Source organism: Sediminitomix flava (assembly GCF_003149185.1).
Classification (GTDB): Bacteria; Bacteroidota; Bacteroidia; order Cytophagales; family Flammeovirgaceae; genus Sediminitomix; species Sediminitomix flava.
Genome location: NZ_QGDO01000001.1, coordinates 1,730,143 through 1,787,813 on the forward strand (window position 1 = coordinate 1,730,143; position 57,671 = coordinate 1,787,813).

At 36.0% G+C, this 57,671-nt stretch carries 42 protein-coding genes and 2 tRNA genes (2 of these 44 only partly in view); 13 read left to right on the plus strand and 31 right to left on the minus strand.

The genetic code is table 11. From position 1 onward, the window contains the following. The 6 genes from ruvB to pheT form a co-directional block, all read right to left on the minus strand. On the minus strand, positions 1-500 hold the beginning of the coding sequence (gene ruvB / locus BC781_RS06835) for a Holliday junction branch migration DNA helicase RuvB (protein WP_109616451.1). 532 nt of this gene lie to the left of the window's left edge; 500 of the gene's 1,032 nt are visible here — the first part of the coding sequence; the start codon lies at positions 498-500; the stop codon falls past the left edge of the window. A gap of 74 nt (positions 501-574) precedes the next feature. Continuing rightward, complete coding sequence (locus tag BC781_RS06840) at positions 575-907, minus strand: hypothetical protein (RefSeq protein ID WP_109616452.1); 333 nt, start codon at positions 905-907, stop codon at positions 575-577. 79 nt (positions 908-986) lie between these two features. Beyond that, positions 987-2,588: a ribonuclease Y gene (rny, locus tag BC781_RS06845; protein ID WP_109616453.1), complete on the minus strand. Its 1,602-nt coding sequence runs from the start codon at positions 2,586-2,588 to the stop codon at positions 987-989. 132 nt (positions 2,589-2,720) lie between these two features. After that, positions 2,721-3,005 (minus strand): cell division protein ZapA, encoded by a 285-nt coding sequence (locus tag BC781_RS06850; protein WP_109616454.1) that lies wholly within the window; start codon positions 3,003-3,005, stop codon positions 2,721-2,723. A 12-nt stretch (positions 3,006-3,017) separates the two neighbouring features. Beyond that, the gene (locus BC781_RS06855) at positions 3,018-5,423 is read right to left on the minus strand and encodes a coiled-coil domain-containing protein (RefSeq protein ID WP_109616455.1); all 2,406 of its coding nucleotides are present in this window, start codon (positions 5,421-5,423) and stop codon (positions 3,018-3,020) included. A 295-nt stretch (positions 5,424-5,718) separates the two neighbouring features. Continuing rightward, positions 5,719-8,133, minus strand: coding sequence for a phenylalanine--tRNA ligase subunit beta (pheT, locus tag BC781_RS06860; protein WP_109616456.1), 2,415 nt, complete (start codon positions 8,131-8,133; stop codon positions 5,719-5,721). A gap of 329 nt (positions 8,134-8,462) precedes the next feature. On the opposite strand from pheT, the gene BC781_RS06865 reads away from it, so the two are divergent. Continuing rightward, a complete protein-coding gene (locus tag BC781_RS06865) occupies positions 8,463-9,245 on the plus strand; it encodes a DUF481 domain-containing protein (protein ID WP_109616457.1) in 783 nt (260 codons plus the stop codon). A 107-nt stretch (positions 9,246-9,352) separates the two neighbouring features. On the opposite strand, the gene BC781_RS06870 is transcribed toward BC781_RS06865, so the two are convergent. Then, on the minus strand, positions 9,353-10,507 hold the full coding sequence (locus tag BC781_RS06870) for a M48 family metallopeptidase (protein WP_109616458.1): 1,155 nt from the start codon (positions 10,505-10,507) through the stop codon (positions 9,353-9,355). A gap of 255 nt (positions 10,508-10,762) precedes the next feature. Here BC781_RS06870 and BC781_RS06875 point away from each other — a divergent pair, with 255 nt between their 5' ends. Genes BC781_RS06875 through BC781_RS06885 form a run of 3 tightly spaced genes read left to right on the plus strand, consistent with a single transcriptional unit; the run spans position 10,763 to position 13,240 of the window. After that, entirely contained in the window at positions 10,763-11,383 is a 621-nt protein-coding gene (locus BC781_RS06875) for a hypothetical protein (RefSeq protein WP_109616459.1), read from the plus strand. A 1-nt stretch (position 11,384) separates the two neighbouring features. After that, complete coding sequence (locus BC781_RS06880; protein WP_109616460.1) at positions 11,385-12,200, plus strand: hypothetical protein; 816 nt, start codon at positions 11,385-11,387, stop codon at positions 12,198-12,200. An 11-nt stretch (positions 12,201-12,211) separates the two neighbouring features. Further along, complete coding sequence (locus BC781_RS06885; protein ID WP_109616461.1) at positions 12,212-13,240, plus strand: hypothetical protein; 1,029 nt, start codon at positions 12,212-12,214, stop codon at positions 13,238-13,240. 103 nt (positions 13,241-13,343) lie between these two features. Here the strand turns inward: BC781_RS06885 and leuB are convergent, their stop codons facing one another. The 4 genes from leuB to BC781_RS06905 form a co-directional block, all read right to left on the minus strand. Further along, the gene (gene leuB / locus BC781_RS06890; protein ID WP_109616462.1) at positions 13,344-14,423 is read right to left on the minus strand and encodes a 3-isopropylmalate dehydrogenase; all 1,080 of its coding nucleotides are present in this window, start codon (positions 14,421-14,423) and stop codon (positions 13,344-13,346) included. A 65-nt stretch (positions 14,424-14,488) separates the two neighbouring features. After that, a complete protein-coding gene (gene leuD / locus BC781_RS06895; RefSeq protein WP_109616463.1) occupies positions 14,489-15,085 on the minus strand; it encodes a 3-isopropylmalate dehydratase small subunit in 597 nt (198 codons plus the stop codon). A 176-nt stretch (positions 15,086-15,261) separates the two neighbouring features. Continuing rightward, the gene (leuC, locus tag BC781_RS06900) at positions 15,262-16,665 is read right to left on the minus strand and encodes a 3-isopropylmalate dehydratase large subunit (protein WP_109616464.1); all 1,404 of its coding nucleotides are present in this window, start codon (positions 16,663-16,665) and stop codon (positions 15,262-15,264) included. A gap of 54 nt (positions 16,666-16,719) precedes the next feature. Beyond that, positions 16,720-17,874 carry a 2-isopropylmalate synthase gene (locus BC781_RS06905; protein ID WP_109616465.1) on the minus strand — a complete coding sequence of 385 codons (1,155 nt, stop codon included), beginning with the start codon at positions 17,872-17,874 and terminating at the stop codon, positions 16,720-16,722. A 185-nt stretch (positions 17,875-18,059) separates the two neighbouring features. On the opposite strand from BC781_RS06905, the gene BC781_RS06910 reads away from it, so the two are divergent. Further along, positions 18,060-19,610, plus strand: coding sequence for a hypothetical protein (locus tag BC781_RS06910; RefSeq protein WP_109616466.1), 1,551 nt, complete (start codon positions 18,060-18,062; stop codon positions 19,608-19,610). 27 nt (positions 19,611-19,637) lie between these two features. On the opposite strand, the gene BC781_RS06915 is transcribed toward BC781_RS06910, so the two are convergent. Further along, on the minus strand, positions 19,638-20,150 hold the full coding sequence (locus tag BC781_RS06915; protein ID WP_109616604.1) for a MarR family winged helix-turn-helix transcriptional regulator: 513 nt from the start codon (positions 20,148-20,150) through the stop codon (positions 19,638-19,640). Positions 20,151-20,372: 222 nt separating this feature from the next. Here BC781_RS06915 and BC781_RS06920 point away from each other — a divergent pair, with 222 nt between their 5' ends. From BC781_RS06920 to BC781_RS06930, 3 genes are all read left to right on the plus strand, one after another. Further along, entirely contained in the window at positions 20,373-22,247 is a 1,875-nt protein-coding gene (locus BC781_RS06920) for an ABC transporter ATP-binding protein (protein ID WP_245935585.1), read from the plus strand. A gap of 473 nt (positions 22,248-22,720) precedes the next feature. Continuing rightward, a complete protein-coding gene (fbaA, locus tag BC781_RS06925; protein WP_211323671.1) occupies positions 22,721-23,803 on the plus strand; it encodes a class II fructose-bisphosphate aldolase in 1,083 nt (360 codons plus the stop codon). 246 nt (positions 23,804-24,049) lie between these two features. After that, positions 24,050-24,991: a lytic transglycosylase domain-containing protein gene (locus BC781_RS06930; protein ID WP_146201640.1), complete on the plus strand. Its 942-nt coding sequence runs from the start codon at positions 24,050-24,052 to the stop codon at positions 24,989-24,991. Positions 24,992-25,170: 179 nt separating this feature from the next. Here BC781_RS06930 and BC781_RS06935 read toward each other — a convergent pair whose 3' ends face one another. From BC781_RS06935 to BC781_RS06960, 6 genes are all read right to left on the minus strand, one after another. Next, positions 25,171-26,337, minus strand: coding sequence for an iron-containing alcohol dehydrogenase (locus BC781_RS06935; protein ID WP_109616469.1), 1,167 nt, complete (start codon positions 26,335-26,337; stop codon positions 25,171-25,173). Positions 26,338-26,469: 132 nt separating this feature from the next. Next, positions 26,470-26,712, minus strand: a complete 243-nt coding sequence (locus BC781_RS06940; RefSeq protein ID WP_109616470.1) for a hypothetical protein — start codon at positions 26,710-26,712, stop codon at positions 26,470-26,472. 50 nt (positions 26,713-26,762) lie between these two features. Further along, positions 26,763-27,488: a pirin family protein gene (locus BC781_RS06945; protein WP_109616471.1), complete on the minus strand. Its 726-nt coding sequence runs from the start codon at positions 27,486-27,488 to the stop codon at positions 26,763-26,765. Continuing rightward, positions 27,488-28,123 carry an isochorismatase family protein gene (locus BC781_RS06950; RefSeq protein ID WP_109616472.1) on the minus strand — a complete coding sequence of 212 codons (636 nt, stop codon included), beginning with the start codon at positions 28,121-28,123 and terminating at the stop codon, positions 27,488-27,490. Before BC781_RS06950 ends, BC781_RS06945 begins: the two co-directional genes overlap by 1 nt. Positions 28,124-28,280: 157 nt before the next feature. Continuing rightward, on the minus strand, positions 28,281-29,213 hold the full coding sequence (locus tag BC781_RS06955; RefSeq protein ID WP_109616473.1) for an AraC family transcriptional regulator: 933 nt from the start codon (positions 29,211-29,213) through the stop codon (positions 28,281-28,283). A 90-nt stretch (positions 29,214-29,303) separates the two neighbouring features. Further along, positions 29,304-30,413: an acyltransferase family protein gene (locus tag BC781_RS06960; protein WP_109616474.1), complete on the minus strand. Its 1,110-nt coding sequence runs from the start codon at positions 30,411-30,413 to the stop codon at positions 29,304-29,306. An 814-nt stretch (positions 30,414-31,227) separates the two neighbouring features. On the opposite strand from BC781_RS06960, the gene BC781_RS06965 reads away from it, so the two are divergent. The 4 genes from BC781_RS06965 to BC781_RS06980 all read left to right on the plus strand — a co-directional run bounded on the left by BC781_RS06965 (position 31,228) and on the right by BC781_RS06980 (position 35,450). Continuing rightward, the gene (locus tag BC781_RS06965) at positions 31,228-33,798 is read left to right on the plus strand and encodes a type ISP restriction/modification enzyme (RefSeq protein ID WP_109616475.1); all 2,571 of its coding nucleotides are present in this window, start codon (positions 31,228-31,230) and stop codon (positions 33,796-33,798) included. 92 nt (positions 33,799-33,890) lie between these two features. Then, positions 33,891-34,742 carry a M23 family metallopeptidase gene (locus tag BC781_RS06970; RefSeq protein ID WP_109616476.1) on the plus strand — a complete coding sequence of 284 codons (852 nt, stop codon included), beginning with the start codon at positions 33,891-33,893 and terminating at the stop codon, positions 34,740-34,742. 52 nt (positions 34,743-34,794) lie between these two features. After that, positions 34,795-35,232 (plus strand): bactofilin family protein, encoded by a 438-nt coding sequence (locus BC781_RS06975; RefSeq protein ID WP_211323672.1) that lies wholly within the window; start codon positions 34,795-34,797, stop codon positions 35,230-35,232. Next, the gene (locus BC781_RS06980) at positions 35,232-35,450 is read left to right on the plus strand and encodes an AtpZ/AtpI family protein (protein WP_109616477.1); all 219 of its coding nucleotides are present in this window, start codon (positions 35,232-35,234) and stop codon (positions 35,448-35,450) included. The genes BC781_RS06975 and BC781_RS06980 overlap by 1 nt, the downstream gene beginning before the upstream one ends. 64 nt (positions 35,451-35,514) lie before the next feature. Here the strand turns inward: BC781_RS06980 and BC781_RS06985 are convergent, their stop codons facing one another. From BC781_RS06985 to hflX, 13 genes are all read right to left on the minus strand, one after another. Further along, entirely contained in the window at positions 35,515-36,399 is an 885-nt protein-coding gene (locus BC781_RS06985; protein ID WP_109616478.1) for an HD domain-containing protein, read from the minus strand. A gap of 69 nt (positions 36,400-36,468) precedes the next feature. Further along, positions 36,469-38,295: an alpha-amylase family glycosyl hydrolase gene (locus BC781_RS06990; protein WP_211323673.1), complete on the minus strand. Its 1,827-nt coding sequence runs from the start codon at positions 38,293-38,295 to the stop codon at positions 36,469-36,471. 217 nt (positions 38,296-38,512) lie between these two features. After that, positions 38,513-39,811 carry a SusD/RagB family nutrient-binding outer membrane lipoprotein gene (locus BC781_RS06995; RefSeq protein WP_109616479.1) on the minus strand — a complete coding sequence of 433 codons (1,299 nt, stop codon included), beginning with the start codon at positions 39,809-39,811 and terminating at the stop codon, positions 38,513-38,515. A gap of 82 nt (positions 39,812-39,893) precedes the next feature. Next, the gene (locus BC781_RS07000; RefSeq protein ID WP_109616480.1) at positions 39,894-41,222 is read right to left on the minus strand and encodes a SusD/RagB family nutrient-binding outer membrane lipoprotein; all 1,329 of its coding nucleotides are present in this window, start codon (positions 41,220-41,222) and stop codon (positions 39,894-39,896) included. 86 nt (positions 41,223-41,308) lie between these two features. After that, on the minus strand, positions 41,309-44,428 hold the full coding sequence (locus BC781_RS07005) for a SusC/RagA family TonB-linked outer membrane protein (RefSeq protein ID WP_109616481.1): 3,120 nt from the start codon (positions 44,426-44,428) through the stop codon (positions 41,309-41,311). A 529-nt stretch (positions 44,429-44,957) separates the two neighbouring features. Further along, the gene (locus BC781_RS07010; RefSeq protein ID WP_109616482.1) at positions 44,958-48,404 is read right to left on the minus strand and encodes a S8 family serine peptidase; all 3,447 of its coding nucleotides are present in this window, start codon (positions 48,402-48,404) and stop codon (positions 44,958-44,960) included. Positions 48,405-48,482: 78 nt separating this feature from the next. Continuing rightward, entirely contained in the window at positions 48,483-49,346 is an 864-nt protein-coding gene (locus tag BC781_RS07015) for a hypothetical protein (protein WP_109616483.1), read from the minus strand. A gap of 18 nt (positions 49,347-49,364) precedes the next feature. After that, positions 49,365-50,783, minus strand: coding sequence for a RagB/SusD family nutrient uptake outer membrane protein (locus BC781_RS07020; protein ID WP_109616484.1), 1,419 nt, complete (start codon positions 50,781-50,783; stop codon positions 49,365-49,367). A gap of 22 nt (positions 50,784-50,805) precedes the next feature. Continuing rightward, positions 50,806-53,847 (minus strand): SusC/RagA family TonB-linked outer membrane protein, encoded by a 3,042-nt coding sequence (locus BC781_RS07025; protein ID WP_109616485.1) that lies wholly within the window; start codon positions 53,845-53,847, stop codon positions 50,806-50,808. A 551-nt stretch (positions 53,848-54,398) separates the two neighbouring features. Then, complete coding sequence (locus tag BC781_RS07030) at positions 54,399-54,881, minus strand: DinB family protein (RefSeq protein WP_211323674.1); 483 nt, start codon at positions 54,879-54,881, stop codon at positions 54,399-54,401. Between the two features lie 204 nt (positions 54,882-55,085). Then, a tRNA-His gene (locus tag BC781_RS07035) sits at positions 55,086-55,159 on the minus strand. A gap of 24 nt (positions 55,160-55,183) precedes the next feature. Continuing rightward, positions 55,184-55,257 (minus strand) — tRNA-His (locus tag BC781_RS07040). A gap of 211 nt (positions 55,258-55,468) precedes the next feature. Beyond that, complete coding sequence (hflX, locus tag BC781_RS07045; protein WP_109616487.1) at positions 55,469-56,695, minus strand: GTPase HflX; 1,227 nt, start codon at positions 56,693-56,695, stop codon at positions 55,469-55,471. Between the two features lie 370 nt (positions 56,696-57,065). Here hflX and BC781_RS07050 point away from each other — a divergent pair, with 370 nt between their 5' ends. After that, positions 57,066-57,671 carry the beginning of an Ig-like domain-containing protein gene (locus BC781_RS07050; protein ID WP_109616488.1) on the plus strand. 3,456 nt of this gene lie beyond the right edge of the window, so the window shows 606 of its 4,062 coding nt (coding positions 1-606); its start codon is at positions 57,066-57,068; its stop codon lies beyond the right edge, outside the window.

Below are 57,671 nucleotides of genomic sequence, written 5' to 3' on the forward strand. Positions count from 1 at the left end.
AAACCTGACCTTGTTGTAGCTCCAATTAGGGTAAAAGGTTCCAAACTGATCTGAATGGTACGCGCATTCGGTCCAGAATCCAACATAATATCTATTCGATAATCTTCCATTGCTGAGTATAAGTATTCCTCAACTACTGGATTCAATCGATGAATCTCATCTATAAATAGAACATCTCCTTCACTTAAATTGGTCAATAAACCAGCAAGATCGCTTGGCTTTTCCAAAACAGGCCCTGAAGTAATCTTAATTTCAGCACCCATTTCATTTGCAATGATATTGGAAAGTGTTGTTTTTCCTAGACCGGGAGGGCCATGTAGAAGTACGTGATCAAGAGGTTCGCCTCTTTTTACAGCCGCTTGAACGAAAATTTTTAAATTTTCTACAATTTTATGCTGTCCTGTAAAGTCTTCAAAAGAAAGAGGTCTTAATGCTTTTTCGTAATCTCTTTCTTCTGGAGAAAAATTATCGTTATCGCCTTTTAAATAGTCTTCTCTCATAGAATTGTATATTCTTATTCTAATATACGCTTGCAAATGTAGAATATTTCCTAGAAAAAGCCTAACTAATTCGTTTACAAGGAATCAGCTTTTCGTTGCCAATTATCAAAAGAATTATTCAATATTCTTCTGAAAGTAGCATCGAAGTTTTGTTCATCTCTTGAGATATATTCTCTCCAAGCACATTGCATCAGAATAAATGACCAGATATCATAATAAGGTAATTCAAATCCCTTATCGAGTGAAAGTCTATAAATCTTAGTATAAATGATCAGCAAACGTTCTTCTTGTTTAAGTGTAGGAGGTGGAAGGTAATCTTGTTGCCTCACTATTAAATCAAGCTGCTTACTATAATCATCTTGTTCTCGCTGCTCCCTAATAATCTCTCTGATGTATGCACTTTCCATAGCTATATAGAAAACAAAAATGCCTTGAAACTCAAATGTTCAAGGCATTTTATTTATCATTTAAATGATCTTTTTCAGATTACTTCGCGTAGTTTACTGAACGCATTTCACGAATTACGGTTACTTTGATCTGACCAGGGTACTGCATATCTTTCTCAATTTTTTGAGAAATATCGAATGACAATTGTCCTGCTTCTACGTCAGATACATTTTCAGCATCTACCAATACTCGAAGCTCACGACCAGCTTGCATAGCATAGCATTTGTTTACTCCTTTGAAGTTCATTGCTAGTGTTTCTAGATCTTTCAGACGTTGGATGTAAGATTCCATCATTTCGCGTCTAGCACCAGGTCTAGAACCACTGATTGCATCACAAGATTGAACGATTGGAGAAATCAAAGTCGTCATCTCAATCTCATCGTGGTGAGCTCCAATTGCATTACATACTTCAGGATGCTCTCCGTATTTTTTGGCTAGATTCATACCCAAAATTGCGTGTGGCAATTCTGACTCTTCTGGCCAAACTTTTCCGATATCATGAAGAAGACCTGCTCTCTTAGCTCTCTTAGCATTTAAGCCAAGTTCAGCTGCCATTGTGGCTGTCAGATTTGCTACTTCTCTAGAGTGCTGTAACAAGTTCTGACCATAAGAAGAACGGAAACGCATACGACCAACCATTTTGATTAGTTCAGGATGCAGACCGTGGATACCTAGATCAATAGCTGTACGCTCACCTAGCTCCATGATTTCTTCTTCAATATTCTTACGTGTTTTAGAAACTACTTCCTCAATACGTGCTGGGTGAATACGACCATCGGCAACCAAACGAGAAAGAGATACACGTGCAATTTCACGTCTTACAGGATCAAACCCTGAAATAATGATAGCCTCTGGAGTGTCATCTACAACGATTTCAACACCTGTACTTGCTTCTAAGGCACGGATATTTCGTCCTTCACGACCAATGATTTTACCTTTCAGTTCATCACTATCCAAGTTGAACACAGATACACAGTTTTCAATTGCATGTTCTGCGGCTGTACGTTGGATGGTTGTGATAACCGTTTTCTTAGCCTCTTTTGTAGCTGTATGCTTCGCTTCTTCCATGATATCTTTGATATACACAGAAGCACTTGCACGAGCTTCATCTTGTAATGCTTCTACTAACTGCTCTTTAGCTTCATCAGCTTTAAGGTTTGCAATTTTTTCAAGGCTAGCAATCTGCTCTTGTCTTAGTTTTTCAACATTTTCACGAGCCTTTAGCGTTGCTTCTCTTTGCCCTTTTACTTCTTCGCGTTCACGATCAAGCTCATCATTCTTACGCTTGATTTGATCACGCTCTTTCGTTAGTAAAGCTTCTCTTTGCTTAAACTTAAGCTCATTTTGCTTAATGCGGTTCTCGAATTGCTTAAGTTTATTTTCGTTTACGGCTAATTGGTTTTTCTTACGATTATATTCCGAATCAAAATCAGATTTAAGTTTCAAGAATTTTTCCTTCGCCTCTAACTGTCTCTCTTTTTTGATTGCACTAGCTTTGATTTCAGCTTCTTTTACAATCATTTCTGCTTTCTTGAGCGCATCGTGTTCCCATCTCTGGAAAAGTTTTCTAAGCCCAAAACGGCCAAATAGTACCCCCAATACAAGCGATACTACCGATGCAATAATAAGTGTTATATCCATCTTTGATCTTGCTTAAATAATGTGATTCGGTGGATCATTCACAAAATGCAAAAGCGATCTCACCATCCTCAATATATAATAAAGCGTGGGGAAAGGGATCAGGGTAAATTATCGAGTTTAAAAAGAATTGAATTATTCGGCTTTTCTTAATTTTTCAACGATTAAACTGTTGATCTCATGCATTTTTTGCTGCGCGAGCTCATTTTCATCTTTCAACTTTAGAAAAGCGACAGCAATATCAAATGCTGCCATGGTTAACAAATCTTGCACATTGCGGATACCTGTCTGATCTTGCTTTTCTTCAAGCTTGCTGTTCAGAAATTCCGCAGCAGCTCGGAGAAAGCCTTCTTCCTCAGGATCCACTCTCAGGGAGTAGTTTTTGCCAGATATAGTTAAATTTATATTTATCTTCTCCATGAATGTGCCCTCCTAAATCAAACGGTCTATATATTTGATACAGTGGTCGATCTGTTGAATATAGTTATCAATTGCTTCTGTCAACTTTTTAGGATCTCCTTCTTCACCTCCCAACGACTCTACAATTCTAGTAAAATTCGACCGATATTGAAAATCATTTACGCTTTCATTCTCCTCTGAAAGCTGTGTTTTTGTGCTTTCTTGCAAGTTTGTTGCCAACTTCTCCGACTCATGATCTAAAGTCAGATTTTCAACAAGACTGTTTACTTCCTGATTTTCTTGTTTTAATACTTCGCTATTAACCGAAATTCCTTCATTACTTGAGAGTTTAAGTTTGGCTTGTTCGGCCAACTCCCATAGCATATTATTTTCTTCTATTCTATCCTCTAATTTTTCTTTTAGCTCTTCCAATTCCAGTTGTAGAAACTCTAGTTCTTCATCATTAGAATCAAAATCACTATTGAATACTTTACGGTCTTTTCCTTTTTCGGTTACCAGATGCTGTAAAGAATAAACTTCTTGAAGCTTTGCTATTAAATGACGTTCTAATTGTTTTTTATCTGCAATCACCTCATTTAGTAGAACTTCTGTCGAATCTGTAGAAACCACATTTACTTCCTCTTTTTCAGAAAGTTTCTTTTGTAAAGAAATTCTATAGTTTGACTGCACTAACTCTTGAAGTCGATAAACTTCAACTTGTTTTGCTTTTAGTAAATCTTCAGAAAGTACTAATGCTTTTTTTCCTTCAGCTAGTCTATGCTTCAATTCTGCATTTTTCCCTTTTAGCTTCGCTACTTTTGTTTTAGAATTCGTTTTCTTTTCTAAAAACTTAGCTCTTGCTTCAAGGTGATTCCCTTTTACTAAGCTTTGCAAAGCATAAACTTCATTCTGTTTAGCCAAGTAAAGCGAAGTTGGAACACTCTCTGAAGTTGATAAATCTTCATTCGTAATTTCAAGAACGATTGTCTGTTCTTCTGCTTCATTAAATTTTTCGGTTAAGAGATTTTTCTCATTCTTGTTTTCAGCACTTTCTTTCCAGTTTTGGTTGTTAAGTGCCTGTAAACGATAAACCTCTTCTTGCTTTGCGATATATAATGAAGCAGGAACGCTATCGATTGCATTTGAAGTTATAGCAGTATCTTCTAACGTCAATTGATTTTGCTCTAAAGCATCAATTTTTTGTTGCTGTCCTTCTACTTGATGACCTAACTCGGCTGCATCTTTCCAATTTTCATGGCTAAGAGACTGCAACTGATAAAGCTCATTCATTTTAGCTTTGAGAATCGTTTCTAGTTGAATAGCCTCTTTCTCCCACTGATTTTTCAAATCTTTTGAAGTTGAAAGTTGCCATTTCAAGAAATCCTCATTCTCTTGTACTTCTAGCTTTTTGATTAAAGCTTCTCGTCCTTGTGTCGCTAAATCATTTTGCAAACGATATACTTCAGCTTGCTTTTGCTTCAAGCTTGTCTTCAAGAAATATTCAGCAGAGCGAATTGATTGTATCTCATACTCTTTAGCCTCAAGTTCTGACTGATCTAAGGCTTTCGCTTTAAGCTCTGATAACTGTTTTGTATATGCCTTTTGGTTGTCTTTTACCAAAGATTGAAGTGAGTAAACTTCATCCATTTTAGCCTTCAGCAATATTTGAAGTTGAGCGACATCTTTCTCAGCTCTATCCTTCATATTTCTGAAAGCGGTAATTCGCCAATCAATAAGTTTATCCTTTTTAATTTTCAGATTTTCTTCTACACGCTTATCAATAGCTGCTTGCTGTCCTGTTGCTGCAATGTAATTTTGCAACTTCAGAACTTCAGCTTGTTTTAATTTGAAAAGAGGTAGAAGGAAATTATAATCTGATAAAAGAGCTTGATATTTTTCTTCCTTAGCATCTAGCAAAGAAGTATCTACACTCTTTGTTCTTAAATAACTAAGCTCTTCTGCATAAGAATTATGCGTTTCTTTAAGGAGCTCTTGGAGTTGGTAGACTTCTTTTTGTTTTCCTCGAATGATATACTGATCAGCTTCCCACGTTGACCTTAAGTATCTATTTTCTTTTCGGAGTTCCACCAATTCTTTTTGATGTCGCTCTAAGACACTCTCAAATTCTTTGTTGGTATACGCCAATTGCTCTGCTTGTTCTTTCAAAGCATCACGTTCGGCTGTATAAGCCTCAATTTGAGAAATAAATTCTTCTGCTTGTTTTTTCAAAACCGCCAAATCAGCTTCGCGGTTATCCACAGTAGCTTGTAGGTTTTTATTGACTACTGTAAGTTGGTTGACTTCTTTTTTGACATGCAAAAGCTCATCAAACAAGCTTTCTATGTTTGAACTGACGTCTACTACAACTTTATCAAGATTAGAATCTACCATATTCCACTCCCATTTAGATGATTGTATAGCTCTCTCATTCTCCTCCAATTCTTATACTGCCCTGCCCCACTTAGAGAGTACACTTTAAGTTGGAGAACTGCTTTCGCGATCTCCTTTCGGGTCATTGTTATTTAAAAAAATAAAGATAAAACTAATATATGATGTTTATCCACAAAAAAATACAAATTTTAATCCACAGTATAGGACTATTGTAGGATAAAAATATCATTTAGTTCTGCATATTAGGTAGAAATCTACAAAACAAAAAACACCTCTACTGAAAACATTGTGCATTTTCTGTAGAGGTATTGATTTTGTTTTGATTAAAATTCAATCAAGAAGATTACTTTCTAATCAAGATATTTAATTCTCTCTCGAAAGATGACATCAAACGCTTCATCACCTTATCGATAGCTTTATCATTTAGCGTCTTTTGCGTGTCTTGCAAGATGAAACTTACCGAATAAGATTTCTTTCCTTCTTCCAAGTGTTCGCCTTCGTAAACGTCAAATACATTGACGTCTTTCAACAATTTACGTTCTGTCTTCATTGCCAATTCTTTCACTTGAGCAAACTTAGTGCTCGAGCTCATTACCAATGAAAGGTCACGACGTACTGCAGGATATTTAGGAATTTCAGTGAATACGTAATCTGCAGAATACAAATCAAGCATTACTGACCAATCCAACTCAGCGTAGAATACTTCTTGTTTTACACCTACTACTTTAGCCACTTTAGGAGCAACTTTTCCGATTACACCAATGTGTTTTCCTTTTTTGCTCAATGACAATCCGTAAGCGAAACGATCATCTTCCAAAGAGTCTTGATCGATATCAAGAATATTCAATTTTTGGAAAATGAAGTTTGTGTATTTCTGAAGGTCATGGAAAGTTGATGGTTTTGAAGCCGCTCTCCAGCTTTCTTCAGTTACATCACCAGTCATTACCAATGAAAGCTTCGCATCTTCTTCGTAACCGTTTTCTTCTTTACGGTAAATTTTACCGAATTCGAACATTTTCAAGTTCGTTTGACGACGGTTTACGTTGTGATTTACAACTTCTAAAGCTGAGAATAACAATGTTTGACGCATCACATCTAAGTCTGCACTCAAGATGTTCAGAATCTCAACGTTTTTCTCTGAATTAAGGCTTTCAACAGCTTCCGCATAAGTATGTGTGGTTAGTGAGTTGGTCATGATTTCGTTCATGCCTGCTCCTGCCAACATCTCAGTTACTTTCGCTTGAAGTACTTCTTTGTCTTTCTTAGGGAAGTGAGCCAAGAAGTCTGAATGTAAATCTTCGCTCAATTCAACACTATTGAATCCGATGATACGAAGGATTTCTTCAATGATATCTGCCTCACGTTGAACATCAACACGGTAAGGAGGAACTGAAATTGTGAATTCCTCTTCGCTATCTGAAAGGAAAGTCATTTCCAAACCTTCCAAGATACGGTGTACCTCTTCTTTTGGAATTTCTTTACCGATCAAACGGTCGATGTGTTTATATTTTACATTGACTACAAAGTCAGCTACTCTTTCTGAGTTAGTATCTACAACTTCTGAAGACACTTCACCACCTGCCACTTCTTGAATAAGCAATGCTGCTACTTTCAAAGCTTCGGCTGGCAAGTTAGGGTCAGTTCCTCTCTCGAAACGGAAAGAAGAATCTGTCTTGATACCGTGACGTTGTGATGTTTTTCTTACGAAATCTGGCGAGAAGTAAGCCGACTCCAAGAAAATGCTAGTCGTCTTGTCAGAAACACCTGAATGCAATCCGCCAAAAACACCTGCAATACACATTGGCTCTTCAGCATTACAGATCATCAAATCTGCAGCTGCCAATGTTCTTTCTTCTTCGTCAAGCGTAACGAATTTCTCTCCTTCGTTAGCTAATTTTACAACGATTTTATCACCTTTTACCTCATCGGCGTCAAAAGCGTGAAGTGGTTGTCCCAATCCGTGCATGATGTAGTTTGTTGCATCTACCACGTTGTTGATTGGTGCCAGTCCAATTGACTTCAATCTGTTTTGTAACCACTCAGGAGAAGGTGCTACCGTCAAACCAGAAATTGTAAGACCTGTATATCTTGGACAAGCTTCTGTGTTTTCTACCTCAACAGCAATCGTACGGTTTGTATTGGCTACTTTGAAAGCTTCTGTTGAAGGGAACTTGATTTCCTTTTCCAACAACACTTTCAAGTCTCTTGCCACACCGTAATGCGATGCTGCATCTACACGGTTTGGAGTAAGACCAATCTCAACAACATCTGTTGTATCCAAATCAAAGTAATCAGCGGCTGGAGTACCGTTTGCAACATCAGTATCCAAAACCATGATTCCGTCATGAGATGCACCCAAACCGATTTCGTCTTCGGCACAGATCATTCCCATCGAAACTTCACCTCTGATTTTCCCTTTCTTGATTTTGAATGCCTCGCCTTCTGAAGGGTAAAGCATTGTACCCACTGTAGCCACAACAACTTTTTGTCCTGCTGCTACGTTTGGTGCGCCACAAACAATTGGAAGTAACTCTTCACCTCCAACATCAACTTTAGTCAAGCTAAGCTTGTCTGCACCTGGGTGTTTACCACATTCAACTACTTCACCAATTACCAATCCAGCTAATCCGCCTTCAATTGGTTCAAACTTCTCGATACCTTCTACTTCAAGTCCACCCATCGTTAGGATGTGGTCAATCTCTTCTGCAGATTTATCGAAATCTATATATTCTTTAAGCCAGTCAATTGAAATCTTCATCGCTTAATTATTTCCAGTTGGAAAGTTATTTATTCGTTAGAAATCACATTCTTTAATGAAACAACAAAAATAGGAATATATTCAAGAATAGCCACCATACATTCATCAGCTTTTTAGAATGATGGAGACTAAAGTAAATTCTTGTATCTAAGGAAGGTTGAAGGAACAATGTATTTTTGGCTTCAACTTATCTCTACTTTTAAAATTTGATCCCTCCAAATCGCAAAAGCCTTGTATTCAGATTACTTATTAACAGCTTTTCCTAACAAAACCTTTTCACTTCCTTTAATCCATTATATTTTTGTAAAAATTAAATAATCCTTTTTAGAATGCAGAGAATATTCTTTTCCCTTTTACTAGTCCTTATCAGTGTTATGGGTGTCAATGCCCAAATATTAAATGTAGAAGCTGTTCGACTTCAAGAAGACACTACCAATGTTTGGTTAGGTGCTTTTACAGGTACCTATACGCTACAAAGCCAACAAACCAAAACACTGGATTTTAGCTTTGAGACGAATGCCGCACACTTAGGACAAAATGCTGATTACTATTTCATCGGGAATATGAATTTCTTGAAAGGAAATGGAGAACAACTTATCAGTAACGGTTATCTACACCTCCGTTCAAATATTTATAAGATTTGGAAGATATCTCCCGAAATCTTCACTCAATTACAATACGATAATGTCAGAGGTTTGAAAGAACGTTACCTTATCGGTTCTGATGCTCGCTATAATTTGAAGGAAGGAGAAAAATTCAAAACTTCTGTGGGATTGGGAGCTATGTTCGAACACGAACTCTGGCAAGAAGAAAATGAAGAACAAGGAAATATTGGAAGTTTTAGGGAAACACAGTTTTTCAAAATCGCATCTTACCTCTCGGTGAATTGGGACATTAGTGACAAGCTATTTTTCAATGTCATTTCCTATTACCAAGTTCCATTTGAACGTTTGAGTCAATACCGCCTTAGTGCAACAGGTAATTTTAATATAAAGCTATCTGAACATTGGGCGTTTACCACAAGCTTCTCATACTGGTACGAAAATGAACCAATCATAGCTATAGATAAAGTAAACTACACCATTCAAAACGGATTAACGCTTTCATTCTAATTTTATAAAAGCAAAAAAGTCTTCAGATTTGAATCGAATAATGTCTTAATTCAAATCTGAAAACTTCCATGACTTTTAAAGATTTATTTCGACTATTGAGCATTTTTCTATAGCCCCATCTTCGTGTAGCTTTTTAGGGCTAAGACTCTATTAACAAGGTGTGGATGTGTAGAAAACTTCTCCGTAAACCAAACGAAAAATCCACCTTGAGATGCAGCATCTCTTATGAAACTCTTCAAGCTAATTTTTGCATAAATATGTGGCCCTGCCGTTAAAGCCAAAATTCCTTCAAAAGCTCCTTGTTCTGAAAAATGTGCACCATAACGATCACAAGTATATTCGCAAGCTCTTGAATAGGCTAAACTTAAAATTGGGATAAACAACGAAGGGAATAACCATGCCTTACCTAAATGATTTCGTTTGATATGTGCCAACTCATGACCAATCACAAACTTCATGATATCATAATTTCCTGCATTGGCTGTTTCCAATACCTCAGAATAGAGCACAAGATATTTTTTTCTTGAAAACTTCGTTACAAAAGCATTTAAAGGTCCATAAGCAACATACACCTCTGGGGCTTCTTTCAGTCCAATTTCTTCAGATTGCTTTTCTACGATATCATAAATTTCAGGATACTGAGATTTATTCAGCCTTACTGCATTTCCTTTCATCATTCCAATAAATAAACCATGAAGGAAACGTTGTGCAAAAGCTATAATACCGATATAGAGTAAAACACCAATAATATTGGCTACAATCATCACAGGGTTTGGATTTTCTAAAGCTGCTATTACTACACCCACTGCTACTACAATGTAGAAAAGCACACTAATAAAAGTCTTGATCTTTAGATAACGTCTTTCTTTAGGATGAACCTTAACCGACTCGATATCTCTTTTAGGAACAAAGGTTGGATCATGTTCTTGATAACTGAGATTCTGAGAACGGTCTTCAGTCTCTACTTTTTCCTGATACCACCCCTCAATATTTTCTTTTGGTAAGTAATGCTCTTTTAGATATTCTAAGCATAACTTTCTTTCTGTTTCACTTTGAATAAGAAGTGCTTCTTCAAATCCTTCTTGTTCGATTAAATACTTGGTTTCTCCTTCCTCTTCTGTTTTTGTAAGTTGATACAAACCTTTGGAGCTTAACTGCTCCAGTACATTATAAAGATCAAATAGATGTTTGTACTCACCTAAAACTTTATTGAAAGTGATCCATTTACGGTAATCAGTTTGAAAAGTCTTTTCGCTTTGCATTGAATTTATGTCTTTGTAAAAAATAAATCGGATAAAAAATACTTACTCAAGTAAATGACGAGTAATCTACTAAGTTCAATTTATGTAAATATTTTAATAGTTAAAGTTAAAAGGCTTAGATACATTGTTTTCAACATACATGTAGCTTTAACCTTTTTTTTATCTATAAATAATCCAATTAATTAATATTTGCTAAAATCAATGAAGTATATAACTTTGCACACTAAATGACAATATCAAACTTTTTAACCTCAAATGAAGTATCTTTTTTTTATACTACAATTCCTTACTGTATTTGTAATTTCATTACAGACCAATGCGCAGATAGGTCTTAAAACCTCATTTGTAAAACCTAGTAATGATTTTGCTAATGCATACAAGCCATCTATCAGCTATGAAGTAATTCTAACTAATGATACTAAAAAAACTTTCTTACAAAAAGGTGTTCACTCATCTTTTATTGTAGGCTACCAATCTTTTAATACCACACAAGATACTTTATGGACATTTGGAGTAATTAATGACCACATTATTTCATCAGGTTTTCAAATGATGGGAGATTATAAATCATTTTATTTAGGAATGATATTAGATTATCAATTTTTTGAATCTGTCATTAGCCCTATAATAGGCTTTGAAGCATATGGATTCTACAACTCCTATAGTTCTTTTTCAGATTTTGAAGGGAGTACAACTACATTGAGTAATATCAATGAAAAAGCAATTGGTCTTAGTCCAAGAATCGGCGTAAAGGCAATCCTTTTGAATCAGCTTGATCTTACTATTTCATTGAGTAAACCAATCTTTTTAACCGAAGACCAATACATATCTTCTTACTGGAAAAACTCTATATCCCTCATCTATTATTTTGACTAAAATGAAATTAAAATTTTATCCATCCATAGTATGTATACTATTATTTCAATCTTGTAGCGCATTTCTTGATGAGATGAACTTTGACTTATTTAAAGATTATGACCAATGTACACCTCTTATCTCTGAAAACAGTTACTATCAACAAGACTCCACTAATGGGTCTACTACTCTTGTGTCTGAAGTAATTAATGAAGGAGCATATGAAATTATAGCAAATGGCTATTACTTAAGTACAGACTCCAACGGAGTTTTATCAGAAAATCAAATCATAGTAAATTCCTCATTAGGAGAATTTAGTGCAGAGTTTAATGCAATACTAGGACAAGAATATTTCTTTTATCCTTTTTCTATAAATGAGTGTGGAATGTCAAAAGGGAAAATGCAAAGCTTTGTAGCTAATTGGTATCCACCTCTTCCTGAAGTTCCATGTGAATTAAATGATAATGAAATTATCGACAATGGTGCCACTTCTAAAATTGGTAAAGTTTATGAAACTCTATCTCCAGCTTTTGGTAAGTATCAAGTATCTACTTCAGGGGGTACTTTAGGACTAAAATTTTATTTCTCTGAGATTCCAATGAATGGAGAATACCATAGTACAACAGCCCAATATTTAGAGTCAGGCACAAAAAAGGTCATGATAATATTAGACTATAATAACTATAGACAAGTTGAAGAAGGAACCATATATGTAAGTGAAGTTGAAGACTATATAATTATCTCATTCTGCGATATAAAATATACTTGGAGTATTGACTCTACTGAAAAGCTATATTCTTTAAAAGGACAAATAAAATTCAAACCAAATTTTAAATAAGACACATTCCTATGAAATTTTTTTTACTATTAGTAACACCATTATTGGTTATTAGTAATTTTTGTCATGCTCAATTCCAACAAACCAATGTAAAACACCTTCAAGAGATAAAAGATCGTACATTGCTAGTTCTTGAGGTCAGTATTCCTGCAAAAACGCAAAAGAGAATAACAAAAAAATACGGTCAACAAAAGCTCAATGAAATCCAAAATACATACGTAGAATTCAACAGCTATGTAAAAGAATTGATCACTAAAGAGTGGGACTTCAATAAAAAAGTTGAGTACATGCCTCAAGATCAGTTTCTCTCATTGAGTAAGAAACAAAAGCAAAAATATGCTGTACTACACTTCACCTCTTATAAATATTCTCGTTCTAGTGGTCAATTACCTTCAAGTTACGTTATCCTAGCTCCTGAACTTATAGGAGAGAAAGATCAAGCGAATCATAAATTTAGAGAACTTCACCATGCATTAATCCTTAATAGAGGTGAGAAGATATATGCATCTTCTCTAAAAGGTCCAATAGTATTTGTCAACTTACCCGAACCATATCCTTCATTTATCTCTAGTAAGTTTGGGATTAGAAACATAAAAATGACAATTACTAATAGAATGAAAGGTGAGAAAATCACCAAAAAAGGATTCTATGCAGAGATCTCCAAAAATGCTAAAGAGCTAAAAAATAAAACCTTACTTGTCAAAAATAGCTCCTTACATAAAAAGTTTTCTTTTAGTCAACTAAAAAAGTTATATAAATATCCTGTGAAATTGGTTACCGATGTAGAGTACGAAAAGTATTTTAAAGAGGAGTCTTCTGATTATGCGTTCCTATTAGTTATCCCTACGGTGTCATCTACTACTGTCATTTTCTCAACTTGTATTATTGATGGAGCGTCTGGTAAATATATGGGCTTCGCTATGCCTTCAATGGGTGGCATGCTACTTAGTGCAAATACAGGGGGAATTAGCACTATTGGCAATATTGGTAAGATTAAAGAAAAAACCTTTTCTAACATGATTAAAACCGCTAATATTTAGTTATAGATAAGGGTTTAAGCACAATGTACTTAAACCCTTATCGTTCTAAAACTTCTATATAGCCAATTACTACCTCACGATAAATAAGTATCGCTCCTAAGCGTTAAATACTTTCTTGTACATTTGCCTTCACCAATTCAGCTAGATAATCTCCAACCTCAGAACATTTCTTAGCTGCTTCTTTATCTAAATCTTCTGTCACATAGTTCTCAGAGATCGCTTTGTCTACGGCTGTTCTTACGGCATTTCCTTCCGTGTACATTCCGATACCATCCAACAACATAGCTGCTGAAAGAACTGTAGCCATTGGGTTCGCTATATCTTGTCCTGCTGCTTGTGGATAAGAACCGTGAATAGGCTCATACATTCCTACTTTTGCTCCAATTGAAGCAGAAGGTAATAATCCCATAGAACCCGTAAGTACAGATGCTTCATCAGAAATAATATCACCAAACATATTTTCAGTCAAGATGACATCAAACTGAGAAGGCCATTGGATCAGTTGCATAGCGGCATTATCCACGAACATATAATCTACTTCTACATCTGGGTATGATGAAGCCATTCCTCTTACAACCTCTCTCCACAAACGTGATGTTTCCAATACATTTGCTTTATCAACTAGCGTAAGTTTCTTTCTACGATTTTGAGCGGCTTCGAAAGCAAGTTTTGCAATACGCTCAATCTCACCCGTAGAATAAGCACAGTTGTCATATGCCTCATCACCTTTTTCGTTTCTACCTTTTTCACCAAAGTAGATACCTCCAGTCAATTCTCTATACACAACTAAGTCAGCACCTCTAACTTTCTCCTCTTTCAATGGAGATTTATGGATAAGGGCTTCAAAAGTAGTTACAGGACGAATGTTTGCAAAAAGACCTAAACTCTTACGAAGTGCCAATAAACCTTGCTCTGGTCTTACCTTCGCATTCGGGTCGTTATCGTATTTTGGATGACCGATTGCTCCGAAAAATACGGCATCAGATGCTTTACAAACCTCAAGTGTTTCTTCTGGTAGTGGATTTCCTGTTGCATCAATTGCAACTGCTCCTACCAAAGCTTCTGTGTAATTGAACGTATGTCCGAACACTTCTGCTACTGCATCCAATACTTTAATTCCTTGTGCTACTACTTCAGGTCCGATACCATCACCTGCTAGTACTGCTATATTTTTAGTTGCCATTTTTGATCTGCGCGTTATAAGTTGAAAGAGACCCAGCTTCCACTAGGTCTCTTTTTATATTCTGTTTAAAAAATATCTTGTCGTTGTGCTTCGAAAGCTTCGATTTTGTCTTTCTTACTCAGCAAGAAATCAATATCGTCATAGCCGTTCAACAAACACATTTTTTTATAGTCATTGACCTCAAAAGTCTCTTCCAAATCTGTTCCTTCTACCTTGATTGATTGAGTAGTTAGATCTACTGAAATAGACACTTCTGATGAAGCTTGAAGTTCAAAGACTTTATCTAGAAACGTTTGACTTACTTGTACGGGAAGTACACCATTGTTTAGTGCATTTCCTTTAAAGATGTCTGCAAAGAAACTGGAAACAACCACCTTGATTCCGTAATCGTGAATAGCCCAAGCAGCATGCTCACGAGAAGATCCGCATCCGAAATTTTTCCCTGCCACCAAGATTCTCTTGCCTTCATGCGTATTGTCATTCAAGACAAAATCTTCTTTTGGTGAACCGTCAGGAAAATAACGCCAATCTCTGAAAAGGTTTTCACCAAATCCATCTCTTGTCGTAGCCTTAAGGAAACGAGCTGGAATAATTTGGTCTGTATCTATATCTTCAATCGGCAATGGAATGATGCCCGATTGTAATGTTTCGAATTTTTCCATATTTATTGGGAGCTAAAGCTCCGTTAAATTGTCGAATTAAGGCTTTGCCTTGTTGAATTGTTGAATAGAGTTGAGACTTCGATTGTTAGAAAACTCAATTGAAAAGAATCATATACTATATTTTCAATTCAACTTTTCAACGATTCATCAACTCAACGAAAATGTAGTTTTTACTTTTACACCGTTTCAGCAATCAGTTCTCTCACGTCAGTGATCTTTCCTGTTACTGCTGTAGCCGCAGCCATCAAAGGACTTGCAAGAAGCGTACGAGCGCCTGGTCCTTGACGTCCTTCGAAGTTACGGTTTGAAGTAGACACACAATATTCGCCCTTAGGCACTTTATCTTCGTTCATTCCCAAACAAGCTGAACAACCTGGTTCACGTAGCTCAAAACCTGCCTCAAAAAGTACTTTATCAATACCTTCTTCTTTGGCTTGTTTTTCGACTTGTTTAGATCCTGGAACAATCAGTGCGGTTACATTGTCAGCTTTTTGCTTTCCTTTTACGAAAGCAGCTACTTCTCGTAAATCTTCGATACGACTATTGGTACAACTACCAATGAAAACGTAGTTTACTTCCTTACCCAATAATGATTGTCCCTCTTCCAAGCCCATGTATTCCAATGATTTTTTGAAAGAATCAGGGTTAGAAGCATCTGAAGCAGTTGGGATATTCTCCTGTACTCCGATACCCATTCCTGGATTAGTACCGTAAGTAAGCATAGGCTGAATATCTTCTGCTTTGAAAGTATATTCTTTATCGAAAGTCGCATCCTCATCTGTGAAAAGTGTCTTCCAATAAGCTACAGCTTTATCGTAAGACTCACCTTGAGGTGCAAATTCTCTTCCTTTAATATATTCGAAAGTTGTTTCGTCTGGAGCGATCATTCCACCACGAGCACCCATCTCGATACTCATATTACAAACCGTCATACGTGCTTCCATAGAAAGCGAACGGATTGCACTACCAGCAAATTCGATGAAGTGACCTGTTCCTCCACCAGCTGTTAATTGAGAAATGATGTAAAGAACGATGTCTTTTGAAGTAACACCTTCTTCTAACTCTCCATCAACAGTAATTCGCATCGTTTTTGGTTTTGTTTGCAATAGACATTGTGTAGCCATCACCTGTTCTACTTGCGATGTACCAATACCAAATGCAATTGCTCCAAATGCGCCGTGTGTAGAAGTATGGCTATCACCACAAACGATAGTCATACCTGGTTGAGTGAAACCTAATTCTGGTCCGATAACGTGTACAATCCCTTGATAAGGGTGTCCCAAACCATAAAGTTTCACACCATGATTATGACAGTTTTCTGTCAATTTATTCACTTGCGAACGAGATAATGAATCTTTAATTGGCAAGTGTTGGTCTTTCGTAGGAACGTTGTGATCTGCGGTAGCGAGGATTCTATCTTTTCTGAAAAGCTCTACTCCACGTTTCTCAATTCCGGCAAAGGCTTGCGGACTTGTTACTTCATGAATAAAGTGCTTATCGATATAAAGAATCTCTTGATTCCCTTCCACGTGTTCAACAACGTGGCTATCCCAAATCTTATCGAAAAGTGTTTTAGCCATCTCTTATGTGTCTCTTTGTTAATTTATCTTGGTTATATGCGCTCTTATTGATACTTAAACAGCTGCAGGAGTTTCAGCAAAAATGGTATGCAAATCTGCATCAACTACTTCTTTTTTCTGATCCGCTACGTTTAAGAATTTTCTGTACACCTCTTCCAACATATCATGACGTACTTGGTAGCCCAATTTAGAAGCTCTATACTTCAAGGCTGCACGACCACTACGAGCTGTCAATACAATCTGAGATTGATCAACACCTACTTCTGCTGGATCGATGATTTCGTAAGTTTCACGACTCTTGATCACACCGTCTTGGTGAATTCCTGATGAGTGTGCAAAAGCATTTGCTCCTACGATGGCTTTATTGGCTTGAACAGGCATTTTCATTCTATTTGACACTAGGTTACTCAAACCTGTCAATTCTCTAGAATCAATTCCTGTTTGTACGTTCATATCTCTATGCTGACGCATAATCATGACAACTTCTTCCAAAGAAGCATTTCCCGCTCTTTCTCCGATACCGTTTATCGTACACTCGATCTGGCGAGCTCCGTATTGCACCCCTGCAATTGAGTTTGCAGTAGCCAAACCAAGATCATTATGACAGTGTGTAGAAATAGTAGCCTTGTGGATACCATTCACATTTTCCATCAAATATTTGATTTTAGCTCCGTATTGCTCAGGTAAACAGTATCCTGTAGTATCAGGAATATTCACAACTGTAGCACCAACCTTGATCACTTCTTCCACTACTCTTGCCAAGAACTCATTATCTGTACGACCTGCATCTTCTGCATAAAACTCGACGTCTTCAACAAAACGTTTAGCGTATTTGACAGCAGATACGGCTCTTTCAATGATATCTTCTCTTGACGAACGTAATTTGTGGAAAATATGGCTATCTGAAGTTCCGATTCCTGTATGAATACGTGGACGAACTGCAGGGATCAAAGCCTCAGCAGCTACTTCAATATCTTTCTTCACAGCTCTTGTGAGTCCACATATTGTTGCATTCTTTATAACTTTTGAAATTTCATTTACAGAAGTAAAATCACCTGGGCTCGAAATTGGGAATCCAGCTTCAATTACATCCACTCCGAGTTTCTCAAGTGCTAAAGCGATTTCAATCTTTTCACTCTGATTTAACTTACAACCTGGGACTTGCTCCCCGTCTCTCAAAGTTGTATCGAAAATTGCAACATGTTCCATAACTTATATGAATGTAGTGATATTGAGTTCGTTCTATTTTTTCTAAGAGATTGCAAGCTAGAAAGAGAAAAAACGATTGAAAAACTTAAATCTATAAGGCCTTACAATTTCTAAAGTTGTGAGTTGAGCTTGATTTTCTTCGTTTTTTAGTAATTTAGGGCAGAAAGCATCAAACAATAATTACAATGCCCAACCAACAAACGGAACATCTTTTTCAGCTAATTAAATCTCTAACAAAGTCTGAAAAGCGTAGTTTTAAGCTCTATGCACAGCGCACAAGTAACAAGGAAGGGATGAAATTTATCCAGCTTTTCGATGTGTTGGATAAGTCAGATCATTATGATGAAAAAGTTATTCTTGAGAAAACGAATATAAAAAAAGCACAACTTTCAAATCTGAAAGCACATTTATACAAACAACTGTTAACCAGCTTAAAACTCAATAGTGCTGCTCGGAATATTGATATGCAAATCCGAGAGCAAATTGACTTTGCCCAAGTTCTTTATCTCAAAGGACTTTATAAGCAAAGTCTTAAAATTTTGGATAAAACTCGTCAAATGGCGGATACCTATGAGCGTTTCACATTAAAGTTGGAAGTCATAGAATTTGAAAAGATTATTGAGCAACAATATATCACCCGAAGTCTAAGAAATAGAGCTGAGGAATTGACTAGCGAAGCAGGTAGTACTCGCAATAAAATTGCACACCTACATCAGCTTTCCAATTTATCGCTTACTCTTTATGGTATTTATATTAAAGCCGGGCATGTTCGTAATATTGATGATTACAAAAGAGTAAAATCGTTCTTTTTTACTCGTCTGCCAGAACTTGACCCCGAAAAGCTTAGCGGTACCGAAAAATTGTATTGGTACATCTGTCATGTTTGGTACAGCTTTATCATTCAAGATTTTGTAAAATGTTATCGTTATGCTCAAAAATGGATTGAGCTTTTCCACGAACACCCTAACCTTCTAGACCGAGAGCCAGAGTGGTACTTGAAAGGAATTCATTATTTCTCTGAAACAGTCTTTTTACTGGGTAGACAAGATCAGATGCAATATGCTCTAGATTCTCTACTCCAATTTGAAGAGCGATATGCAGGAAAGATGAATGAGAATCTGGAAATTCTAGGGTTTCTGTATGAATATACACTTCGTCTGAATATGCATTTTGCGGAAGGGACTTTTACGGAAGGTACTTCCCTTGCGCCTAAAATTGAGGAACGCATTGCACAGTATGCAGAAAAACTAGACAATCATAGAATTCTAGTTTTCTACTACAAAATTGCATGTATGTACTTTGGAGCTGGAGATAACTCAAAATGTATCTTCTATCTGAACAAAATCATTTCATACAGAGACACACGACTTCGTGAAGACATCCATTGTTTTGCTCGTATACTTAGTTTGGTTGCACACTTTGAGATGGGAAATGATGACTTGGTTGAATATCAGGTGAAGTCTGTTTATCGTTTCTTAGGAAAAATGAATGACCAAAATGCGGTGCAAGAAGAAATCTTCAAGTTTTTGAGAAAATTAGGCAAAATCTCAAACCAAGAAGAACTGAAAGTGCAGTTTGTCTCACTTCGAGAAAAGCTCATTGAACTTCGTGAAGATCCTTATGAACGAAGACCATTCAACTACCTTGATCTAATTTCTTGGCTAGAGTGTAAAATTACAAATACCCCAATTCAAGAAGTGATCAAAGAAAAATATACAAGTCATAAAGAAAGATAGTTTCATACTATCTTTCTTTTTTTACTCTTAAAAATCGCCAATATTAGCTGAGCGTAACTTTGTTAGAATGACAGATAATTGTTCCGCCTCTTCGACATTTATATTGTCCAAAAACTTCTTGAAGGTTCCTAATTCTTTATCTATTTCAACCAAAAGATTTAAGCCTTTCTCTGTTATTTCTACATATACCACCCTCCTATCAGAATCAGAACGATACCTTGTTACTAAATCTCTAGGTAATAATTTATCAATCATTCGGGTTGTATTAGGCGATCGATCGATCATCCGATCGTTAATATCATGGATAGTTAGGGCAGAAGGAAAAGAGCCTCTCAACATTCTTAGGATATTATACTGTTGAGTGGAAAGATTATACGGTTTCAGAAAAGAATTATGTCTGCTTGTAATTGCATTTGCTGTTACTAAAATCTCAAACATTGCTTTCATCTGAGGCGTCTTGAAATTTGTTGTTTGGATTCGGTATTCGATTCTAGCACTCTTATCTTCGGTTTGAAGATCAGATTTTTTTGTATCAGACATGATCATAAAATTGAATAAAATCTGTTCTTAAATTGTGAAATTTTAAGTGGATAGCGTTCAGATAAAGAACAAAAGTCTTAAATTTATGTCTTGATAACGGTGACTATTTAGTGAGATTTTATTGATTCTTATCCCTATAGCCTAAGTTTAGTAGTAAGCTTATCCTATTCAACGTTTCATATTGTGATAGAACGATCTTAATTTTTTTCAGCTTTGGAGACTATGATGGAGAATGCAAGTACACAATTCAACCAAGATTTCATACTCGATGTAAAAAACTTAAAGGTTGAATTCCTAATTGGAAATAGCAGCTTTTTAGCAGTTGACCAGATTAACTTTAGAGTTGAGCGTGGTGAAACACTCGGCATTGTAGGCGAATCAGGCTCTGGAAAATCTGTTTCGGTACTTAGTATTTTAAACCTTCTCAAAAACAGAAAAAATATTCGAGTTAGCGGAAATATCCTTTTCCGAAGTAAACGACTTGGAATGGTTGACTTGCTTCAACTTTCTGAAAAAGAGCTTGAGTCTATTCGTGGCGGAGAAATCGGGATGATCTTTCAAAATCCTATGAGTTCTCTCAATCCTGTTGTACAATGTGGCGACCAAGTGATTGAAGCTCTTTTAGCTCACGAACCAATTCAAAAATCTGCAGCGAGACGTAGGGTACTACAACTTTTCAAAAAGGTCAAGCTAAAAGACCCTAAGAAAGTCTACAAATCGTATCCTCATGAGCTTTCTGGAGGTCAACGTCAGCGTGTCATGATTGCGATGGCACTTATTTGCCGTCCTCCCCTTCTTATAGCAGATGAACCTACAACAGCACTTGATGTAACTGTCCAAAAAGCAATCTTAGAAATCTTACAAGAAATGCGTTACGAGCTTGATACAGCTTGTATCTTTATTTCTCATGACCTTGGTGTTATTGCTGAGATTGCAGACCGAGTAAGTATTATGTATAAAGGAAATATTGTTGAAACTGGAATTGTCTGGGAAATCTTCAACAATCCTCGTCATGCTTATACCAAAGGTTTACTTGCTTGTCGTCCAAGAATGGATATCGAGATCGGACGCTTACCTGTTGTAAGTGATTTTCTGCGTCTTTTACCCAATGGACGTATCGAGTCTGTAAGTAATCAGAAATTCAAGTTTCTCTATGAAAATATTGCGCTAAACGAGAATGCTATATATAAAAAGGAGTTTGAGCAAGATTTCGTGTATGCACAAGAGCCAATATTGGAGGTAAAAAATCTATGTAAAACATATCCAGTCAAAAAGAATTTCTTAGGTCAAACAGTAGAATGGCATAAAGCCGTTGATGATGTTTCCTTTGAAGTTTTTGAAGGTGAAACACTCGGACTTGTAGGTGAATCGGGCTGTGGAAAAACCACCTTATCTAGAACTATACTTCAACTTACAGAGCCGACTAGCGGTGAGGTCATCTATGATGGAAAAGATATTTCTCAGCTCTCTTCCAGAGAAAAGCAACGTCTTCGAAAAGACATGCAAATTGTTTTTCAAGATCCTTATTCAGCTCTAAACCCTAGAGAGACTATTGGTCAAGCAATCATGGAGCCTATGATGGTACACAAACTCTACCCTACTGAAAAAGAGTGTAGAGAAAAAGCCATCGAACTGCTTGAAACAGTCAACCTCAATGAAGCTTTCTTTGACAGATACCCCCATGAATTTTCAGGAGGACAATGCCAACGTATCTGTATTGCTAGAGCTTTAGCTCTAAATCCTCGATTTATTATCTGTGACGAATCTGTTTCAGCACTTGATGTATCTGTTCAAGCTACAGTTTTGAACTTGCTAAACCACTTGAAGCGAGAGCGTAACCTTACCTATATTTTTATTTCGCACGACCTTTCAGTTGTTAAATACATGGCTGATCGTATTTTGGTCATGAAAGATGGTAGAATTGTAGAGTTGGATATGGCTAAAAAAGTCTATAACCGTCCGAGAAATTCATATACAAAAGAACTGATCAACGCGATACCTAAGGGTACATCTGAAGATATCCGAAAGGCTATGATTGAGCGTAAGAAAAAGCAGATTGAGAAAAGAAGTAAACTTGCAGCGCGCAGAAGTTGGTAACTCTATCCTTTAAACTATTACCCTACTCATTATCAAATACTAAACCTGCTCCATCGCATATGGAGCCTGTAGATTGGTTATTTTCCACATTATTAAATGTGTCAAAATCACACTAGTTAATATTTTATAAAACCAAGCGTTTTCCCTCCTTATTTTAATCCTTATTACATTTCTCAGACTTTAGAATTCCAAATGGATTTTTTTAGAGCAAATGATGTTCTATCTGAAAGAAAAAGGAATCAAAAATGGTCATTTTCAAGACCTATTAAACGATTTTGAGCAATCGTAATCTCAACAAATTGAAAAGCCTTGAGAGAATTTTAATCAGATTTCTACCATAAAATACTCTCAATCTTCTCGTAAGCTAACATAAGTCATCATTTTCAAGTGATGTGCTTATACCAAAAAAAAGGTAGAGTTAGTATCTTTGCTCACGAAATTAGTTTTTATACAAAACAGAAAAATTATTTCCAATGTCCACTGATATCGTAAAAAACATTAAACCAGGTGTAGTAACTGGTGAAGATGCAGAGATCTTATATCAATATGCAAAAGAGAAAGGTTTTGCTCTTCCTGCAGTAAACTGTGTAGGTACTGATACTGTAAACGCTGTATTGGAAACTGCGAAAGAATTGAATGCTCCTGTTATCATTCAATTGTCAAACGGTGGTGCTCAGTTCTACGCTGGTAAAGGACTAAGCAACGACGGTCAAAAAGCAGCTATCATTGGAGCTGTTTCTGCTGCAAAACACGTTCACGAAGTAGCTGAAGCTTATGGAGTACGCGTGATTTTGAACACTGACCACGCTGCGAAGAAATTGTTGCCTTGGATCGACGGTCTATTGGACGCTGGTGAAGAGTTCTACAAGCAACACGGAAAGCCTTTGTATACTTCTCACATGATTGACCTTTCTGAGGAGCCAATCGAAGAGAACATCGCTATCTCTAAGCAATACTTTGAGCGTATGGCCAAAATCGGTATGACGCTTGAAATCGAGCTTGGTATCACTGGTGGTGAGGAAGATGGTGTTGACAACTCTGATGTTGACGTATCTCGTCTTTACACTCAACCAGAAGAAGTAGCTTACGCATACAAAGAGCTAGGTCAAGTTGATCACAAATTCTTGGTTGCTGCAGCTTTCGGTAACGTACACGGTGTATATAAGCCAGGTAACGTTGTATTGAAGCCTGCTATCTTGGATGACTCTCAAAAGTACATCAAAGAGCAATTCAACACTGAAGCTGACAAGCCAGTTAAATTCGTATTCCACGGTGGATCAGGTTCTTCTGTAGAAGAAATCAGAGAAGCTATTGGTTACGGTGTAATCAAAATGAACATTGATACTGATACACAATGGGCATTCTGGGACGGTATCAGAGCTTATGAAGCTGAGAACCGTGAGTACTTGCAAGGACAAATCGGTAACCCACAAGGTGCTGATGAGCCAAACAAGAAATTCTATGACCCACGTGTATGGTTAAGAAAAGGTGAGCAAACAATGATTGCTCGTTTGAAAAAAGCGTTCGAAGATTTGAACAACGTTAATACACTATAATTATTCTCAACCCTTGAGAATAATAACCTCTCCAATACTTTATTGGAGAGGTTTTTCTTTGCCTTCTATTTTCATAATTTCATCCAAGGTATTTTTTTCAATCGTAAAAAGATGAAATCAAGAGGATTATCTTGCATACCTACTTTTTCCTACTAATTATCATACCTTACATTTTCAAGAGCCCCTATTGAAACGTATTTTTGTAAAATATAATACTATTATTACTGACCTATAAAATTCACAACCTTGAAGAATATCATATTAGGACTACTAAGCTTGTGCGTATTGGGCTTGATGGGCTGGGAATACAAACAATTTCGCGACGAACAAAAAATGCCAGAATATGCAACAGATGACAAACGAGAAATACCACTCACCTCAGAGATTGTCCATATTGATATTCCAAAAGAAATAGATTTCTGTGGAGAAAAAGTAAACTTGAACGACCCCGATGTAAGAGAAAGACTAGACAGAGAACTTCAAGTCAATACTTTTTGGCATTCCAATACCATCCTTACCATGAAGCGAGCCGCTAAATGGTTTCCAATGATCGAGAAGATATTAAAAGAGGAAAATGTTCCTGACGATTTCAAATACTTGGCAGTTATTGAAAGCGGATTGATCAATGTGGTTTCGCCAGCTGGCGCTACAGGATTTTGGCAATTCATGCCCAAAACAGCGAAAGACTTCAAGCTTGAAGTGAACAAAGAAGTTGATATGCGTTACAACCCAGAATTAGCAACTCGTGCTGCCTGTGCATATTTCAAAAAGGCGCATGAGAAATTTGGCTCTTGGACAGCTGTGGCTGCTGCATACAATATGGGTGTAAGAGGTTACGTAAGAAGTGTAGAGAAACAAATGGTAAATAATTACTACGAGCTTCTACTCAATCCAGAGACTTCTAGATATGTATTTAGAATTTTGGCTGTAAAAGAGATTTTCACCAATCCAGAAAAATATAACTTCAAGCTAAAGGCAGATAACCTCTACAAAGCCGAAAAGCTGAAATACATTGAGATTGATAAAACCATTGAAAATTTAGCTGAATGGGCTATTCTTCATGATATCAACTATAAAATTCTGAAAAGACATAATCCTTGGCTACGTATGAACAAGCTTACTGTCAAGAAGAATAAATATAAAATCGCAATTCCTAAAGACACGAGCCCTTATAAAACAACAACTTAAAACTGTAATGTTGATAAGTATGTTTATAAACAGTAATTGTGAATAACTTTTAAGAAAAAAGCACTGCCATAAGTCAAAATTCAAGACTTATGGCAGTTTTTATGTTGATAACTTATACTTATTCACAGTTTAGCGAATAAAAAAGTCAATTCTTCAAAATCCGACTGTTGATAAGTGAATTAAATACTCATCTCAACAATTTCAACAACTTTCTCAGGAGTGATGTCTTGTCGCTCTCCCATTCCTAACCAATTTCTTTCTTTGAAACGGTCAGCGATAATCTTTGAAGCCTCCGAATAATCAGAAGTATAATCAGAGATTTTAGTTTGAATACCTAAGCTTTCCAAGAATTCAACTGTTTTCTCAATAGCCTTCTGAGCTCTTTCGTCTTCTGTTCCTTCAGTAATATTCCAAACACGCTCTCCGTATTGAACTAACTTTTCTTTCTTGTTTTCGAACATTACTCTGAAAAGGTTTGGTCCGATAATAGAAAGAGTTCTTGCATGATCAATTCCGAATAGAGCAGTAAGCTCGTGACCAATCATATGCGTAGCCCAGTCTGTAGGAACTCCTTGCTGAATCTGTCCATTCAGAGCCATTGTAGCCGAGTACATCAAGTTAGCTGCAGCTTCATAATCGTTAGGGTCAGCAATCACTTTTGGTCCTACTTCTACCAAAGTATTCAGAATACCTTCCGCAATTCGATCTTGGATTGGTGCTCCTGCTGGATAAGTTAAATACTGCTCCAACACATGCCAAAATGCATCTGCTGTACCATTTGCAATCTGTCTTTTCGGTAATGTTCTTACTACTTGTGGGTCAAGTACCGAGAACTGAGGGAAAAACATTGGACCTCCGAATGTACGCTTTTCTTTGATTTCTGAACGGCTTACTACCGCTCCCGAGTTAGCCTCAGAACCTGTAGCAGGGATTGTCAATACAGTACCGAAAGGAACGGCTGATTTCAATTTTCTACCCAAGCTCTTTGCCAAAATATCCCACTCATCATCACCGTCGTAAGGGATTGCTGCCGAGATGAATTTTGTTCCGTCAATCACAGAACCACCACCAACAGCCAACAAATAATCTACCTTATTTTCTCTTGCAAGGTTAACGGCTTTCATCAGAGTTGTGAATTCTGGATTGGCTTCAATACCTCCAAATTCCAACACTTCAAAATCTTTTAGTGCCTCAATCACTTGATCGTATACTCCATTTTTCTTGATACTTCCCCCTCCATAAGTCATCAAGACTTTAGAACCTGCAGGAATTTCGCTAGCAATTTTCGATGTCTGATCTTTACCGAAAATCAGTTTTACTGGGTTTTTATACTCAAAATTGCGCATTTTATCTTTTTTTGAATGATTCAATCTTAGCTATGTGCAAGATAAAGATCGAGCACGATTTATTAACGTATCTCATTCCAAATTGTTAGATAAATACGAGGGTGAGTTATAATTTTTATTTACTCGTAAACATTATGACTCCATCCAATTTCCTAAAAGCCTTTTTACCCAAGGCATTACAGGATAAACCATAAGTGAAGCGACAACTACCACAGTAAGAAAAACAGAAAACTGTGGTGGAAAACTTCTCATAGGTAGAAATAAAGTCAAAATCCAATCAGCTATCAGAATGAGAGGATAAACAGTAAAAATAGTAACAAGTACCTGTTTCCAATAACTCGGACTCTTTGCTTGTGACGTCTTGTGTTGATTCATAATTACGGTTTTGAACAGATTCGGAAAGCGGACTTTTCAATCCGCTCTACTCATCTATCTGAAATACGTTTGTAACTCACATTTTTAGGCGAAGCCAAAACAAATAATTCACTTTCTTCTGAGGATTTTATTTCAAACTCTGCTTTGTCTTCAATTTTGGTGAAAGCATCTTTCAACATCACTTGACCTTCTATTTTTACACTGCCCTTCATCAAGTAAACCGAATAAACTGAGTTTTCATCCAAAACAATCTGATGTATTCCTTCCGTGAGTTTATAACGTTTAACAGAGATACCTTCTGCATCTGTTTGAATGGGTGCATTTTCACCTACATAATTCATGACTTCCAAATTATTTTCTCTTGCCCAAGAAAATTCTTCTGCCTGAAAGTCTTTGTAAGAAGCCGATTTATTCAATGACTTATTGAAATCGGGGTCAAACCAAATTTGAAAAGCTCTAGAACCTTTGATGTATTTTTCTGAATGATAAACACCATTTCCTGCTTGAATCTGCTGTACTCCGCCTGCTAGTAGTGGCGTCCAAATATCAGATGCCGTATCGTAATGTTCTAATCCTCCTTCAAATATGAAGGTCAGAATCTCGATTCCTTCATGTGGATGCATTGGGAATGTACCTTCTTCAGGAGCTTCTACATGTGCCCAATAAATCAGATTAGAATATAAAGGATCGCCTGCCAAAGGCTTATTTTCTTTCAATCTTCCTCCGAAAAGCTCAACGGCATGTTGAGCTTGTTTCGATTTAATTTTTAATTCCATTACTCAGCTGTTTGTGGTTGTTGTACCAAAAAACTCTCGTATACCAGTCCGTAAGAAGTATGACTTGCCAAAACTTCTGCCAAAGGATATGCCTTTTCCGTTCTCCAGTCGTGCATGATTTCAGCCAATGCAGAAGCCCAAGTAGAAACTTTTACTCCGGCTTGAGCCAAACGCTGAACAGTCACCTCTTGCACCAATTTGTTCCAAGTGCCCGATGCATCAATGATGGCGTATGGATCGTAGCCTTCTGCCAAAGCTGAAAGTGCAGGAAACATTAAACAAACGTCTGTTACAATGCCTGCCATAATGATTTTCTTACGACCAGTCTGCTCGACTGCTGCCTTAAATTCTGGATTGTCCCAAGCATTAATTTCTCCTGGGCGTTTGATGTGTACTGCGTCTGGAACGATATCGAGTACTGATTGAATAAAAGGACCATTTGGACCTTCTGGCATACTCGAAGTGATAATGACAGGAATGTCTGCCGCTTTTGCCATTTTCACCAAAGCGATCAAGTTCGTACGTAATAAGTCTGGCTCAATGTCTCTGACACTCGCCAACAAACCTGTTTGGTGGTCGATGAGCGTTAAAACAGCATTGTCAACTGATAGGAATTCTGAAAATCTCTTATCCATTTTTCTTTGTGATTAGTTAGTAAATGATTACATCACAAAGGTGGGGCAAAATGAAGCTGAGATAAAGACCAAGCTTTCGGTAAAAAAGACCAATTTCACGGATATGAATATATTTTAAATATAATTTTCTTCAAATCACATCCTAAATCAAACCTAACTACTTATTCATCAATCGAAACTGAACAGGTGTTACTGCTTTGTATTTCTTAAAAAAACGCCCGAAGTGAGTGGGGTTTTCAAAGCGTAGTGCATCCGCAATTTCTTTAATATTGAGTGAACTGTAAACCAAAAGATATTCAGCTTCATGCAGCATTCGTTCATGAATAAAATACAGTGCGGTATGATTGGTCACTTCTTTTACTGTTTCGCTGAGGTGTTTTGGACTTATAAAAAGGAGTTCGGCAAATTCACTCACTGTTCTTTTCTCCAAATAATATTTTTCTATAAACTGCTTGAACTGTGTAAAAAGTTCTTCTTGCCTATTTGTTCGATTATTCAAATGCTCTTTTGAAGCTGTCTTTCTTTTAACCTTCCATAAAAGATTAGAAATATGCGTTGTCAGAATATCTTGATAGTATTTGTCTCTCGTCTTTGTTTCAATTGCAATTTGTTGATAAGTGTGTATCCAATCTTCAAACTCACTTTTTGTAAGTTCAAAACTTGGCGTACAGTCCACATCAAGTTGGAGCAAATTATCTAGTATTGGCGCAATTAATTTGGATTGGGCTAAAAACGAACGTTCGAAGAGTAAAATATAAATCTCGAAATCATCTGTGGTATTGCTAAACGAATGAATTTGACCTGGCAAAATAAAATGAGCCGTCTGAGGTCTGATCTGAAACCTGTGATGATTAATCCTTCTGTGGCTTTCTCCGCTTACACAAAGTACCATTACAAAATGATCACAACGAATAGGAATGCCCTTATTTCCTTCTCCATTATTTCCCAAGATTACCACATCTTTAGCCTCAAAATCCTCACTGAATATATCCATTCCAAAGCTAGGAGCTGGTGCATGAAGATGTTTGTAAAGCGCTAGGCTATTCTCTATCGTTTGTAACGGGATAGGATGTTTGTCGTTTTTGTTCATAAAAATGAATCGAGTAAAGCAGAAAAAAAGGTCTCAGAAACAAAATGCTTCAGAGACCCAAATCTATGTTTTTTATTCAATTTTTTCGCATCAGACCTTGATGACAATATTCTTTTTATATAGCCACCAAGCAACTAAATACATAAGTGAGATAAATGTGACGGCATAAGCCAAAGAAGCATTCAAAGGACTGAGCGTACTCAAATAAATATTTTCATATGCCCAAGACTTCAAAGACTGATCTCCAATCGCTCCTTTTATAACTACTAATCGTGCTACAATTCCTGATAAAAAATACACAGCCATCGGATTCAGACCAAAAACTTTAAATGGTAAGACCAAATTACGTCCTCGCTTTTGAACATCTAGTAACCAATAACTTAAACTTAAGCCTATTGAAGCCCAACCCGCTGTGTACAAAACAAATGAACTAGACCAAAGCCCTTTATTAATTGGGAAAAGATATCCCCAGCCCCAACCTAAAGCACAAATTATAATTCCAAATATCAGAGAACCTGCTACTTTCTTCTGCCCTACAATAGGTTGTTTAAACCAAATACCAGCAAGCACACCCAAAAGTCCTGTTCCAATTGCAGGAATTGTACTCAAGATTCCTTCTGGATCCCAAGTTTTTGTACCCGACCACAAGTGATTTCCTAATACCAATCGATCTAACCAAGCTGATAATGTCATGCTCGGGTCATCTAAGTTTGGTGCGCCAATTTCTGGAATTGGAATAAGTGTCATCATTCCCCAATATCCTAATAACACTGTAATGATGATAGCACATAAGCCTTGCCAATCCACCTTCAAGAATAAGATCGCACAGAAGAAAAATACGATACCAATACGTTGTAAAACTCCAGGGAATCTCAATGTTGTGAGTTCAAAGTATGGGAATGCCGCTAAGAAAAGTCCGATACCAATCAACTTCAAACTACGTGATATGATTTTTTTTATCAATTGCGGATGTCTTTCTTTCTTGCTTCTTGCCGAATACATTGAAAAACCGATCGAGACACCTACGATAAATAAAAAGAAAGGAAATACTAAATCTGTGGGGGTACAACCATGCCACGCTGCATGTTTAAGAGGAGCATAAATAGTAGACCAACTTCCCGGATTATTCACCATAATCATAAAAGCCACTGTAGCACCTCTCAAAACATCTAAAGACAATACTCTATCCGATTCTTTCATTGTGTGTGAGTCTAAGTTAAAAAAGGATGTGTTTATAATACCTTTCCCTCAAGGAAGAAAATTTATGTACAGAAGAAAAATAAATTCGCTCAATGACTTCCAACGAACCCTGAACATATCGTAAAACCACCTCAGAGCATTTTTTTCATTCTCAATATTCTTTCCCCTCAAGCAAATTAGAGAGTGCTAAGTAGTCGAATTTTTCAAAAATATCTATACCCATTTTCAGTTATATCTAAATATCATTTGAAGTATAAATACAAAAAAAAACACTACCCAAAGAGTAGTGCATTTAAACTGTTTTTATAAAACCAATTGTAACGTTTAGAATCTTTACTCCGAAGATAAATTCTGAAGCTTGTCATCGTATTCGGCTTTTCTTAGCTAGAATATCCGAATGACAAATAGATTTTTATGAGCTATAGAAACTAGGTTAAACGAGCAACCGAGAACTAATGTCTATGTATAATATTGTGCTTGTATATTGTTATTCTCTGTTGTCTATGAAATAGACACAGCCTTTTGGGCATAGGGTTGTATTGGCCTCTGTTAATAGCTCCAAACAATGAAAATTATCTCTCGAATCAGAAGAAAAATTGAAGACTGAGTGCAACCATAAACCTTCACTCTAATTTTAAATCATAACCTATTAAGAATTTTCTCCTAAAGCTCACCTTCATTTTCTACAATTTATTCTAAAAGTTTTCTAAATTGTGAAGCGTTTTTTAAACTGAAACCGCTTAGGTGGATTTTCGCAATTAGACTGAAGATATTCCTTTGAAACAGCGAAAGAGCTGAATGAACCGGTGCATTTATGAGTACGATAGTTTCTAAAGAAGCAAAACAATTTCTACAATCCCTTAAGAAATACGACAAGCTACTCAAAACAGCTATTTTAGATAGACTTGAAGGCGCTTTTCAAGAAAAGTGGGCTAATGATTCGATCTATTTTCAATCGATCCTTCGTCAGATTTTAAGTGATCAACTTGAGAATGAGCTTGTAGCAGACTTGCTTTCACAACATCTCATTCTTACTTCTTGTCTAGAACTTTCTGAAGCTGAAACTTTAGAACGAGACTACATTTATGTTTTCTTCAATGAATTTCAAGCTCATTTTTCTTTCAAAGAAGATCCGCAGCTAGATGGCTACATTAGGCTATGGCAACATGAGTGCTTGGCAGCGATCTCCGCAGGAAGTAATATCCAACAACTTCTCAGACAATATTTCCTACCAAGGTTATACAATTGCGATTCTCCTTCATGGAACACAGGCTTTATCAAAGCGCAACCTTGCATTAGTGGTTTTAGACCGAACTTGGCGAGCAAATGGAATTACTCTTACAAATTCCCAATTGCCATTGCACCAGATATGGTTTATACTGAAAACCTTTCTTTCTATTATTTACAGAAAGTTTTCGGCCACAAACCTGTCTCTTTCGGAAACATACTGTATGCTCCTGCCATCTATCAGATGGAAGCTCAAGCTTTACTTTTCAAAGAGACTCCTCAAGTTCAAAATTTCTACGATTTACTGAATCAGAGTAAAGATGAACTCTTTATTTCTGCGATTCCATCAAGATATAAACCTGCTTCCAATGAGGTAAAAGAAGAAGAAGCTAAAGAAAAAGCTGGTGCTGTTTTACGAAAAAATAGCGTAGCACAATTAATCCTTTGGGGAAAGTCTCACCTAACACCTCAAGGAACTCTTCATATACTTTCTGATGATAAGTTGGCGAGTATGAACTCTTGGAAAAAGCTTCGACTGCATTTACAAAAGAGTTTCTCCTATATCTTTATTCAAGAAATTGCAGTAGAAGAAGGTGATACACCTTTATATCTATACAGTTTTACTTCGCAAACTCAGAGTTTAGGGCAAGGAATTTATTACGCATCTCTTCAAGATGATACTTTTATCCGTGTAATGGCAAAAGCGGATAACTGGATGGATCAAGAGATTTCAACAGACGAAAATCAACTTTTATTATATAGCGAAAACGGAAATGGAGTCTTCAAATATTTCTATGAAGGTCTTCAACCAAAACAAGAAGCTTGGTTTACCGACTTTTCGCCTGAGGTTTTACGTAAAAAAGTAGCTTTCTATATCAGAAAAGAACAAGAAGCTCAAAAGTCTGATCCTGTTCTTTTGGCTGAACAAGAAGCTTCTATTCAGAGTCGAATTGCCTCTGCTCAGTTACTGCCTTTACAAGTAAAACCGTTTATCAAGAAGTATCTTTATTTAGCTCCTAAAGTACAGAAAAAACCTGTAGAGGAACTGAAACCATTCTTGATAAAAGACAATCCTTTTATTTGTACATCCATCGAACAGCAAAAGCTTTCAGTTACCGCCTCAAAAGCATTACCTCATGCTAAAATGTTTGGCAGTAACAAGATGTCTGCATTTGCGATGTACGCATTTGATGGAGTCAATAAAGTAGACTTTAATATCAGTGATTTTGCCTTTGAGCGATTCTTTGATCGCTACGGTAAAAATCTAGAAAAACATAAACAAGAATCTGATCTTTCTGAGGAAGCACTTGAGCAGTTGATTGAAACTGCCACAGTTCTTGACAAACTCACAAAGAATCTCCCAGTTCTAAATAAATACGTTCAACGCCTTTTTGAAGATCCTTCAGAAAAAGAGCAATATATTTCTTTTATAAAAGATACAATCAAAACGATGGAGGCTAAGGTGAGACAACTTAGTCGAGGTGCTAATGAACGTAGAAAGCTTCTTTTCGAAATTGCTCAACATACAAGCAGACTAAGCAAATTGCTTTATCAAGTAGATAAAAAGAGTGTTGAGAATTCGCAAAAGCTCGAAATGCTGAATAAAGAACACATTTTTTATTACACGTATGCGGTATTGTGTTATCAAGCGAAATATGAAAACGAGAAAGCTTTAGCTTCGGGAAATATTCCTGTTATTCCTTTCAAGAAAGACTTCTGGCATTGGGCTAACTTAGGGAAAGAACTTCTAAAACTAGATACACTTTCGGGTATAGCGGCTTATCCTTTACAAAGCGAGAACATTGAGAATCCGCCTAACCGTCAGAAAAAATATCTGTTGGATGAAGCAGAAGGAAAAATGTACCTCAACGGTGAACTTATGATTTCTGGAATTCCTCCTGAAGGTTTTGCCTTCGGATTCGGGAAAGAGAAAGTTTTAGAAGCAATTGCAGATGCTTTCTTTGAAAAGAAACCAAGAGATAAGGATTTGGCACAAAATTTTCCGCCTGCTGACTTTAAGAAGTACCTTCCGACTATTTTAATGACTATCAAACAATGGTGTCAGGCTGCGGGGATGAAAAAACAACTCTTTGAACAAATTGCTCAAACAGCTCAGGAAGAAGCAAAAGAAGTTAATAATGAGGAAATGAGCATATAACTTGTTTATGTTAACAATCTAAACTGCTTAGAAAATTATACAAGTTATATTTTCGTGATCTAGATCAAGAAATACAGAAAATACGAGATACATTGGAACCAAAAAAGACGCTTTCTGAATGGTTATCTACTAAATTTATTCTTTTAGTCAGAGATGCCGAGAATTTTAAAGAACAAGGCTTATACAATTTCACTTATGCAAAGATCATTGCATTGATAGGTGGTTTGTTCATTTTGATGTTTGCCTTGAGCTTTACTTTGGCTTCTACTCTTTTGGCTAAATGGTTTGACCCAGAGTACAGTTACAAAGAAACTGATCGCCAATTACTGAACCTAGAAGAACAAGTAGATTCTTTGGCTCTTGCACTAAATGCCAAAGACCTTTACATCAACAATATTAAAAACATTATAAACGGGGAAGTAGAGGAGAAAGAAGAAATTGATCTTACTCCAGAAACAAATACGAAAGAGGATATCAATCTTGCTGATATTACTCCCGTTGATCAAGCTTTTCGTCAAGAATTTGAGAGTTCGGATGAGGATCCGATTACTGATAAATATGACATAGACGTTCATAATATTCTGTTTTATCCTCCTACGCATGGCCTTATTTCACAAAAGTTCAACCCTGCGGAAGAACACCTTGGGATAGACATTGTAGCAAAAAAAGACGAGCCGATAGCGGCTGTTGCAGATGGTACGATCATCCTTGCTTCTTGGACACAAGATTCAGGATATGTAATAGGTATTCAACACAAAAACAATGTAATTTCTTTTTATAAGCACAATTCTGTACTTTATAAACAAGTCGGAGATTTTGTTCGTGTAGGAGATATTATAGCAATTATTGGTAATTCAGGAGAGCTTACAAGTGGCCCACACTTACATTTTGAGTTATGGGTAGAAGGTTCGCCTGTTAACCCTGAGAATTTTATCGTATTTTAAGGCAGAATATTCAGTCGGTCAAATATACCAAATAATCTGAACCAACATTACAATGGCATTATTCAATAACAAAACAAATCCAGAGAAAAAGATGGCAGTTCAAGACATGAGCCAAAGCACTAACCAAATAGCAAAGGGCACTAAAATAACTGGGGATATAGAAACTTCAGGTATTTTCAGACTTGATGGTGAGTTGAAAGGAAATATCTTATCAAAATCAAAAGTAGCAATGGGACCTGGCTCTGTAGTAGAAGGAGACCTAGTTGCTAAAAATGCTGAGATAGAAGGCGAAGTAAAAGGTAAAGTAATTGTAGAGGAACTTTTGGTATTGAAACCAAGTGCGGTAGTACACGGAAATATCCAAGCTACAAAAATGATTATGGAATCTGGAGCACAATTCAATGGTACTTGTCAAATGGGACCTGATGCTGTAAAAGGTAACCAAGCTGCTCCGAAACCAGCAAATAATAAACAAAAAGTAACAGCATAATGAACGAGGAGTTCGACAAGCAAAAAAGGAATGTAAACAAGTTTGCTAAGTTTTCAAGCCTAGCATTCGAAATGCTTGCCCCTATTTTGATGGGAGCACTCGGTGGTAGAAAACTTGATGAATGGCAAGAACTTGAAACTCCTGTATGGACAATTGTTCTTACCTTGCTTGGCGTGACTGCATCTATGTACCAACTTTGGAGACGTACAAAAGACTAAAGTTTTTATTGCTTTACTTTCCAATACAAGAGAGACTGTTTCTTTAATAGAGTGACAGTCTCTTTTATTTTTTTATCATTTCTGATAACCTAATAGCCTCACTACGCTCTACAATCCAAGGGTCAATTTGCCTTTTCTTAATACTGATATTTTCAGAGGACAAATCATCAAACCTTTCCTGTGATAACAAAGCACTTATAGGCATATCGTATTCTCGTTCGAGCAGCTGTATCAAATAGAAATCATCTTTCTCAAAATCTTTAATAGAGAGGATTTCCCTATGCATCATCTCTTTCAAAATCATCTTGAATTTTAGGTTTACATCTATATTCTCTTTTGCAGTGAAATACTTATTGATCAGAAGTTGATATTTTTCTTGTATCCATACTCCTTTATCAATATCATCAAGAACTAGTTTCTTTCCGTCGAAAGATAAGCCATTTAAAAACCACCCTATTTCACTTTTACTAATCTCCTCAAAATGATATAAATCTCTTAATGAATAGTCTAAACGATCTGCCGATAAATTGGGAAAAGGTGATTCCAAGATTTTATAAGCTGAATGATCTAAAAACTGAGAGCTACTTAATCCATACTTTCCTAAAACAAATTGAATTTCATGATTTTGAATTACTTCGGGAAAGATTTCTTCATGATAATCTTCATCTGAATTATCCAAGACATAATCTATCAAATGAGAAAAAGCTGTATGTGAAATATCATGTATCAATCCTGCTACTTGCTCTTCAAGGCTTCCTCCTAACTTACGAATAAGTAACATTACCCCAATAGAGTGTTCAAACCTTGTCCGATTGGCCTTCGGATTTACTAAAAAATACGCTCCACTCTGGTGTATTCTTTTTAATCTCTGAAAGATATCTGTGTTTATTATTTCTTCCAAAACTCCAGAAATCTCATACGCTCCATAAATTGAATCTTTATACTTCATTTTACCAAAATAAAAAAGGTACTTCCTCTGTAACAGAAGAAGTACCTATTTATATATTATTCAGAAGGATTATTTCAATTCAAGAACAACTGCTCCAAATGCTGGTAATGTCAACTCAACACCTTCTTCAAGGTTATAATCAACAGCTACATTTCCGAACAACAAGTCTTTTGCTTTACCTGTCTTAGAAAGTTTAGCCGCTTGAATTGCTTCAGCAGGAACTTGTACTTTCACTGTTTTCTCAGCAGAAGTAAAGTTAGCCACAACCATAATTTTTTGGTTGTCTGTGTAACGTAAGAATGCATAAGCTCTATCTGCATCAAACTCTTTGTTATCAGCATTTGCAGGTTGCAAGTCATAAAGCTCTCCTACTCTAACAGCTTCTTCTGAACGGCATAGGTGTAACAAATTCTTATAGAATTCTCTTAACGACTTTTGTTCTGCGCTTAGTTGACCTCCATCAAATTTACCACCATTCACCCATTTTTGATGCTCTGGTACTCCCCAATAATCAAAGATTGTAGTACGTCCGTCATCACCGTTGAAACCAGAGTCTCCTTTACCTGGTTCACCAACTTCTTGTCCAAAATAAACCATTACAGGACCTGTGTGAAGAGTAGCACTTACCGTCATACCTGGGATCCCCATACGAGCATCTTTTGCAAAGAACTCAGAAGCCAAACGTTGCTCATCATGGTTTTCCAAGAAGTTCAACATATTTCCTCTGATATCTTTAATGTCTTCATGAGTTTGAGTAATGTTTAAAGCAGAAGAACCTACTCTGTCTTCCATTACTGCACGAAGTGTATCATAAACTCCTACTTTGTCATACAAGTAATCGAAACCACCATCGTGGATATAATTACGGTATTCTTTCGGATTGTAAATCTCAGCAATAAAACGAATATCTGGATATTGTTTCTTTACTTCAGCAATACCATAATGCCAGAATTCAACAGGAACCATCTCTGCCATATCACAACGGAAAGCATCTACACCTTTGCTAGCCCAGAAAAGTAAGATGTCTGTCATTTTCTTCCAAGTAGAAGGAATGTCAGTTGTTTTGTTTCCAAAGTGTTTAGAACCATCAGCAATATGGTTTACACCGTAGTTCAAACGTACAGTCTCGAACCAGTCATTTACAGAAGGTTGATCTGTCACAGCACCATTACCAGAAACTTTAGCAGGATTTTCGTCAAATTTTCCATCTGATGTAGGGAAAGGTTGACCTCCTAGTGGCTCGTATCCTTTTGGTGCTTTGAATGGCTTTCCTTCTATGTAGTAGAAGTTATTATTCATATCAAATCCCTTTGTTACATCATCTGATGCACCAAGATCTTCTACTCCTTCAGGTTTTGCGTCTGAGAAATAACGGCGAGCTACGTGGTTTGGAACAAAATCTACAACTACTTCCATTCCGTTATCATGAACACGCTTAATTAGCGCTTCGAACTCTTTCATACGGTTTGGTACCTCTTTCGCAAGATCAGGGTTAATATCGTAATAATCCTTGATTGCATATGGAGAACCTGCACGACCTTTCACAACGTCGGCATCATCCAAAGGAATACCAAATTCTGTATAATCTGTACAAACTCCGTGTTCGATTACTCCCGTAAACCAAACGTGAGTTGTACCAAGATCTTTCAATTCTTTTAGTGCCTTGTCACTAACATCGTTCAATTTTCCGACACCATTTTCTTCCAATGTTCCCCATTTTTTATTGTTGGTATTTGTGTTACCAAACAAGCGAGTAAACATTTGATAGACAATGATTTTATCGTCTTCAATTTTAGTAGTAGTTTCAGTCACTTCTTCTTGTTTTGCTTGGCTACCACATGACCATACCATGGCAGCAAGGAGCAACAATGAAATTGCTTTCAGTGATTTTTTCATGTTCATATTTACTTTGTACAAAGAATCTTGAGTATCTCGATACTCTCTACTGAACAAAATTACACGAAGATTTAGATATGAAAGGTGACTTTTGCAGGCTTAATTCATAGGATTACTTAAAATAGTATGAAAAAATGTTAAAGATAAGATCAAAAAAAGAGCGACTCTACTGAGCCGCTCTCCATGTATCTATAAAAATTGATTAGATAAAACTAGATTAGTTTACATCCCACCACATCTTCTTTAAAAGTGACTCTTCAAAGGTTAACTTAGGTACATTACGATTTAACCTTTCTTCAGACTCTGGGTAAGGTAATCTTCGAGGTAACTCTCCTTCTGGTAATACTGAATTTGTATTAGGTTTTAAAATAGGATATCCAGTCCTTCTCCAATCTGTCCATGCCTCAGGATGAGAATATAATGCGACATATTTTTCCTCCAAAATAGTTTGTAAACTCAAATTGAGTGTAGCTTTATAATCATCAATTTGAGTCTGTGTCACTCCTATTTTTTGCATATTTGCATTGACAGCATCAAATAAAGCATTTTTAGCTTCATCAATTCGTCCTTCTTTATATAGAACTTCAGATTCTATAAACTTAATCTCTGTATATGTAATCAATGTTATTGGTGAAGTTGCTTTCATATAAAATCCATCTTCACCGTACAAGTCTATACGAGGGTCATTATTTCTTCTCATTAAGTCAAACATATATCCATCTAATTGAATATAACCTTGCCTTTGATCTAAAAACTGAGCCCAAGGATTTGACTGTGATCTTACGTCATAAAATATAATTTCTGCATCATCTAAATTACTCTGAAATCCTATTTTCAATAATGATAATATTTCATTGGGATTATATTCTTCTAAGTTTGAAAGATGATTTAAATAACGAATCTTTAAAGCTATTGCGAATTTTAACCATTGTTCCTTATTACCATGATAAATAAAATCATTGTCTGATGATGAAATAATGTCATCTTTTCTTAAATCATTAACAGCTTTATCTAACAATTGAAAAATTTCACTATAGATTTCTTTTTGACTATCATATTTTGGATTCAAATTTAAATCCGATAATCCTTCTGAATAAGGAATATCTCCAAAAACATCTGTTAGAAGACCTAAATTAAATGCTATTAAAACCTTTGCGATTCCTGAATAAGTGGGATGGCTCTTACGTTGGGCTTCCTCTAATATATTCCTTAAGTCCTTCAAAGCTCCAGCGTATGCATTTTCACCCCAAAGATCATTTAGGTCCTCACCCAAGATATTATATTGACCAAATACTAAGTTTGAACGATCTGCAAAAGTTACTTGCTGTACAATCGTACTAGTTAATCTTGCTAAAATATCTGACTGTACATATACAGTAAACGCTTCTGCGCTAGATAAACTATTCTCTATTTGTATATCAATCGGTTTTGTTGGTGAGACTTCATACCCCTCAACAAAAGAGTCACATGATAGTGTAAGTAGAATTATTATCAATCCCAGAAAAAGAAATCTCATGATAATTATTGTAAGATTTAATTAAAAAGGGGATGATTCCTTCGAATCACCCCCTCATTATATAATTTATAGTGTTTGCTAATTAGTTAGCATCCCACCATAGTTTTTGAGTCAAACCTGCTTCTTTATCAAGATCTGGAACATTTTGTACGTTATACAAATATTCAGTTTCTGGATAAGGGAAACGTGTAGGGATCAAACCAGCTGATAATTCTGAATTATCATCAGGAGTCAACATTGGATACCCTGATCTTCTCCAATCTGTCCAAGCTTCAGGGTGAGTATACAATGCTACGTACTTCTCTTCCATTATTGTCTGATAGTCAACACCAGCAGCAGTTAATGTAGCGACATAAGCAGTTATATCAGCTTCTTCAACACCCACTTTAGTCATATGAGCAGTAACAGCCTCGATTAAAGCAGTTTCTGCATCTACAACTTGACCTTTATGATGTAAAGCCTCAGCTTCTATAAATTTAGCTTCAGCATATGTCATCAATGCAACAGGAGCAGTCGCTTGGAGGTAAAAACCATCAAGGCCATAAAGAGCTTGACGTGGATCACTCTTAGCTGTCATCATATCAAACATAGTACCTTCCAATGCTATATATCCATCTCTTTGCACCAAGAATTGGTTCCAAGGATTTGACTGTAACGTCGAAGAATAGAATCCTAGCTCTGCATCATCTGCATTACTAGCAAATGCATTACCTAAAGCAGCTAAAACTGCATCAGCATCATATTGACTTAATTCAGAAAGATGATTTAAATATCTCGCTTTCATTCCGTAGGCAAATTTAGTCCACATTGCCAAGTCTCCTCCAAAAATTAAATCATCTCCTGATGGAGAGTTTGTACTCTCAGCTGCAAAATCAGCAATTGCATCAGTTAATAATTTATCGATCTCTGCATAAATAGCTTCCTGAGAATCATATTTTGGTTTAAGATTTTCTGTGCCTTGGAATGCTTCTGAATAAGGGATATCTCCAAATGAATCAGTTAGAAGACCAAGGTTGAATGCTAACATTACTTTCGCTACACCTAAATAATGTGTAGCTCCTGCTTCTTCAGCTTGAGTCATTAAGTTTTGCAAATCTTTCATTGCTCCAGCATAACCATTCGATCCCCATACATCGTTAAAGTCTCCACGCTGAATGTTGTAACGTTGTGCAGCTAAGAACTGTCTATCAGCTCCTGTTACTTGTTGAGTAACCATACTGATATATCTTGCTAACTGATCTGATTGAACATAAATACTAAATGCTATAGCACTTGAGAATTTCACATCCATACTAGACTCTAAAGCACGAGCCGGATCAATTTCATAGCCATCAACATAGCTATCACATCCACTGACTACAGAAGCTAATGCTAATGATAATACAGTAAATAGTTTATTTATTTTTTTCATCGATAATATCTCTTTCGTTTGTGAAAAATGAATCAAGTTTATACCTCATAAAATAAAGGCATATACATCACTATTTTCATTCCGTCTTAGAATGTTAATCTAATTGTTCCTGAAACACCCTTAGTAGAAGGCATGTTGAAATAGTCAGCACCTTGAGCATTAATTGCTCCCCCTAAGTTAGTTTCTGGATCAACACCTGTATAGTCTGTTTTTAACCACAAGTTACGTCCTGTAATAGAAACTCTTGCTCCTTTAATACCAGGTACTTTACTTAATAGTGAACTAGGTAATTGATAATTCAAAGTAAGCTCTCTAAGTCTAACCCATCCTCCATCTTCAATATATGGTTGAGAAGGGCCTGTAAATCCTGAACCAGGACCACTAGCATACCAATCAATATTTTTAGTAATAGCTGTACTATTTGCATCACCTGCTTGTACAGATTTACCATCAGCTGTTTCTCCAGATTCAGCATAAACACCTTGGAATACGAAATCTTCGTTACGTCCATCAGCCGACTCAGCTGACATACCAAAATAGTTCAAAGCACCTCTTGTACCATTCCAAATATCACCGCCTTGTCTGATATCGATTAAAGCGGAAAGAGAAAGACCTTTATATGTAAAAGTATTTCTAATACCTGCCAACCAATCTGGGTTCGGATCACCAATAATCGCCTCACCGGCAGCTACTTTAGGGACTCCATCAAGACCAATTAATACATTTCCATTGTCATCTGTATCCCAAACAGAACCATAAAGTGTACCATATGCTTCACCCTTCACCAATCTTTGGTTAGCTCCAGAGAATCCATAAGGTAGAGAAATTACATCTACGCCCTCAGCAAGCTCTAGAACTTCGTTTACATTTTTAGTAAAGTTAACATTCATATCCCATGTAAAACCAGTCTCAGTTTTAATTGGAGTTACATTAAGAGCTACCTCAACACCACGGTTCTCCATAATACCAGCATTCATATAAGTACTAGTATAACCACTTGATGTTGCAACAGGAACTGCAATAATTAGGTCTTCAGATCTTTTTACATAACCTGTAACATCAAATCCAACTCTATTTTCAAAGAAGTTCATCTCTAAACCTAACTCTTGAGTAAATACTTTTTCTGGTTTTAGGTAAGCATTTCCTAAAATATTAGATTCAGTTAACCCTAGCTGCCCACCGAATGGAAATTCAAATGCGTCAATCCATCCTGAAACTGGAAAGGCTTGAGTTTGATAAGTTTGAGTTACATATACAGGAGGTTGGTTACCCACTTGAGACCAGTTAGCTCTAATTTTACCATAAGAAATTGCATCTACATCTAGCAATTCAGAGAATACAAAACTACCCGATACAGAAGGGTAAATAAATGAATTATCTGTAGCTGAACCAAATGTAGAAGCGACATCACGTCTTAATGTAGCTCCTAAGAATAATGTATTATTATAGTCAAAACTAGCATCAATGAAAGAACCTACTGTTCTAATAGTATACTCATCTTCAGTAGTTGTGATAGTACCTGCATTAGACATATTATAAAAGTCTGGCATTACTAGTCCTTCACCTTGAATATAATTAGAAGTATTGTTTCTATGATTCAATGAATGACCTAAAAGGATATTCATTCCTAATTTTTCACCAAATGTTTTACTATAATTCACCAAAATATCTGATGTAATCTCAGTATTAAAGAGATTATAGTTAATCAAACGACCAGCAGGTACTGTTCTTGAACCAATAGCAAATTGCTGTTTTCTTTTATCAGAATAAGTATCAATACCAAATCTGTAAGTAACTGTTAAACCTTCTAAAGGAGTTACATCAACTTTACTATATCCCATGAAACGATTTACATCATCAATCATTGGGTTTTGGTTAATAGTCCAATATGGGTTATCATACCCACCACCACCACGGTAGTTTCTTTGCGTTCCATCAGGATTTAAGTAAGCTGAAGGATCTGAAGGATCATCACTTCCATTTGAGTTATCAAAAGTTGGAGAAGTTCTTAATAAACCAAGCATTAAACCTGATGTATTTGAACCTTGCTGAATTCTTCTACCACCTGAATTAGTATAGTTTGCAGATGAAGTTAATTTCACTAAATCATTAAACTTAGCTGTGGCAGTCACCCTTGCAGACGTTCTTTCGAATGTATTCATTGGAACAATACCTTCTTGCTCTAATCTCGATACTGAAGCATAAATAGTTGCTACTTCATTACCTCCTGAGATATTAAAAGAATGTTCTTGCTTCAATCCTGTTTGGAAAAAAGAACCTACATTATCATATGCTTTAAGATCAGGATCTTCTGAGATTTTAGGACCAAATGAGAACGGATTACCTGTTTCTGGAGCTAAATACTCTCCGTACCATCCTTGGCCATACTCATTTTGAATTTCAGGTAATTTATTAACTGTAGAACCTTCTACTGAATATGAATAATTTGCAGTTAATTTAGAACCTAGCTTACCCTTCTTAGTCGTAATCATTACAACACCATTTGCAGCTCTTGAACCATAAAGTGCAGCAGCAGAACCACCTTTCAACACTGTCATATCTTGAATATCATCTGGGTTCAAGTCAATCAGACGGTTAGACTCAGCAGCTCCTGAACGAGGATCTTCAGTAAAGCTCATTGAGTTATTTACAGGAACTCCATCAATTACGAATAACGGTTGGTTATTACCTGTTAAAGAAGCATTACCACGAATTTTGATATAAGAACCACCACCAGCGGCTCCTGAAGATTGAGTAACTTGTACACCTGAAACTTTACCTGAAAGTGCAGATACAACATTAGTTTCTTGAGATGAGACTAAATTTGCAGCATCTACAGATTGTACAGCATACGTTAGCGCTCTTTTTGATTTCTGAACACCGAAAGCTGTTACAACTACTTCATCTAATTGCTCGACATCCTCTGCTAAAGTAACATTAATGGTTGATTGATTTCCTAAAGCCACTTCTTGCTCTACAAAACCAATCAATCTAAATACTAATGTTGTAGCATCTTCTGGTAATGACAAGGTATAAGAACCTTCTAAATTTGTAGCAGAACCAACTGTAGTTCCTTTGACTAGAACAGCAACTCCTGGTAAAGGCTCGCCATTTGAATCATTAACAACACCTGTAACTGTACGTTCTTGGGCAAATGACCAAAACGTACTCACAAGCATTACTGTGAGTAATAGTAGTTTTCTCATACGAAAAAATTAATTGAATTGAACTTATTTAATAGTTAAATAAAAGTAGATGACTCTTCACACTGAGTATGTGAGAGTTTGATATATCAGTAATCGAATGATTTAATAATTAAGAGTAATAATTTACCTGTTTTTGTATGGTTAGTAATCATGAGTAACTGTAAAGTGCTAGTTTATAAAAAATCATTTTTTATAAAGAGTAATAGTTAGTTGTCTATGAAAAAATATCATTTGTTTCCTAAAACTACACCCTTAACATAAATTAACCAAACATTCCTCTATATATTTTTCAAAAAAAAACACACCAACTCTTGAAAAAATTATACTTTTCTAATGTAGATATTACATATATCACATTATGTAGCACTAAAAAAAGGTCTTTAAAAGTGTTTTTTAGAAAAAATGATTATAAAATACCACTCAAGCTTTAAACTTTAATTGATTAACATTTTACAAAAAAGTAAAAAGTCGATGCCATTATTATGACATCGACTTTTAAAATTATTTCACGATCTCTACTCAAACTATTTTAACGCACAACTCTATAAGTAATACTTTCATTCCCGAACATCAGCTCTAAAAAATAGAATCCTTTTGATACCCCATCAAAATTGATAGTACCAGTAAATTTTTGATGTTGTTTTTTACTACTACCTGTTTTTAAAGCAACTCCATTCACATTATAAAGCTCCCATTTTAAAATACCTAGATAACTATGTTCAAACTCCAATACCAGAGTATTACCACTAACAGGATTAGGGTATAAATTTAAATACTTATGATTCCTATGAGTATTTAAAGATGTAATAGCTACATTGTAGATATCTGATAAAAATCTAGTTTCTTTATTTTTCACTAAAACTTGATAATTACCAGTCCCAAAATCTGTAGTAGACACACGATTAGATGTTGCTCCTTCCAATACAATCCCATTTTTTATCCATTGATATGAAGGTGCTTGAGTTATCACATAGATCATATTTGAGGATAGTGCTTCAATTATTGGAAAATCTAAAGTTGGCTCAAGTATATTAACATATTTAGACAAAGATTTCTCACCTCCTTCACCTTCAGCTTTTAGAGTTACAAGAACCTCTCCTGTTTCTTGAAATACATACTCTTCATCACTCAACTCTGTAACTGATGAAACAACTTCTTCACCAATAGTCCAAGTATACAATTCAGCTGCTCCTTCAGATAAGTTTATCAAACTTGACAAAGATCCTTTAGTAGAGTAAAGCACCTCAAAATCTACAAACAATGCTTCATCACAGTTATCATAATTTAACCAACCAGTTGTTTCACCTTCTAAAGTAGAAGAACCCTGAAGATTTATTGTCGATATACCTGAAAGTTTTACATCTTTCACATCTATATTATCAAAACAGCGCTTCTCCTTCTTATTTAATAAGAATTCTCCAGGAAAATCGGAATCCTTCCCGATAAAACCAACTCGACTTTCTTCAGAAGCTACTAAATTCAACTCATCAGCTTTAACAAAAGCAGAACTCTCAAAAGTGATTGTCGAATTTGTAATACTTAAAAATGAGCTCTCAATATTGCCATTTACCGTACACTCTGAATTATTAATAATTAGTGAATCAAGTTTAATTTGACCATTAACAAACAACTCACCTTCTTCAACCTTTACCTTTTCTACATTCTCAGCATTTCCATTCCATGAAAGTTGTAAATTACCAACACCAAAATTGAAATGAGTTCCTGTAAATTCATTAAGCATCTCCCCTTCTTCTATTGAAACTTGAGATAGATTCTCCAGAGTAAGATTTGGAATAGAAATACCTCCTTCTTCCTGTATTAATAGTGTCTCTACAAGTAAGGAATCTCCTGCAATCCTAACAAACCCTTTCTCAACAGCAAGTCCATCAATTTTATGTAAGCCAGATACTTCCCATTCTTTATCTCCAGAAAACTGAATATCAACACCTACTAAGTCTGCGCTTTCAAAAGAGACTGTATTTATAAAGGTATCTCCTTCTAAGAAATTAACTTGTCCATTTTCTACTCTAGAGTTAGCAGAAAGATTTAATACACCAAAAACATTTAAGCTATTCCCATTTAGATCTAATATCAATGAATCGTTTTCTGATTCAACAGATAAAGAATAAACTTCAATATCTTGATCTAAAGACCAGTTTATTTTACTACTTAGAGATGTATTATCAATTACAACAATATCATCTTTAGTAGGAAAAGTTTCATTTGTATCACTGTCTTCAAGTTCCCAATTTGCTGGATCAAAGAAGTTAGAATCACTTTCACCTCTCCATAAAAACTTTTTACGCTCGGCTGTAGAAAATGTACTTGAGGATATAATTAAAGAAAAGTCCTGCTTCCCATTAACCAACTCTTCTTTATGAGTAACTTTGAGTTTATATATTCCCTCTAATGGAGTATAGATTTCAATTTTCTCGATATTATCTCTAAAATTATCTCCAGTAGTTGCTCCAAGTGATGGCCTTGAAGGATCTAATACCCAAGGATAATGAATTGTACCATCAGGCCCCTCTAAACGTATATCAAGATCATTTACTAGCATCAAGTCAATTGGATCTACAGCTGCTGTGACAGGACTACCTGCTACATCTGTCCAAGATAATGTTACAACTAATGGGGATTTACCATCTGATTCTATTTCAAACTCTTTTTGATCAAATAATGAATCTTCAAGAATTAAATGATTATTATTATCCTCTACATTTATGACATAAGCAGCTTGGTCTGCACTCAATAACCCCCAACCAAATGAGTAATCAGGACCATCAAACCCTCCTGCTTCCTTGGCTGTGTGAATAACCAAACCTTTCAATGTAGAGGCTTTCATAAATCTGTCATTTTTTTTCTGATACAGTTCTTGTAAAAGAGCTAAAGCTCCAGTAGCTGTAGGAGCTGACATTGAGGTTCCTGAAATTGATGCATAAGCATCCTCTGAGTTTGAAAAACCCGATAATAAATCTACACCATTTGCTACAATATCCGGTTTAATTCTTCCATCATCCGCAGGTCCCCAACTACTAAAAGAACTCATACTTACACTTGATGGGCCATTATAATTTAATACATCATTTACGGCTCCAACAGTCAATATATTTTTACTAACACCTTGGTGTCCTATACAATCATAAGGCCCATCGATACGAACAGTAACCTCAGGATCTTGGTCCGAACTTCTAGGACCGTCTCCTCGATCATTCCCTGCTGATTTCACGATTAAGTAATATGGTGCATCATAAGCTATTCTATCAATATTTGCAGATGCATTACTGTAGAAACCAAATAAATAATCTTCTTCAGTGCTAATATTTGTATTTCCATACCACACACCATCATCCCATCCTAAAATTGTACCATATGAGTGGTTTGAAAGTAACATACCCTCAGCGGCCTCATTTGCCATTTCTGATAAATCATTTGCAGCGGTGTAAAATACTGACTCACCATCATATGCCATTCCTTTGGCTGCCTCATTAATTCCTCGACCAATAATCGTAGTCGTAACATGCGTTGAATGATTATCCATTCCAATATTCGATGGCCCATCCTTTTTCTCTACTTTCCCTCTTAATTCTTGATGAGTAGTAAGTAAGTCACCGACTTCCCAAACTCCAATATGAATTCCTTTACCCGATAATGGATAACCTAACTCACCTCCTTTTTGGATCTTGTCTATTCCACTCGATATGGCAGCTTGTTTATTATGCGATTTTAGATAAAGTAATCTTCCTCCTGAATCTACACCATACAATATTGCTTTTTGTCCAGAAGTAAGTTCTACAACTTCTGTGGCCTCAGAGTTAGATACTCTTTCTAATGCTCTCTGATAGTTTTGCTCAAATTGTTCATTTAATTCTAAAGATAATTCTTTTAGGGCTTTCTGATTTTTAGGTAAAGTATCTTGAGCATATATATTTGAACCTAACAGAAGCAGTATAAAAAAAGGTAAATTTCTCAACATGTTTCTATTGTATTATTGTGTTGTAAAAAAAGGCTGCCTTAATAAGGCAGCCTCTTCTATATCAAAAATTAAGATCCATTATCTGTCTATGGTAGTGATCTCCCATACTCCAAAGTAACCAAGACCTGGTACATATGGACTTAATGCATAGTCAACAGCAATGTTACCTTCAAGATCAACAGATACAACGATATCTCCAGTAGGCTGGAACTCGCCATTATATCCATACAAAAGTACATCTCCATATTGGCTACTTACAAACAACAACTGACCAAGAGAAATTGTCATTTCTCTCTTTTTCATATCCACAGTTGCCTCAATACTTGAACCAAAGTCCAAAATATTGTTGATCATTACTTTATCAGTATCTGTCTCATGAGCAGAAATACTAACAGCATGATTAGTTTGTGGTAACTCAGCATCTGTAATGTCAATAGCTGTAGCAGTATAATCACCATACAAGTAATCTAAGCTTGGGATTGGAGGGATGTCATTATCTTTCAAAGAGAATACAACACTTCCATCACGTCCTGAAGCCAATGCAACCTGTACATCTGAGGCATCTACAGAAGCGATTTCAACCTCAACTTGTTGATCAACCAAATAATCTGTGTCATTATCCAATGGCGTTATAGTAAACGTTGCACTATACTCTCCAGCTTTAATGACTACTTCTTTTGTATCTAAAGCAAACTGAAGATCTTCTACCGCATTTGTAGCATCAGAAAAACCCAAAGTTACTTTAGTATCAGTTGATCTGGCAAAAGCCATGATTACAGTAATTGTGGTACTTTCACCACCTTCCTCTAAAGATATTAGAGATGTCCCCCCTAAATCTAAGGAAACAAAATTATCTCCTTCGTAGACTAAAGGATCTTCTTCACACGAAGTGAATCCTAACAATACGAAAAGGCTCAATATGTAATATATATTCTTTTTCATCTTTCTGCTTATTTGATTTTACTGAACATAGCCAGGATTTTGTACCATATTATCATTAGCAAATAGCTCCGATTGAGGAATTGGCAAAACAAATCTATGATCACCAGCGGCTAATTGAGTAGGTGTTGTGCCAGGCAATGTAACATCTGTTCTAATAATCGCCTCTCCTGTTCTTCTTAAATCGTAGAAACGGTGCCCTTCGTAAGCTAACTCTAAGCGACGTTGTAAAGCGATTTCATCAAGTATGCTTCTACCAGTATCTTCACCTGCATAGCCAGTAATACGAGCAGTTAATAACTCTTTTACATCATCCCAAGCTTCAGATGTTGAATTTGATTTTGCATAAGCTTCAGCTCTGATCAATAACATTTCAGATGCTCTAAAAACCTTAACGTCGGCAAGGAAAGGTAAAGCTGTTGTCCCTCTGAATTTACCAATAATACTAGACTGAACAGGGTCAGTAGCATCATTCATAATCACAGTATTATATCTCACGTCTTGAGTTTTATCTAAAAAGATATTAGCATCATATGCATTGATTAAATCAAAAGTAGGATAAAACTGAACATCATTTGATCCTGCATCTTGAAACAATCCACCTACACGTGTACCATCAGTGGAAACGATATCATATTTAAATATAACCTCAGAGTCATCCTCTAGGTCAGTCCACATATCATCATAAGCCTGTCCTGAAGCGATAGATACTTCATTCAATGCAGCACTAGAATATTGGATTGCAGCTGCATAATCTTCCTTATAAAGGCTGATTCTCGCACGTAAAGCATCAATTGCAACTCTATTAAATCTAGACTTCTCATTAGATAATGCCACTGCATCCATTAACTTCGCTGACTCATCTAAATCTAAAGATAATAGCTCATAAACTTCACTAACTGTATTCCTTACAGGCATAGAAATTATAGATTCTCGCATATATGGAACAGCTAATGCATCATTATCTGTATAGCTTTCTGAAAAAGACTGAAATAAAGAGAAATGTGCAAATGCCCTTAAGCCATACGCTTCTGCTTCATAAAGGCTCAACTCCTCTGCTTCTGCAGATTCTGCATCAAGATTAACTTTTACACTTTCAATTCCTGCTAGAACTAAGTTTATTCTGTTAATAGCTACATAGTAAGCAGACCATGCTCCTAAATCTTCACTCGTATATGTCCAGTTATAAGTAACTACACCAACATTTCTACCCTGAGGAGACATTTTCGCATTATCTGCTACATAAGCATTCAAACTAGTCTGTGTAGTTTTAGGCAATGCCGAATAAACCCCAAGAAGTCCAAGGTTAACGTCTTCTACACTTTGATATGCTTTACCATAATCGATAAAGTCTGTAGGGGCTAGCTCTAACTGATCATCGCATGAAAACGAAGATAGAGCCAAACCTGCTGCTAAAGCGATTTTATATATAAATTTCATTATTATATAGGTCAAATTATAATTAGAATGAAAGATCTATACCAGCTGTAAATGTTCTTGGCATAGGATACTGGAACTGTGCAATATTATTTCCAATTTCAGGATCAAACCCTGTAAATTGAGTCCATGTATATAAGTTTTGTGCTTGCACATGAACTTTAGCTCCAGCAATTTTAACTTTATCTAATAAAGTTTTTGGTAGGTTATATGACAACATTACATTTCTTAGTCTCAAGAAATCTCCTTTTTCAAGATCTCTTGAAGTAAATTGTCTGTTATAGCCTGCTAAAGGAATGTCTGTCACATCTCCAGGTTGTTGCCACATATTCAACATTCCAACAGATTGGTTATACGCCGTACCCGGGTTTTCCAAGAAGAAGCTTTGGTTGTTAAACAGTGTATGACCTAACTGATAAGAGAAGAACACACTTAATTCAAGACCTTTATAACTAAATGTATTAGTTATACCACCAGTAATTGGAGGTAAATAAGTTCCAAAGTCTGCTCTAGCATTTGCATTTGAGAACTCAGTTGTCACATTACCATCAGCATCAGTGTATAATGGTTGACCATTTGCTGGGTTTACTCCTGCCCACCCTACAACGAAGTGAGAACCAAAAGGAAGACCTTCTTTAATAAGATAAGTACCTGATTCATACTGATCTACTTGACCTAAATCTAAAATTTCATTTTTGTTATATGAGAAATTAAGTGAAGTTGACCATCTAAAGTCCTCAATTTCTAAATTATCAGTATTTAACTGTAACTCAATACCTCTGTTTCTCATACTACCTGCGTTCATTTGTAACGATGTAAAACCAGAAGTTGCAGATAATTGTACAGGAATAAATAGATCTGTAGTTACATCATTGTACACTTCTACAGTACCACTGATTCTGTCATTAAATAAACCAAAGTCTATACCTAAATTAAATTTATTAGAAACTTCCCATTTCAGGTCAGGGTTTGCTATCGTAGAAGGTTCTATACCTCCTTGACCTATATATGAAGAATTTGCTCCAAATAGACCAAATGATTCATATGGACCAATAGCTAAATTTGATGCATCTTGGTTACCAACAGTACCATAACTCATTTTAAGTCTAAGCAAACTTACAACTGAAGAATTAGATAAGAAGTCTTCATCTGAGACGTTCCAAGAACCACCTACAGACCAGAAGTTGGCCCATCTATTATTTGCACCAAATTTAGAAGACCCATCTCTTCTGAATGTAGATGAGAAATTATATTTTCCATTATAAGAATAATTCAAAAACCCAAAATATGACATTAGTGAATTGTATCTTTGGAAACCACTAACTTCTGGAGGGTTTGCACTATTTGCATCAGGAATAGCGGCTGGTGTATCAGGTAACTTTGCATTCAATCCATAACCGACCCAATTAAAGCCTTGATAAGCTTGTTTAATAAACTCTGTACCAACAGTTACAGATACATCGTGTACTTCGTTAAATGTTCTAGAATAATCAAGAGTATTCACAAAGTTATAAAGAAGATTCGTTCTGTTACGGTAATCATAAGAACCTCCTTCTGCACTTAAAGCAGGAGCTAAAGGACTTGTGATATACTTGTAAACACTTTCTCTATAATCTAGTCCTACTCTAGTTTTTGCCTTCAAACCGTCTAGTGGTTCAGCTTCAGCATAGAAAGAACCAACAACCTTCTTTTCTTCCTTATTTTCAGTATAATTGTCAATAATCTCAATTGGGTTACGTCCTGTAAATGCACCATAAGCATAATCACCAGTAACCTCACTTCTAACTGGCACATAAGGTTTATTCATTGCGGCCAATACAAACGGGTTCCAAGTACTTAGTCCCTCAGAAGCAATAAAATTACTCTTTGAATAACCTAAGTTTGTAGAAATACCAGTTCTAAAATATTGGCTTACTTCATTATCTACATTGAAACGTAAAGTTCCTCTTTCAAGACCTGATCCAATTGCGATACCCTCTTGTGAGAAATAATTACCAGATACATAATAACGTGTTTGTTCATTACCTCCTGAGATATTCAATTCATGAGACTCCATTGGAGCAGTTTGTGTCACAATATCTCTCCAGTTAGTATTAACACCTTTTAATGCAGTTAAAATTTCATCTGCAGTACGAGGGTTGCTTGCTATATTTCCAGCTAGTTGACGAATCCCACCATACGCTGAATTATTAGGGTCCCAAATTTCTTCTTCAGTTGGTCTTCCAGGGTTATTTGGAGATAGAGTCCAACCTGGACCATTCTGAATCATTTCTTCATATGAAAGAGCCTCATCTGTATCCATTAACTCTACACCCCACTCGCTTGCTTGAGAAGCTCCCATCAAATATCTATAAGTAACTTTAGGTTTACCTGTAGTACCTTTTTTAGTTGTAATTACAATTACACCATTTGATCCACGAGAACCATATTGAGCAGTAGCTTGAGCATCCTTCAAAGTATTTACACTCTCAAAATCATTAGCATTTAAGGTCGCAAACTGATCTGCTTCTATCGGCACACCGTCCAAAATGATAAGAGGATCATTACCTCCACCTAAAGAACCTACCCCTCTAATAAGGATGGTAGCAGATGCACCTGGTTGTCCAGATCCCGCATTAACATACAATCCAGGAGTTTGACCTTGAAGCACTTGATCAAATGAAGCAATAGGAACTTGCTCAATAGAAGCAGCTGAAACAGTAGAAACAGAACCTGTTAATTTCTTTCTATCAATTGTAGAATAACCGGTCACTACCACTTCTTCTAATTGCTTAGCATCTTCTTCCAAGGTAAAGTTAAATATAGACTGATTCCCAATAGAAACCTCTTGAGTTTTGTAACCAATCAAGCTCACAACTAAATCCGTTGCTTCTGTTGGTACAGTCATCAAAAATTTCCCTTCAAAATCAGCTACAGCCCCTAGTGAAAGCCCTTTTACTTTCACTACAGCTCCAGGTAAAGGCTCACCTGAAGCATCCTTTACTGAACCAGAGACACTTCTTTCTTGAGCAATAGAAAGAACACTCAGACTCAGTAAGGTCATGAGTAATAGAATAGTTTTTCTCATTAGTAAAAAATCAAATAATTGAATTGAATAATTAGCTAAAAGCTAATAAGATGGTTTTTAGTTCGTAATAAATCTCATAGATATATCAGCTTATACTATATGAAATTCATTAATAATTTTGTTTATAGTTATTAGAGTTTATAAAACTCTATGTTCATCAATATGTAATAGTCAAAAATTGAAATTGGTATATATTCAAAACAATATTAAAGAGTTTATTGGAATTCTTCAAAAAAAAATTAAACTTTTTTCACATTACGAGATTCTAAAAACTCAATCTTAGTGCAAATAATAATTTGCATGTACGTAGATAAGCAGTACAGAACATATATTCATATTTATTATTATACCTCGTTAACAATAAAGAAACATTGAGCCCTCTTTTTTGTTTTCACATTTTTTAAAAAATAAATTAAAAGATGAATTATTTTTGTTTGTAGAATTTTTAGCATAGATTAGTTAGTTTTATCAAAACTAAATAACCGACAGGCTACACATTTCATCTTAATCTGAGGTACTTTCAGATACTCAGAAAAACCTTGATTTTTTTGTTATAAAACCATTTCTTGAAGCATTTTTCGAAGGTTCAGCACATATCCTAAATGAATCCCTTCATGGATATTATTAAAAGCAATAGCATCTTCTATACTATCAATTGTATTTCCAAATGAAGTTCTGTAAGACTGGAATTCTACTCCTTCCCATTTTCCGTTCTCATAATCTTTTAAAAGTTGAGAAGATGTTTCGATTAGCAATTCTCGCAGTTCTTTAAATTCATCGATTGTAGCTTCTTCAGAAGGGGCTGTTCCTTTCTTAAACTTCAGCACCATTTCTTTTTCCACATTCAACTCCATTGCAGACAAACCATAGCACAGTAACTGTTGTGTGACTATGATATGCCCAATATTCCAAATAATATTATTCCGAAAAGGCGAAGGAATAGTGTTAAGCTCTTTAAGACTTAATTGGTCGGCATTGGCTAAAATATTTTTTCGCCCTTGTGCTAATAGTTTCAATTCAGTTGACATCATCATGGTTATGAGTTGGATTTTAATTTCAATTTAGTGTATGAAATACAATTTAAAAAAGAATTGAAAAATTCCACATTTCAGAACACAAGTAACCTATGATGGCTTTTCGAGAGCTAGTCTATGAAGACTCAGGTCGGGACAAATATTTTCGTTTAAAAAAGGGCATAAAAAAAAGTCGTTTGAAATGATATTCAAACGACTTTGAAGGGCGATTGATGGGATTCGAACCCACGACCAATGGCACCACAAACCACTACTCTAACCAACTGAGCTACAATCGCCGTGTTGCATTAAGATTTTAATAGGGCGAATGAGGGGATTCGAACCCCCGGCCAACGGAACCACAACCCGCTACTCTAACCAACTGAGCTACAATCGCCGTGTTTTTTACCTTAATGCGGTGCAAAAGTAGGCACTTTTTTACAACCCACAAAGCTTTCCGTGAAAAATATACACAAACAAATGTTAATAACATTCTTTTTCACTGATTTTCAGATAGATTATTTTACTGCTTTTTTTTCTTTTTAAATCCACATTCAAAGTAAAAAAGAAAAGCCTCATTCTTTCCATCAAAGAACGAGGCCATATAATTAATTTTCTTCCTCAGAATTTCCTAACCAAAGTTGATTATAATCATATTTTTCATGATTAGGGAAGATTTCATAATATCGATTTGAGACAAGTTTAAATATTTCTCTACGCAATTCATCAATATTATCCTTCTTAATTGCAGAGATAAATACAGTATCTTCTCCCTTACCGATATAAGTCTGCTTCCATTCCTCAATAGTTGCAGGAGGATGATCTTCAAAAGGAGGATATTCTTTATCTTGGTATGAATCAATTTTATTAAATACTAAAAGCGTTGGTTTATCCGCTGCTCCTATTTCTCTCAAAGTTTCATTGACCACTTGGATATGTTCTTCAAATGATTCGTGAGAAATATCTACGACATGAAGAAGAATGTCAGCTTCGACAATCTCATCTAGGGTAGACTTGAAACTTTCTACCAAAGTTGTTGGCAGTTTTCGAATAAATCCAACTGTATCTGTAAGCAAGAATGGAATATTATTCAATACCATCTTACGAACTGTAGAATCTACCGTCGCGAAGAGCTTATTCTCAGCAAAAACATCGGTTTTTCCGATCAATCGCATCAAGGTTGACTTACCTACGTTGGTATACCCTACAAGAGCCGCTCGTACCATTCTATCACGCCCTTTTCTTCTGACATGACTTTGCTTATCTAACTTTTCAAGCTTTTTCTTAAGCAAAGAAATTTTATCACGAATGATCCTCTTATCTGTTTCAAGTTCTGTTTCCCCAGGACCTTTCATACCAATACCACCTCGTTGCCTTGAGTGGTGAGACCAAAGATTGGTCAACCTTGGTAACATATACTGATACTGCGCAAGCTCTACTTGCAATTTGGATTGAGCTGTTTGCGCTCTTTTTGAGAAGATTTGTAGAATTAACAAACTTCTATCGACTATCATAACGTCTTGTATCTCTCTGTCAAGATTTTTAGACTGTACAGTTGAGATATCATCATCAAAAATCACAACATCAATATCATGGTGTTTGATATATGCTACAATTTCTTCCAACTTTCCTTTTCCAACAAAAGTCTTTTTATCTGGACGCTCTAAACGCTGGATAAAAGTCTTCTCAGTCTGAATCCCTAAAGTTTCTGCAAGAAACTCTAACTCATCCAGATATTCTTGCACTTTATGAAGTGACTGTTGCTTGTCTGCTACTGAAACTAATACCGCTTTAGGTATTTTCTTCTCACTTGTATATTGAAATTCTTTTTTCAAATTTTCTCCGTTGAGTCTTTCTGTGAATAATAATACTCGTTCTGAGAATTATAGAGTGCAAAAATACACATTTTTTATTTACCACATTGTATTTCAGCTCTCCGACTTACAGAATGTAAACTAGTCTACAGTATTCTGTTTACGACTTCATGCCACTACTTACATACCTAAAGACATCTGAAAGTTGAAGTAAAATGGCTGATATCTTATTTTATAACAATTTCGACTACACTTCATTTCATTTATAGATTGAAAGTAAGCTCTATTAAAGGATAGATTCAAACTCAATCATACATACTCTCATTCCCTTCTTTTTTCTTAGGCTACTTTATTTTCAGAGTTTTAGGAGACTCAAGAGTAATGATAATAAATGAAACCTAAAGATATCATCCCTAGAAAACGCCTACTCCTCGCCTTACTATTATTGTTAGGTAGTTTCTTTATGAGCTTCCAAATAAATCAGATTACGTCAATTTTAGACAAAATCTACACGATGGGAGGGTGGAATAGCATTGGTAGACCAGACTATTTATTAGAGAGAAATTTCATTGAGGAAGAAATAAGAGAACAAGTTGTAGAACTTATTGGAGACTCAATAGCAAATGGAGGAAATGACTTTCTAGCAAGACATAGGTCTAACATTCTGATCTCAGAAGACGATTGTGAATTGATCTGTACATTCGTTACGACTGATGCTGGTTGGGCTAACGTACTTGGATATTACACTTATCATAAAGATAGCGTACCCGAAACTCCGGAAGATATCGATAGTCTTCATATCATTTATCCACATATCCAAAGACCTCATTCATTAGACGCAGGAGATCGAGTAAGCCTTGGTACATTTCCTAAGGATATAGTTGTGGGTTTCTTTCTCATTGCAAATGGTTGGGACAGCGGAAACATAACTGAAGGTTATCACACGGTCTACTCAAATCATCTTCTAAACACAGTGGCTTCAGAAGAAAATATGCAA

Excerpts from the sequence above, each read along its gene's own strand:
- BC781_RS06985 (WP_109616478.1), bottom strand. The coding sequence starts at position 36,399 with ATGAAGTATAAAGATTCAATTTATGGAGCGTATGAGATTTCTGGAGTT.
- BC781_RS06885 (WP_109616461.1), top strand. The coding sequence starts at position 12,212 with ATGAAATTTTTTTTACTATTAGTAACACCATTATTGGTTATTAGTAAT.
- rny (WP_109616453.1), bottom strand. The coding sequence starts at position 2,588 with ATGGATATAACACTTATTATTGCATCGGTAGTATCGCTTGTATTGGGG.
- pheT (WP_109616456.1), bottom strand. The coding sequence starts at position 8,133 with ATGAAGATTTCAATTGACTGGCTTAAAGAATATATAGATTTCGATAAA.
- BC781_RS06840 (WP_109616452.1), bottom strand. The coding sequence starts at position 907 with ATGGAAAGTGCATACATCAGAGAGATTATTAGGGAGCAGCGAGAACAA.
- BC781_RS06975 (WP_211323672.1), top strand. The coding sequence starts at position 34,795 with ATGGCATTATTCAATAACAAAACAAATCCAGAGAAAAAGATGGCAGTT.
- BC781_RS07015 (WP_109616483.1), bottom strand. The coding sequence starts at position 49,346 with ATGAAAAAGAATATATATTACATATTGAGCCTTTTCGTATTGTTAGGA.
- BC781_RS07005 (WP_109616481.1), bottom strand. The coding sequence starts at position 44,428 with ATGAGAAAACTACTATTACTCACAGTAATGCTTGTGAGTACGTTTTGG.
- BC781_RS07025 (WP_109616485.1), bottom strand. The coding sequence starts at position 53,847 with ATGAGAAAAACTATTCTATTACTCATGACCTTACTGAGTCTGAGTGTT.
- BC781_RS06865 (WP_109616457.1), top strand. The coding sequence starts at position 8,463 with ATGCAGAGAATATTCTTTTCCCTTTTACTAGTCCTTATCAGTGTTATG.
- BC781_RS06995 (WP_109616479.1), bottom strand. The coding sequence starts at position 39,811 with ATGAGATTTCTTTTTCTGGGATTGATAATAATTCTACTTACACTATCA.
- BC781_RS06915 (WP_109616604.1), bottom strand. The coding sequence starts at position 20,150 with ATGTCTGATACAAAAAAATCTGATCTTCAAACCGAAGATAAGAGTGCT.
- BC781_RS06945 (WP_109616471.1), bottom strand. The coding sequence starts at position 27,488 with ATGGAATTAAAAATTAAATCGAAACAAGCTCAACATGCCGTTGAGCTT.
- leuB (WP_109616462.1), bottom strand. The coding sequence starts at position 14,423 with ATGGCAACTAAAAATATAGCAGTACTAGCAGGTGATGGTATCGGACCT.
- BC781_RS06960 (WP_109616474.1), bottom strand. The coding sequence starts at position 30,413 with ATGAAAGAATCGGATAGAGTATTGTCTTTAGATGTTTTGAGAGGTGCT.
- fbaA (WP_211323671.1), top strand. The coding sequence starts at position 22,721 with ATGTCCACTGATATCGTAAAAAACATTAAACCAGGTGTAGTAACTGGT.
- BC781_RS06880 (WP_109616460.1), top strand. The coding sequence starts at position 11,385 with ATGAAATTAAAATTTTATCCATCCATAGTATGTATACTATTATTTCAA.
- BC781_RS06980 (WP_109616477.1), top strand. The coding sequence starts at position 35,232 with ATGAACGAGGAGTTCGACAAGCAAAAAAGGAATGTAAACAAGTTTGCT.
- BC781_RS06875 (WP_109616459.1), top strand. The coding sequence starts at position 10,763 with ATGAAGTATCTTTTTTTTATACTACAATTCCTTACTGTATTTGTAATT.
- BC781_RS07010 (WP_109616482.1), bottom strand. The coding sequence starts at position 48,404 with ATGTTGAGAAATTTACCTTTTTTTATACTGCTTCTGTTAGGTTCAAAT.
- BC781_RS06905 (WP_109616465.1), bottom strand. The coding sequence starts at position 17,874 with ATGGAACATGTTGCAATTTTCGATACAACTTTGAGAGACGGGGAGCAA.
- leuC (WP_109616464.1), bottom strand. The coding sequence starts at position 16,665 with ATGGCTAAAACACTTTTCGATAAGATTTGGGATAGCCACGTTGTTGAA.
- BC781_RS06910 (WP_109616466.1), top strand. The coding sequence starts at position 18,060 with ATGCCCAACCAACAAACGGAACATCTTTTTCAGCTAATTAAATCTCTA.
- BC781_RS07000 (WP_109616480.1), bottom strand. The coding sequence starts at position 41,222 with ATGAAAAAAATAAATAAACTATTTACTGTATTATCATTAGCATTAGCT.
- BC781_RS06940 (WP_109616470.1), bottom strand. The coding sequence starts at position 26,712 with ATGAATCAACACAAGACGTCACAAGCAAAGAGTCCGAGTTATTGGAAA.
- BC781_RS07020 (WP_109616484.1), bottom strand. The coding sequence starts at position 50,783 with ATGAAATTTATATATAAAATCGCTTTAGCAGCAGGTTTGGCTCTATCT.
- BC781_RS06935 (WP_109616469.1), bottom strand. The coding sequence starts at position 26,337 with ATGCGCAATTTTGAGTATAAAAACCCAGTAAAACTGATTTTCGGTAAA.
- BC781_RS06920 (WP_245935585.1), top strand. The coding sequence starts at position 20,373 with ATGATGGAGAATGCAAGTACACAATTCAACCAAGATTTCATACTCGAT.
- leuD (WP_109616463.1), bottom strand. The coding sequence starts at position 15,085 with ATGGAAAAATTCGAAACATTACAATCGGGCATCATTCCATTGCCGATT.
- BC781_RS06870 (WP_109616458.1), bottom strand. The coding sequence starts at position 10,507 with ATGCAAAGCGAAAAGACTTTTCAAACTGATTACCGTAAATGGATCACT.
- BC781_RS06990 (WP_211323673.1), bottom strand. The coding sequence starts at position 38,295 with ATGAAAAAATCACTGAAAGCAATTTCATTGTTGCTCCTTGCTGCCATG.
- BC781_RS06850 (WP_109616454.1), bottom strand. The coding sequence starts at position 3,005 with ATGGAGAAGATAAATATAAATTTAACTATATCTGGCAAAAACTACTCC.
- BC781_RS07030 (WP_211323674.1), bottom strand. The coding sequence starts at position 54,881 with ATGATGATGTCAACTGAATTGAAACTATTAGCACAAGGGCGAAAAAAT.
- BC781_RS06950 (WP_109616472.1), bottom strand. The coding sequence starts at position 28,123 with ATGGATAAGAGATTTTCAGAATTCCTATCAGTTGACAATGCTGTTTTA.
- BC781_RS06965 (WP_109616475.1), top strand. The coding sequence starts at position 31,228 with ATGAGTACGATAGTTTCTAAAGAAGCAAAACAATTTCTACAATCCCTT.
- BC781_RS06955 (WP_109616473.1), bottom strand. The coding sequence starts at position 29,213 with ATGAACAAAAACGACAAACATCCTATCCCGTTACAAACGATAGAGAAT.